At 68.3% G+C, this 55,140-nt stretch carries 57 protein-coding genes (2 of these 57 running past the window's edge); 41 read left to right on the top strand and 16 right to left on the bottom strand.

What is annotated here, in order from left to right; translation table 11 throughout:
• From rpsQ to crcB, 23 genes are all read left to right on the top strand, one after another.
• Positions 1 to 100, top strand: the 3' end of a protein-coding gene (gene rpsQ / locus FHT36_RS20740) for a 30S ribosomal protein S17 (protein ID WP_169124358.1). Its footprint begins 149 nt before the window's first position; the window shows 100 of its 249 coding nt (coding positions 150-249); its start codon lies off the left edge, out of view; the stop codon is at positions 98 to 100.
• A gap of 191 nt (positions 101 to 291) precedes the next feature.
• On the top strand, positions 292 to 660 hold the full coding sequence (gene rplN, locus FHT36_RS20735; RefSeq protein WP_138398138.1) for a 50S ribosomal protein L14: 369 nt from the start codon (positions 292 to 294) through the stop codon (positions 658 to 660).
• The gene (gene rplX, locus FHT36_RS20730; protein ID WP_169124357.1) at positions 660 to 977 is read left to right on the top strand and encodes a 50S ribosomal protein L24; all 318 of its coding nucleotides are present in this window, start codon (positions 660 to 662) and stop codon (positions 975 to 977) included. The genes rplN and rplX overlap by 1 nt, the downstream gene beginning before the upstream one ends.
• Positions 970 to 1,527 (top strand): 50S ribosomal protein L5, encoded by a 558-nt coding sequence (gene rplE / locus FHT36_RS20725; RefSeq protein WP_169124356.1) that lies wholly within the window; start codon positions 970 to 972, stop codon positions 1,525 to 1,527. Before rplX ends, rplE begins: the two co-directional genes overlap by 8 nt.
• A 145-nt stretch (positions 1,528 to 1,672) precedes the next feature.
• The gene (gene rpsN / locus FHT36_RS20720; RefSeq protein WP_024278453.1) at positions 1,673 to 1,978 is read left to right on the top strand and encodes a 30S ribosomal protein S14; all 306 of its coding nucleotides are present in this window, start codon (positions 1,673 to 1,675) and stop codon (positions 1,976 to 1,978) included.
• Between the two features lie 10 nt (positions 1,979 to 1,988).
• Positions 1,989 to 2,387 carry a 30S ribosomal protein S8 gene (gene rpsH, locus FHT36_RS20715; protein WP_168458247.1) on the top strand — a complete coding sequence of 133 codons (399 nt, stop codon included), beginning with the start codon at positions 1,989 to 1,991 and terminating at the stop codon, positions 2,385 to 2,387.
• A 14-nt stretch (positions 2,388 to 2,401) separates the two neighbouring features.
• Positions 2,402 to 2,935 (top strand): 50S ribosomal protein L6, encoded by a 534-nt coding sequence (gene rplF, locus FHT36_RS20710; protein WP_169124355.1) that lies wholly within the window; start codon positions 2,402 to 2,404, stop codon positions 2,933 to 2,935.
• 12 nt (positions 2,936 to 2,947) lie between these two features.
• Entirely contained in the window at positions 2,948 to 3,310 is a 363-nt protein-coding gene (gene rplR / locus FHT36_RS20705; protein WP_024278456.1) for a 50S ribosomal protein L18, read from the top strand.
• Positions 3,311 to 3,327: 17 nt separating this feature from the next.
• Positions 3,328 to 3,885 carry a 30S ribosomal protein S5 gene (gene rpsE, locus FHT36_RS20700; RefSeq protein ID WP_024278457.1) on the top strand — a complete coding sequence of 186 codons (558 nt, stop codon included), beginning with the start codon at positions 3,328 to 3,330 and terminating at the stop codon, positions 3,883 to 3,885.
• Between the two features lie 24 nt (positions 3,886 to 3,909).
• A complete protein-coding gene (gene rpmD, locus FHT36_RS20695) occupies positions 3,910 to 4,092 on the top strand; it encodes a 50S ribosomal protein L30 (RefSeq protein WP_012116751.1) in 183 nt (60 codons plus the stop codon).
• A 10-nt stretch (positions 4,093 to 4,102) separates the two neighbouring features.
• Complete coding sequence (rplO, locus tag FHT36_RS20690) at positions 4,103 to 4,579, top strand: 50S ribosomal protein L15 (protein WP_169124354.1); 477 nt, start codon at positions 4,103 to 4,105, stop codon at positions 4,577 to 4,579.
• A 504-nt stretch (positions 4,580 to 5,083) separates the two neighbouring features.
• Positions 5,084 to 6,418, top strand: coding sequence for a preprotein translocase subunit SecY (gene secY / locus FHT36_RS20685; protein ID WP_169124353.1), 1,335 nt, complete (start codon positions 5,084 to 5,086; stop codon positions 6,416 to 6,418).
• A gap of 1 nt (position 6,419) precedes the next feature.
• Positions 6,420 to 7,007, top strand: a complete 588-nt coding sequence (locus FHT36_RS20680) for an adenylate kinase (RefSeq protein ID WP_169124352.1) — start codon at positions 6,420 to 6,422, stop codon at positions 7,005 to 7,007.
• A 574-nt stretch (positions 7,008 to 7,581) separates the two neighbouring features.
• Complete coding sequence (locus FHT36_RS20675) at positions 7,582 to 7,848, top strand: hypothetical protein (protein ID WP_169124351.1); 267 nt, start codon at positions 7,582 to 7,584, stop codon at positions 7,846 to 7,848.
• 217 nt (positions 7,849 to 8,065) lie between these two features.
• Complete coding sequence (gene rpsM, locus FHT36_RS20670; protein ID WP_169124350.1) at positions 8,066 to 8,434, top strand: 30S ribosomal protein S13; 369 nt, start codon at positions 8,066 to 8,068, stop codon at positions 8,432 to 8,434.
• A gap of 121 nt (positions 8,435 to 8,555) precedes the next feature.
• Positions 8,556 to 8,945 (top strand): 30S ribosomal protein S11, encoded by a 390-nt coding sequence (gene rpsK / locus FHT36_RS20665; RefSeq protein ID WP_169124349.1) that lies wholly within the window; start codon positions 8,556 to 8,558, stop codon positions 8,943 to 8,945.
• 142 nt (positions 8,946 to 9,087) lie between these two features.
• A complete protein-coding gene (locus FHT36_RS20660) occupies positions 9,088 to 10,104 on the top strand; it encodes a DNA-directed RNA polymerase subunit alpha (RefSeq protein WP_169124384.1) in 1,017 nt (338 codons plus the stop codon).
• Between the two features lie 103 nt (positions 10,105 to 10,207).
• Positions 10,208 to 10,627, top strand: coding sequence for a 50S ribosomal protein L17 (gene rplQ / locus FHT36_RS20655; RefSeq protein ID WP_169124348.1), 420 nt, complete (start codon positions 10,208 to 10,210; stop codon positions 10,625 to 10,627).
• A gap of 181 nt (positions 10,628 to 10,808) precedes the next feature.
• On the top strand, positions 10,809 to 12,266 hold the full coding sequence (locus FHT36_RS20650) for a DegQ family serine endoprotease (protein WP_169124347.1): 1,458 nt from the start codon (positions 10,809 to 10,811) through the stop codon (positions 12,264 to 12,266).
• Between the two features lie 20 nt (positions 12,267 to 12,286).
• Complete coding sequence (locus FHT36_RS20645; RefSeq protein WP_169124346.1) at positions 12,287 to 13,597, top strand: replication-associated recombination protein A; 1,311 nt, start codon at positions 12,287 to 12,289, stop codon at positions 13,595 to 13,597.
• Positions 13,598 to 13,654: 57 nt separating this feature from the next.
• Positions 13,655 to 13,885: a hypothetical protein gene (locus FHT36_RS20640; protein ID WP_169124345.1), complete on the top strand. Its 231-nt coding sequence runs from the start codon at positions 13,655 to 13,657 to the stop codon at positions 13,883 to 13,885.
• Positions 13,882 to 14,160, top strand: coding sequence for a type II toxin-antitoxin system RelE/ParE family toxin (locus tag FHT36_RS20635; protein WP_169124344.1), 279 nt, complete (start codon positions 13,882 to 13,884; stop codon positions 14,158 to 14,160). The genes FHT36_RS20640 and FHT36_RS20635 overlap by 4 nt, the downstream gene beginning before the upstream one ends.
• An 18-nt stretch (positions 14,161 to 14,178) precedes the next feature.
• Complete coding sequence (crcB, locus tag FHT36_RS20630; protein WP_169124343.1) at positions 14,179 to 14,568, top strand: fluoride efflux transporter CrcB; 390 nt, start codon at positions 14,179 to 14,181, stop codon at positions 14,566 to 14,568.
• A gap of 10 nt (positions 14,569 to 14,578) precedes the next feature.
• Here crcB and FHT36_RS20625 read toward each other — a convergent pair whose 3' ends face one another.
• The gene (locus FHT36_RS20625; RefSeq protein ID WP_169124342.1) at positions 14,579 to 15,379 is read right to left on the bottom strand and encodes a peptidoglycan-binding protein; all 801 of its coding nucleotides are present in this window, start codon (positions 15,377 to 15,379) and stop codon (positions 14,579 to 14,581) included.
• Between the two features lie 163 nt (positions 15,380 to 15,542).
• Between FHT36_RS20625 and FHT36_RS20620 the strand changes: the two genes are divergently transcribed.
• The 8 genes from FHT36_RS20620 to FHT36_RS20585 all read left to right on the top strand — a co-directional run bounded on the left by FHT36_RS20620 (position 15,543) and on the right by FHT36_RS20585 (position 23,134).
• On the top strand, positions 15,543 to 16,649 hold the full coding sequence (locus FHT36_RS20620; RefSeq protein WP_169124341.1) for an RluA family pseudouridine synthase: 1,107 nt from the start codon (positions 15,543 to 15,545) through the stop codon (positions 16,647 to 16,649).
• Entirely contained in the window at positions 16,646 to 17,344 is a 699-nt protein-coding gene (locus FHT36_RS20615) for a hypothetical protein (protein WP_169124340.1), read from the top strand. Before FHT36_RS20620 ends, FHT36_RS20615 begins: the two co-directional genes overlap by 4 nt.
• 167 nt (positions 17,345 to 17,511) lie before the next feature.
• Positions 17,512 to 18,135, top strand: coding sequence for a TRAP transporter small permease subunit (locus FHT36_RS20610; RefSeq protein ID WP_169124339.1), 624 nt, complete (start codon positions 17,512 to 17,514; stop codon positions 18,133 to 18,135).
• Between the two features lie 106 nt (positions 18,136 to 18,241).
• The gene (locus FHT36_RS20605) at positions 18,242 to 20,098 is read left to right on the top strand and encodes a TRAP transporter large permease subunit (RefSeq protein ID WP_246702352.1); all 1,857 of its coding nucleotides are present in this window, start codon (positions 18,242 to 18,244) and stop codon (positions 20,096 to 20,098) included.
• 280 nt (positions 20,099 to 20,378) lie between these two features.
• Complete coding sequence (locus FHT36_RS20600) at positions 20,379 to 21,047, top strand: zinc ribbon domain-containing protein (protein ID WP_169124337.1); 669 nt, start codon at positions 20,379 to 20,381, stop codon at positions 21,045 to 21,047.
• Complete coding sequence (locus FHT36_RS20595; RefSeq protein ID WP_169124336.1) at positions 21,044 to 21,763, top strand: HAD-IA family hydrolase; 720 nt, start codon at positions 21,044 to 21,046, stop codon at positions 21,761 to 21,763. Before FHT36_RS20600 ends, FHT36_RS20595 begins: the two co-directional genes overlap by 4 nt.
• Positions 21,764 to 21,775: 12 nt before the next feature.
• Positions 21,776 to 22,549 (top strand): ATP12 family chaperone protein, encoded by a 774-nt coding sequence (locus tag FHT36_RS20590; protein WP_169124335.1) that lies wholly within the window; start codon positions 21,776 to 21,778, stop codon positions 22,547 to 22,549.
• A 111-nt stretch (positions 22,550 to 22,660) separates the two neighbouring features.
• Positions 22,661 to 23,134, top strand: a complete 474-nt coding sequence (locus FHT36_RS20585) for a TfoX/Sxy family protein (RefSeq protein WP_169124334.1) — start codon at positions 22,661 to 22,663, stop codon at positions 23,132 to 23,134.
• 77 nt (positions 23,135 to 23,211) lie between these two features.
• Here the strand turns inward: FHT36_RS20585 and FHT36_RS20580 are convergent, their stop codons facing one another.
• Entirely contained in the window at positions 23,212 to 24,792 is a 1,581-nt protein-coding gene (locus tag FHT36_RS20580) for a DEAD/DEAH box helicase (RefSeq protein ID WP_169124333.1), read from the bottom strand.
• 342 nt (positions 24,793 to 25,134) lie between these two features.
• On the opposite strand from FHT36_RS20580, the gene FHT36_RS20575 reads away from it, so the two are divergent.
• On the top strand, positions 25,135 to 26,304 hold the full coding sequence (locus tag FHT36_RS20575) for an MFS transporter (RefSeq protein WP_169124332.1): 1,170 nt from the start codon (positions 25,135 to 25,137) through the stop codon (positions 26,302 to 26,304).
• 19 nt (positions 26,305 to 26,323) lie between these two features.
• On the opposite strand, the gene FHT36_RS20570 is transcribed toward FHT36_RS20575, so the two are convergent.
• The gene (locus tag FHT36_RS20570; protein WP_169124331.1) at positions 26,324 to 27,337 is read right to left on the bottom strand and encodes an aldo/keto reductase; all 1,014 of its coding nucleotides are present in this window, start codon (positions 27,335 to 27,337) and stop codon (positions 26,324 to 26,326) included.
• A gap of 107 nt (positions 27,338 to 27,444) precedes the next feature.
• Between FHT36_RS20570 and FHT36_RS20565 the strand changes: the two genes are divergently transcribed.
• Positions 27,445 to 28,341, top strand: coding sequence for a LysR family transcriptional regulator (locus FHT36_RS20565; protein ID WP_169124330.1), 897 nt, complete (start codon positions 27,445 to 27,447; stop codon positions 28,339 to 28,341).
• Between the two features lie 38 nt (positions 28,342 to 28,379).
• Here the strand turns inward: FHT36_RS20565 and FHT36_RS20560 are convergent, their stop codons facing one another.
• Together FHT36_RS20560 and parE are read right to left on the bottom strand one after the other, a co-directional pair.
• Complete coding sequence (locus tag FHT36_RS20560) at positions 28,380 to 28,709, bottom strand: hypothetical protein (protein WP_169124329.1); 330 nt, start codon at positions 28,707 to 28,709, stop codon at positions 28,380 to 28,382.
• A gap of 89 nt (positions 28,710 to 28,798) precedes the next feature.
• Entirely contained in the window at positions 28,799 to 30,853 is a 2,055-nt protein-coding gene (parE, locus tag FHT36_RS20555) for a DNA topoisomerase IV subunit B (protein ID WP_169124328.1), read from the bottom strand.
• Between the two features lie 189 nt (positions 30,854 to 31,042).
• Here parE and recJ point away from each other — a divergent pair, with 189 nt between their 5' ends.
• Together recJ and FHT36_RS20545 are read left to right on the top strand one after the other, a co-directional pair.
• The gene (gene recJ / locus FHT36_RS20550; RefSeq protein WP_169124327.1) at positions 31,043 to 32,842 is read left to right on the top strand and encodes a single-stranded-DNA-specific exonuclease RecJ; all 1,800 of its coding nucleotides are present in this window, start codon (positions 31,043 to 31,045) and stop codon (positions 32,840 to 32,842) included.
• 10 nt (positions 32,843 to 32,852) lie between these two features.
• Complete coding sequence (locus FHT36_RS20545) at positions 32,853 to 33,542, top strand: YoaK family protein (RefSeq protein WP_169124326.1); 690 nt, start codon at positions 32,853 to 32,855, stop codon at positions 33,540 to 33,542.
• Between the two features lie 15 nt (positions 33,543 to 33,557).
• Here FHT36_RS20545 and FHT36_RS20540 read toward each other — a convergent pair whose 3' ends face one another.
• The 4 genes from FHT36_RS20540 to FHT36_RS20525 all read right to left on the bottom strand — a co-directional run bounded on the left by FHT36_RS20540 (position 33,558) and on the right by FHT36_RS20525 (position 38,012).
• Positions 33,558 to 34,034, bottom strand: coding sequence for a hypothetical protein (locus FHT36_RS20540; protein WP_169124325.1), 477 nt, complete (start codon positions 34,032 to 34,034; stop codon positions 33,558 to 33,560).
• Positions 34,027 to 34,965, bottom strand: coding sequence for a ParA family protein (locus tag FHT36_RS20535; protein ID WP_169124324.1), 939 nt, complete (start codon positions 34,963 to 34,965; stop codon positions 34,027 to 34,029). Before FHT36_RS20535 ends, FHT36_RS20540 begins: the two co-directional genes overlap by 8 nt.
• 61 nt (positions 34,966 to 35,026) lie before the next feature.
• Complete coding sequence (locus FHT36_RS20530; RefSeq protein WP_169124323.1) at positions 35,027 to 36,418, bottom strand: GntP family permease; 1,392 nt, start codon at positions 36,416 to 36,418, stop codon at positions 35,027 to 35,029.
• Between the two features lie 202 nt (positions 36,419 to 36,620).
• Positions 36,621 to 38,012: a GntP family permease gene (locus FHT36_RS20525; protein ID WP_169124322.1), complete on the bottom strand. Its 1,392-nt coding sequence runs from the start codon at positions 38,010 to 38,012 to the stop codon at positions 36,621 to 36,623.
• A gap of 202 nt (positions 38,013 to 38,214) precedes the next feature.
• Here FHT36_RS20525 and FHT36_RS24610 point away from each other — a divergent pair, with 202 nt between their 5' ends.
• Positions 38,215 to 38,526: a helix-turn-helix transcriptional regulator gene (locus FHT36_RS24610; RefSeq protein ID WP_169124321.1), complete on the top strand. Its 312-nt coding sequence runs from the start codon at positions 38,215 to 38,217 to the stop codon at positions 38,524 to 38,526.
• A gap of 15 nt (positions 38,527 to 38,541) precedes the next feature.
• Positions 38,542 to 38,898: a hypothetical protein gene (locus FHT36_RS24605; RefSeq protein ID WP_169124320.1), complete on the top strand. Its 357-nt coding sequence runs from the start codon at positions 38,542 to 38,544 to the stop codon at positions 38,896 to 38,898.
• An 84-nt stretch (positions 38,899 to 38,982) separates the two neighbouring features.
• Here the strand turns inward: FHT36_RS24605 and argC are convergent, their stop codons facing one another.
• The 5 genes from argC to FHT36_RS20490 all read right to left on the bottom strand — a co-directional run bounded on the left by argC (position 38,983) and on the right by FHT36_RS20490 (position 44,463).
• Complete coding sequence (argC, locus tag FHT36_RS20510) at positions 38,983 to 40,035, bottom strand: N-acetyl-gamma-glutamyl-phosphate reductase (RefSeq protein ID WP_169124319.1); 1,053 nt, start codon at positions 40,033 to 40,035, stop codon at positions 38,983 to 38,985.
• A gap of 353 nt (positions 40,036 to 40,388) precedes the next feature.
• Positions 40,389 to 41,420 carry a class II fructose-bisphosphatase gene (glpX, locus tag FHT36_RS20505; protein ID WP_169124318.1) on the bottom strand — a complete coding sequence of 344 codons (1,032 nt, stop codon included), beginning with the start codon at positions 41,418 to 41,420 and terminating at the stop codon, positions 40,389 to 40,391.
• A gap of 37 nt (positions 41,421 to 41,457) precedes the next feature.
• The gene (locus tag FHT36_RS20500) at positions 41,458 to 42,753 is read right to left on the bottom strand and encodes a homoserine dehydrogenase (protein ID WP_169124317.1); all 1,296 of its coding nucleotides are present in this window, start codon (positions 42,751 to 42,753) and stop codon (positions 41,458 to 41,460) included.
• Between the two features lie 36 nt (positions 42,754 to 42,789).
• Positions 42,790 to 44,010 (bottom strand): LL-diaminopimelate aminotransferase, encoded by a 1,221-nt coding sequence (locus tag FHT36_RS20495; RefSeq protein ID WP_169124316.1) that lies wholly within the window; start codon positions 44,008 to 44,010, stop codon positions 42,790 to 42,792.
• Between the two features lie 162 nt (positions 44,011 to 44,172).
• On the bottom strand, positions 44,173 to 44,463 hold the full coding sequence (locus FHT36_RS20490; protein ID WP_169124315.1) for a hypothetical protein: 291 nt from the start codon (positions 44,461 to 44,463) through the stop codon (positions 44,173 to 44,175).
• Positions 44,464 to 44,713: 250 nt separating this feature from the next.
• On the opposite strand from FHT36_RS20490, the gene phaC reads away from it, so the two are divergent.
• The 4 genes from phaC (at position 44,714) to FHT36_RS20470 (ending at position 50,674) form a co-directional block, all read left to right on the top strand.
• A complete protein-coding gene (gene phaC, locus FHT36_RS20485) occupies positions 44,714 to 46,717 on the top strand; it encodes a class I poly(R)-hydroxyalkanoic acid synthase (RefSeq protein ID WP_246702341.1) in 2,004 nt (667 codons plus the stop codon).
• 588 nt (positions 46,718 to 47,305) lie between these two features.
• On the top strand, positions 47,306 to 48,718 hold the full coding sequence (thrC, locus tag FHT36_RS20480) for a threonine synthase (RefSeq protein WP_169124314.1): 1,413 nt from the start codon (positions 47,306 to 47,308) through the stop codon (positions 48,716 to 48,718).
• The gene (locus FHT36_RS20475) at positions 48,715 to 49,980 is read left to right on the top strand and encodes a pitrilysin family protein (RefSeq protein WP_169124313.1); all 1,266 of its coding nucleotides are present in this window, start codon (positions 48,715 to 48,717) and stop codon (positions 49,978 to 49,980) included. The genes thrC and FHT36_RS20475 overlap by 4 nt, the downstream gene beginning before the upstream one ends.
• A gap of 40 nt (positions 49,981 to 50,020) precedes the next feature.
• Positions 50,021 to 50,674, top strand: a complete 654-nt coding sequence (locus tag FHT36_RS20470) for a GNAT family N-acetyltransferase (protein ID WP_169124312.1) — start codon at positions 50,021 to 50,023, stop codon at positions 50,672 to 50,674.
• Positions 50,675 to 51,120: 446 nt separating this feature from the next.
• Here FHT36_RS20470 and FHT36_RS20465 read toward each other — a convergent pair whose 3' ends face one another.
• On the bottom strand, positions 51,121 to 52,923 hold the full coding sequence (locus FHT36_RS20465) for a methanol/ethanol family PQQ-dependent dehydrogenase (RefSeq protein WP_169124311.1): 1,803 nt from the start codon (positions 52,921 to 52,923) through the stop codon (positions 51,121 to 51,123).
• 577 nt (positions 52,924 to 53,500) lie between these two features.
• Positions 53,501 to 55,140: the 3' portion of a plasma-membrane proton-efflux P-type ATPase gene (locus tag FHT36_RS20460; RefSeq protein WP_169124310.1), read on the bottom strand. It continues 964 nt past the right edge of the window; only the last 1,640 of its 2,604 coding nucleotides appear in the window; the start codon falls outside the window, past its right edge — the gene reads right to left on this strand; its stop codon occupies positions 53,501 to 53,503.

Raw genomic sequence — 55,140 nt, 5'->3', positions numbered from 1 at the left:
CTGGCATGTGGGTGATACGGTTTGGATCGAGGAGCACCGTCCGATCTCGAAGCTGAAGAACTGGATCGTGATCCAGGGCGAAAAGCGCGCCGAGGTCTGATAGAGAGTTTCCCGTCCGGATGGATCGTCCGGCCGGGAGGGCTCCGGTGCCGGGTCCGTCGATCGTCCCACGGGAGGATCGAGTGGAGACCGCACCGCGGCAACACCGTGTTCCGATGAGCGGGCACGGCGAACAAGGGTTAAGGCAATGCCGGTGCGCCGGCGGCGCCGGATGACGAGAACAGGTGCGTCATGATCCAGATGCAGACCAATCTCGACGTGGCGGACAATTCCGGCGCCCGTCGCGTCATGTGCATCAAGGTACTTGGCGGCTCGAAGCGGAAGTATGCCCACGTCGGCGACATCATCGTGGTGTCGGTCAAGGAGGCGATCCCGCGCGGCCGCGTGAAGAAGGGCGACGTGATGAAGGCCGTGGTGGTTCGCACCGCCAAGGACATCCGTCGCGTCGATGGCTCCGTGATCCGTTTCGACCGCAACGCGGCCGTGCTGATCAACAACAACAAGGAGCCGGTGGGCACCCGCATCTTCGGACCGGTTCCGCGAGAGCTGCGCTCCAAGAACCACATGAAGATCATCTCGCTGGCGCCGGAGGTGCTGTGATGGCCGCGAAGATCAAGAAGGGCGACAAGGTCGTCGTCCTCGCCGGCCGCGACAAGGGCCGCACCGGCGAGGTCATTCAGGTGATGCCGAAGGACGAGAAGGCTCTCGTGCGCGGCGTGAATATCGTTAAGCGTCACCAGCGCCAGTCGGCGAACCAGGAAGGCGGGATCATCTCCAAGGAGGCTCCCATCAACCTGTCGAACGTCGCCATTGCCGACCCCAAGGACGGCAAGCCGACCCGCGTCGGCTTCGAGGTGCTGGATGACGGACGCAAGGTCCGCGTGGCCAAGCGTTCCGGGGAGAGGATCGATGGCTGAGGCGACCTACAACGCGCGGCTGCGCACCTTCTATGACGAGGTGGTGCGGCCGAAGATGATCGAGCAGTTCGGCTACAAGAACGCCATGGAAGTGCCGGTCATCGAGAAGATCGTCATCAACATGGGCGTGGGCGAAGCCACCGCCGACACCAAGAAGGTGACGACCGCCGCTGCGGACCTCGCCCAGATCGCCGGCCAGAAGCCGGTCATCACCCGGGCCCGCAAGGCGATCTCGAACTTCAAGCTGCGCGAGAACCAGCCGGTCGGCGCGAAGGTCACCCTTCGCAAGACCCGCATGTACGAGTTCATGGACCGCCTCGTGACCGTGGCTCTGCCCCGCGTCCGCGACTTTCGCGGCCTGAACCCGAAGAGCTTTGACGGCCGTGGCAACTATGCCATGGGCGTGAAGGAGCACATCGTGTTCCCCGAGATCAACTACGACCGCGTCGAGCAGATCTGGGGCATGGACATCATCGTGTGCACCACGGCGAAGACCGATGAGGAAGCCCGCGCGCTTCTGAAGGCCTTCAACTTCCCCTTCCGCCAGTGAGCGGGTATGAGGGGCGCTTCGTTCGAAGCGCCTCTTCGGTTCCGGCTCATGGCCGGGCCCGGACGACGAGACGAGTGAGGACGTGATTTTCCGGCCGTGAGGGGCTCAGGACGAGCTGCTCAGACGCGGAGAACAGGAGCTAAAGATGGCGAAGAAGAGCGCGATCGAGACGAACGAGCGCCGCCGCAAGCTGGCCACTGGCCAGGCGGCGAAGCGCGCGCGTCTGAAGGCGATCGTGAATGACAAGACCCTGCCGATCGAGGAGCGCTTCCAGGCGACCCTCAAGCTGGCGGAAATGCCGCGCAACGGCGCGAAGATCCGGATCCGCAATCGCTGCGAGGTGACTGGCCGTCCGCGTGCCTTCTACCGCAAGCTCAAGATGAGCCGTATCGCGCTGCGCGAGCTGGGCAACCAGGGCATGGTGCCCGGCCTCGTGAAGTCGAGCTGGTGAGGAGGGAACGATGGCTGTAACTGATCCCATCGGCGATCTGATCACCCGCATCCGCAACGCCCAGATGCGCCGCAAGGACAAGACCTCGACCCCCGGCTCGCGTCTGCGCGCCTCGGTTCTCGATGTCCTTCGCGACGAGGGCTACATCCGCGGCTACACCTCGACCGACCACGGCAACGGCCGTACCGAGTTTGAGATCGAGCTGAAGTATTTCGACGGAACGCCGGTGATCCGCGAGATCGCCCGCGTGTCGAAGCCCGGCCGTCGCGTCTATGCGGCGGTCAAGAACCTTCCCCGCGTCGCCAACGGTCTCGGCATCGCCGTCGTCTCCACGCCCCAGGGCGTGATGGCCGACCACGAAGCCCGCGACAAGAACGTCGGCGGCGAAGTGCTCTTCACCGTGTTCTGACGACGGAGGACAAGATGTCGAAGATCGGCAAGCTGCCCGTCGCCATTCCGGCTGGCGTCACCGCCAGCCTGGACGGACAGACGGTGAAGGTGAAGGGCCCCAAGGGCGCCCTTGAAGTGATCCTGGTGGAAGAGATCGCCGCCAAGATCGAGGGCTCGGAAATCCAGCTCTCGATGAACGGCGAGACCTCCCGTCACAAGGCCATGTGGGGCATGTCCCGCACGCTGGTCTCCAACCTGGTCGAAGGCGTGACCAAGGGCTTCGAGAAGAAGCTCGAGATCACCGGCGTCGGCTACAAGGCGGCGGTGCAGGGCAAGAACCTGAACCTCTCGCTCGGCTACAGCCACGACGTGATCTACGCGATCCCCGAGGGCATCCAGATCGTCACCCCCAAGCCCACCGAAGTGGTGGTCACGGGCATCGACCGCCAGAAGGTCGGCCAGGTGGCGGCGGAGATACGCGAGTTCCGTGGCCCCGAGCCCTACAAGGGCAAGGGCGTCAAGTATGCCGGCGAATTCATCTTCCGCAAGGAAGGCAAGAAGAAGTGACGGAGGCGAACCATGGCTAAGGATTTGGAGGCGCAGGCGCGCCGCAAGGCCAAGGTGCGCCGTGCGATCCGCGTTGCTGCGAACGGGCGTCCGCGCCTGTCGGTGCACCGGACCTCGCAGCACATCTATGCGCAGGTCATCGACGATGCGAAGGGCGAGACTCTCGCCGCCGCATCGAGCCTCGAGAAGGATCTGCGCGGGTCGCTGAAGACCGGTGCGGACACCGAGGCCGCCAAGACCATCGGCAAGCTTGTTGCCGAGCGGGCGATGGCCAAGGGCGTGACCGCGGTCGTGTTCGATCGTGGCGCATACATCTATCATGGGCGCGTCAAGGCGCTCGCTGAGGGCGCCCGCGAAGGCGGCCTTCAGTTCTGACGCAAGGACGAGCGAACATGGCCCGTGAACGGGAACAGCGCCACGAGCGCGAGGACCGCGACAATACGTTCGTGGACAAGCTGGTCCACATCAACCGCGTCGCCAAGGTGGTGAAGGGCGGCCGTCGCTTCGGCTTCGCTGCCCTGGTGGTGGTCGGTGACCAGAAGGGCCGCGTCGGCTTCGGCCACGGCAAGGCCCGCGAGGTGCCGGAGGCGATCCGCAAGGCCACCGAGAGCGCCAAGCGCGCCCTCATCCGCGTGCCGCTGCGCGAAGGCCGGACCCTGCACCACGACGTGCATGGTCACCACGGCGCCGGCAAGGTGGTGCTCCGCGCCGCCCCGGCGGGTACCGGCATCATCGCCGGCGGCCCGATGCGTGCGGTGTTCGAAACCCTAGGCATGCACGATGTGGTGGCGAAGTCCTTCGGGTCTTCCAACCCCTACAACATGGTGCGCGCCACTTTCGACGCCCTGAAGAACCAGGACTCGCCGCGCTCGGTCGCTGCGCGTCGCGGCATCAAGGTGTCGCAGCTCCAGTCCCGCCGCCGCGTCGAAGACGCGGAAGCGACGGACTGAGCGTCGGATTAGGAGCGCGCCATCATGAGCGACAAGACAGTCACCGTGGAGCAGATCGGCTCGCCGATCCGCCGTCCGTTCGACCAGGAGGCCACCCTCGTCGGCCTCGGGCTGAACAAGCGGCACCGCCGCTCCACTCTCAAGGATACCCCGGCCGTCCGCGGCATGATCGCCAAGGTCGCCCACCTCGTCCGTGTGGTCGAGTGAGGAGCGGGACATGAAGCTCGACGAAATCAGGGACAATCCCGGCGCCCGCAAGAAGCGGATGCGCGTGGGTCGGGGCATTGGCTCCGGCAAGGGCAAGACCGCGGGTCGCGGCGTGAAGGGCCAGAAGGCCCGGACCGGCGTCGCCATCAAGGGCTTCGAGGGCGGTCAGATGCCGCTGCATCGTCGCCTGCCGAAGCGCGGCTTCCACAACATCTTCCGCCTGGACTATAACGAGGTCTCCCTCGCCAAGATCCAGGGCGCGGTCGATGCCGGCCGTCTCGACGCGGGCCAGCCCGTGACCGAGGCCGCCCTCGTCACCGCCGGCGTGCTGCGCCGGGTGAAGGATGGTGTGCGCGTGCTCGGCAACGGTGAGCTCTCCGCCAAGGTGACGCTGGAAGTGGCCTACGCCACCAAGTCCGCCGTCGCCGCCGTGGAGAAGGCCGGTGGCTCGGTGACCGTGCTCGCGGCGGCCGTCGAGGCCGAGTGAGCCGAGGCTGATCCGGAACAGGGGACGGCGCGGGGCTTCATGCCGCCGCGCCGAACCCATGTTCGGGCCAACCTCTTGCGGATGCCCGGCCCGAGGCCGGGTCTTCGTGTTTCGGGCGGTCCTTGGGGCGCCCGGTTTCAGGTGACGCTTCGGTGCCGCCGAAGGTGTGACGGGTGCGAGGGCGGCTTCGGCCTCCAGCATCCGAGTCGGGATCGGTCCCGCGTGCCCCCGGCGGGCGCACCATCGGCCGGATATCGGCTCTTCCCGCCGGCCTGCGGCCATCCGTCGCGCCGGCCCAGTTTGCCCCAACGCTCCGTTCGGGACTGATCGTCCAGGACGCGCCCGGGCACCGGCCCATGGCACTCCCGCCAGGGTCCAGCGCTTCGGCAAGGGAGCCGGTAGCGGGACCGTCGGCGGGGAGCCCTGGTCCCTTTGCCTTGGCACCCGAGCGTTGCGCCCTCATATAAGGGCCGCCCACCAGGGTGGCGTCCATCGGAGCAAGGCATGGTCTCGGCGGCGGAACAACTCGCGGCGAACCTCAATTTCGGTGCCCTCGGCAAGGCCGAGGAGCTGAAGAAGCGCATCTGGTTCACCCTCGGCGCGCTTCTCGTCTATCGGCTCGGCACCTACATCCCCATGCCCGGCATCAATCCGGACGCGCTGGCGGACGTCTTCAAGAACGCCCAGCAGGGGATCATCGGTCTCTTCAACATGTTCTCGGGCGGCGCCGTGCAGCGCATGGCCATCTTCGCCCTGAACATCATGCCGTACATCTCTGCCTCCATCATCATCCAGCTCCTCACCAGCGTCTCGCCGACGCTGGAGGCGCTGAAGAAGGAAGGCGAGGCGGGCCGCAAGCAGCTCAACCAGTACACCCGCTATCTCACCGTGGTGCTGGCCCTGTTCCAGGCCTATGGCATCGCCGTCGGCCTCGAGGGCTCGGGCAGCGTGGTGGCGGAGCCCGGCTGGTTCTTCCGCATCTCCACGGTCATTACCCTGACCGGCGGCACCATGTTCCTGATGTGGCTCGGCGAGCAGATCACCTCGCGCGGCATCGGCAACGGCACCTCGCTCATCATCTTCGCCGGCATCGTCGCCGAGCTGCCCGGCGCGTTCGTGCGCACGCTGGAACTCGGCCGCGAGGGCGCCATCTCCACCGTGGTGATTCTGGCCATGCTGGTGATGGCCGTGGTGGTCATCGCCTTCATCGTGTTCATGGAGCGCGCCCAGCGCCGGCTGCTGATCCAGTATCCCAAGCGCCAGGTCGGCAACCGCATCTATGAGGGCCAGTCCTCGCATCTGCCGCTGAAGCTGAACACGTCGGGCGTCATCCCGCCGATCTTCGCCTCCTCGCTGCTGCTCATTCCCACCACCATCGCCAGCTTCATGCAGGGCTCGGGGCCGGAATGGCTGCAGACCGTCACGACCCACATCGGCCACGGGCGCCCGCTCTACATGGTGCTCTATGTGGCGCTGATCGTGTTCTTCTGCTTCTTCTACACCGCGATCGTGTTCAATCCGGTGGAGACGGCGGACAATCTGAAGAAGCACGGCGGCTTCATTCCGGGCATCCGCCCGGGCGAGCGGACGGCCGAGTACATCGATTATGTGCTCACCCGCATCACCGTCGTGGGCGCCGCCTACATTGCGGCGGTTTGCCTCTTCCCCGAACTGCTGATTTCCTACGCCTCTCTTCCGTTCTATTTCGGAGGAACGTCGCTTCTGATCGTGGTCAGCGTGACCATGGACACCGTGTCCCAGATCCAGGGACATCTGTTGGCCCACCAGTACGAAGGACTGGTCAAGAAGGCCAAGCTGCGCGGGGGGAGGAGGAAGTAATATGAGGCTGGTGCTGTTGGGCCCGCCCGGGGCAGGCAAGGGAACTCAGGCACAGCGGCTGGTGGCCCGTCACGGCATCGTCCAGCTTTCCACCGGAGACATGCTGCGCGCGGCCGTTGCCGCGGGCACGCCGGTGGGGCTGAAGGCGAAGGCGGTGATGGATGCCGGCGGGCTGGTCTCGGATGAGATCGTCATCGGCATCATCGCCGAGCGCATCGGCGAGGCGGATGCCCGAAACGGCTTCATCCTCGACGGCTTCCCGCGCACGGTGGCGCAGGCCGAGGCGCTGGACCATCTGCTCACCGAGAAGGGCCTCAAGCTCGACGCGGTGATCGAGCTGGTGGTGGACCAGGAGAAGCTGGTCAACCGCATCCTCAACCGCGCCGCCGAGGCCGCCTCCAAGGGCGAGCCGGTGCGCAAGGATGATGATCCGGTGGTCTTCAAGACCCGCCTGGAAGCCTACAACCGCGATACCGCCGTGGTCGCGCCCTATTACAAGGCGCGCGGCCAGCTGAAGCAGATCGACGGCATGGCGCCCATCGATCAGGTCACCGCCGCCATCGACGGGGTTCTCGCCGAGGCGGCGTGAGGGCAGGGGGCTTCGGCCGTTTTTCGGCCGTGGTCCATTTGACATAGAGGATTTGAAGAAGGGCCCTTTCGCGCTGCCGAGCGAAGGGGTCTTTTCTTTTGTCTGAAAATAGGAGAATATTCCTATACATGGCGATGTGAAGATCGGAATATGATCCCAAATAAGTTTGACGTTGGAAGGGTGCGGGCCGACTTGGCGGCTACGCGCTTGCGCGTCGCGCTACTGCGATGCTCGCTTGCTTGGAAATACAATCCCGAGCAACCGAGGGTGCCAGCGGGAAATCCTGATGGCGGGAGATGGACCGGGGGATTGGGCGCCTCATCAGGGGCGACCAGTAGCAACCACAGCCGATATGTCCAAGTGGCAGAGGGTATTACCGGCTTTACAAGGCACGGCATCAACCAGGCAATCAATCGCGGCGTGTCGCCGTCAGCCATTCTTGATGCTGTCAAGAACCCTTTGCGAATTGTCCCGCGCGCCAACGGGTCCACTCAATTTAGGGGCGCAGGTGCGACAGTGGTTCTCGATCCCGCAGGTGTAGTGATAACGGCTTGGCCGAAGTAAGGTGATCGCTATGAATGAAATGAACGAACTACTGAAGGGTGTTAGGCAGGTACTCTTGAATGTATGGGACCCGATCGGAATACGAGATGTCCCCGATGCTCAAGATGAGTATGATGATTATTTGATCCCCGTCTTACAGGCGCTTCGCAATGGGGCGGAGGTGCCTGAACTGAGCGCCTTGCTCATCCGGATTGTCGAGGAGCAGATCGGATTGTCCGCTGATGCGGGGCAATCGCGGCAGGCGGCGGAGCAGCTTTACGCGCTGGTGAGGCGCTGATCCCTCCCGCACTTGACCCCTCGCGGAATCTCCGCTATGGGCACTTCCTCGCTTCGGAAAAGGTGCCGTTCGGTCCACCCGAAAGGGTTGGGCAGGGCGGCGGCTTTGTCGTATCCGGGGCAGCATTCGTCAAGATCCCGCAGGGGCCGGCCTCCACCGGACGCGGGGACAACAACCGGCCAGCCGCCTTCTGGCGCAGGCCCACATGGAGAGCGCAGTGGCTCGTATTGCAGGCGTCAACATCCCGACCAACAAGCGCGTCGTCATCGCGCTCCAGTACATCCACGGCATCGGCCCCAAGAAGGCTGAAGAGATCGTCGAGAAGGTGGGCATTCCCGCCGAGCGTCGCGTGAACCAGCTGACCGACCAGGAAGTGCTGCAGATCCGCGAGACCATCGACCGCGACTACCTCGTGGAAGGCGACCTGCGCCGCGAAGTGGCGATGAACATCAAGCGCCTGATGGACCTCGGCTGCTACCGCGGCCTGCGCCATCGTCGTGGCCTGCCCGTGCGCGGCCAGCGCACCCACACCAACGCCCGCACCCGCAAGGGTCCGGCGAAGCCGATCGCCGGCAAGAAGAAGTGATCGGCCGCAAGGCTTTTTGAGTTCCCGGATGCCGGCCTTGCCGGCTCCGGTCATTTCCGGCCCATGGTGGGCCATCCCGAGCGCCTGGAGCTACGGGCGCGCCTGAAGGATCGACAGAAGAATGGCCAAGGAAGCTACACGCGTCCGTCGTCGCGAGCGCAAGAACATCGCCTCCGGCGTGGCGCACGTGAACGCGTCGTTCAACAACACCATGATCACCATCACCGACGCCCAGGGCAACACCATCTCCTGGTCCTCGGCCGGCGCCATGGGCTTCAAGGGCTCGCGCAAGTCCACCCCGTACGCCGCGCAGGTCGCGGCCGAGGACGCGGCCCGCAAGGCGGCCGAGCACGGCATGCGCACCCTCGAGGTGGAAGTCTGCGGTCCGGGTTCCGGCCGTGAGTCCGCCCTTCGCGCGCTGCAGGCCGCGGGTTTCCTCGTCACCTCCATCCGCGACGTGACGCCGATCCCGCACAACGGCTGCCGTCCGCGCAAGCGCCGTCGCGTCTGATCCGCTCTTCGTTCCTCCGCGGGCCCGGCCCGCGGGGATCAAGCCCGGTTTCTCCTCCCCCGAGCGGGACGGGCCAGGCCTCCGGTTGAGGCTCACCACCCCGGCAGCTGCCGTGGCCCGGCGAGAAAGCAAGGTGAAGCAAGTGATTCAGAAGAACTGGCAAGAGCTGATCAAGCCCGAGAAGCTGCAGGTCAATCCCGGCCACGATCCCAAGCGCCTCGCGACCGTCATCGCCGAGCCGCTGGAGCGCGGCTTCGGCATGACCCTCGGCAATGCCCTGCGCCGCATCCTCCTGTCGTCGCTGCAGGGCGCGGCTGTGACCTCGATCCACATCGACGGCGTGCTGCACGAGTTCTCGTCGATCCCCGGCGTGCGTGAGGACGTGACGGACATCATCCTCAACGTGAAGGATGTGGCCATCAAGATGCAGGGCGACGGCCCGAAGCGCATGGTGGCCAAGAAGACCGGCCCCGGCGTGCTGCTGGCCGGCGACATCCAGACCGTCGGCGACGTGCAGATCCTGAACCCGCATCTGCCGATCTGCACCCTCGACGAGGGCGCGGAGCTGCGCATCGAGTTCACGGTCGACACCGGCAAGGGCTACGTGGCCGCCGACCGCAACCGTCCCGAGGATGCTCCGATCGGCCTGATCCCGATCGACAGCCTCTACTCGCCGGTGCGCAAGGTCTCCTACAAGGTCGAGAACACCCGTGAGGGTCAGATCCTCGACTATGACAAGCTGACGCTCCAGATCGAGACCAACGGCTCGATCACGGCCGAGGACGCGCTGGCCTACGCCGCCCGCATCCTGCAGGACCAGCTGGAGATCTTCGTCAACTTCGAGGAGCCCAAGCGCGAGAGCGAGGCGACCGCGATCCAGACGCTGCCGTTCTCTCCGGCGCTGCTGAAGAAGGTGGACGAGCTCGAGCTCTCCGTCCGTTCGGCCAACTGCCTGAAGAACGACAACATCGTCTATATCGGCGACCTGATCCAGAAAAGCGAGACGGAGATGCTCCGTACGCCGAACTTCGGCCGGAAGTCGCTCAACGAGATCAAGGAGGTGCTCGCCTCCCTCGGCCTGCATCTCGGCATGGAAGTGCCCGGCTGGCCGCCTGAGAACATCGAAGAGCTGGCCAAGCGCTTCGAGGAGCACTACTGATCCGCAATCCGGGGCGGCACGCTGCCCCGACCCCTTTTGAGCGGCCCGAGCCGCGCAACCACTCGACCGGCTCGTCCGTCGCCATCTTCAGGAGTTCGCCGTCATGCGTCACGGCAAGGTTCATCGCAAGTTCAACCGCACCTGGGAGCACCGCAAGGCGATGTTCTCCAACCTCGCGGGCGCCCTCATCACCCACGAGCAGATCGTGACCACCCTGCCCAAGGCGAAGGATCTTCGCCCGGTGGTGGAGAAGCTCGTGACCCTCGCCCGTCGCGGCGACCTGCACGCCCGCCGCCAGGCGATCGCCGAGCTGAAGGACCAGGCCGTGGTCAAGAAGCTGTTCGACGTGCTGGCGCCCCGCTATGCGGCCCGCCCGGGTGGCTACACCCGCATCGTCAAGGCCGGCTTCCGCTATGGCGACAACACCGCCGTCGCGGTGATCGAGTTCGTGGATCGTGACGTGGACGCCAAGGGCGCCGCCGACCACGCCCGCACTGCTGCCGCTGCCGCGGAAGCTGCGTGAGCTTCAGCTGATTTGAGGCTATGAAAAAGGGCGGTCCTCGGACCGCCCTTTTTTCGTTCGAGAGAACGTCTTTCGTTGTGAGGATCGGCCTCACCGCGCGAATCGGCCGGGCCTCGCGCCGCGGCGGGAACGGGTCGCCCCGCCCGGCATTGAGCGCGGAACAGGCTTCAAGGGTGGCGGTATGTTCGGACGGCTCTCATGTGTGGCGGCGGCAGCCGCCTTTGCTCTTCTTTTCGGCACGCCCGCCTTCGCCCAGCCGGCGGCGCAGCAGCGTGTTCCTGCCTCGCAGGCCGAGGTGACGCTCACCTTCGCGCCGGTGGTGGCGAAGACGGCGCCGGCTGTGGTGAACGTCTATGCGCTGAAGACGGCGCAGCAGCGCGTGAACCCGATCTTCGACGATCCCTTCTTCCGCCGCTTCTTCGGCATGCCCGGACCAGGCGGTCCCGGTGGCCCCGGCGAGGGGCCCGGCCTGCGCGCGCCCGAGCGGGTGCAGCGCTCGCTCGGCTCGGGGGTCATCGTCGATCCCTCGGGGCTGGTGCTCACCAACTACCATGTCATCGAGGGGGCGGACGAAATCCGCATCGCCCTCAACGACCGGCGCGAGTACGAGGCCGAGGTGCTGCTGCGCGACCAGCGCACCGACCTCGCCGTGCTGCGCATCAAGACCGAGGCGAAGGAGCGCTTCCCCTTCCTGGAGCTGGGCGATTCGGACAGCCTCGCCGTGGGCGACCTGGTGCTCGCCATCGGCGATCCCTTCGGCGTCGGCCAGACGGTGACGCAGGGCATCGTCTCCGCGCTCGCCCGCACGCAGGTGGGCGTCTCCGACTACCAGTTCTTCATCCAGACCGACGCGGCCATCAATCCCGGCAATTCCGGCGGGCCGCTGGTGGACATGGCGGGGCGCGTGGTGGGCATCAATTCCGCCATCTATTCGCGCTCCGGCGGCTCCCACGGCATCGGCTTCGCCATTCCCGCCAACATGGGCCGGGTGGTGGTGGAGCAGGCCAAGAGCGGCTCCAAGTCCGTGCGGAGGCCCTGGCTCGGCGCCAAGCTGCAGCGCGTGACGCCCGACATCGCCGAGAGCCTCGGCCTGCCGCGCCCCACCGGCGTGCTGGTGCAGAGCGTGACCGCCGGCAGCCCCGCCGCCAAGGCCGGGCTCAGGACCGGCGACCTCGTGGTGTCGGTGGAGGGGCAGGGCATCGACGATCCCGAATCCCTCAACTACCGCCTCGCCACCCGCCCCATCGGCGGCAAGGCGGCGTTGCTGGTGAACCGCTCCGGCAAGGATCAGACTCTCGTGGTGGTGCTGGAGGTGGCACCCGAGACGGTGCCGCGAGAGGAACTGCTGCTGCGTGGCCGCTCGCCCTTCGCCGGGGCCACCATCGTCAACCTGTCGCCGGCCGTGGCGGAGGAGCTGAAGGTGGATACCAACGCCACCGGCGTCGTGGTCTATGACGTTCAGGACAATTCCCCTGCGGCCGCCGCCGGCTTCCGCCCCGGCGACGTCATCGTCGAGGTGAACAACGAGAAGGTCGCCCGCACCGGCGATCTCAACCAGCTTGCCGCCGTGCCCCAGCGGGGATGGCGGGTGACGGTCCTGCGCGGCGGGCGCAGCATCACCGCCGTCCTGCGCGGCTGACAGACCCGGCCGAGGCACCCATGAGCGACCTGTTCGAGGCGGCGGGATTGGGGGAGGGGGTGGCGCGCCCCCTCGCAGACCGTCTGCGCCCGTCGCGCCTCTCGGAGGTGGTGGGGCAGGACCATCTGGTGGGGCCGGATGGCGTGCTCTCGCGCATGCTGGAGACACGCTCCCTCGGCTCGCTCATCCTGTGGGGGCCGCCAGGCACCGGCAAGACCACGGTGGCGCGCCTGCTGGCCTCGGCCACGGACCTCCACTTCGAGCAGATCTCCGCCATCTTCTCCGGCGTCGCGGACCTGAAGAAGGTGTTCGAGCAGGCCCGCGGCCGCCGCCTCTCGGGCACCGCGACGCTGCTGTTCGTGGACGAGATCCACCGCTTCAACCGCGCCCAGCAGGACAGCTTCCTGCCCGTCATGGAGGACGGCACGGTGACGCTGGTGGGCGCCACCACGGAAAATCCCTCCTTCGAGCTTAACGCGGCGCTTCTCTCCCGCGCCCGAGTGCTGGTGTTCCGCTCCCTCGATGCCGAAGCCGTCGCGAAGCTGCTCGCCCGCGCCGAGGAGGTGGAGGGCCGGGAGCTGCCCCTCACCGAGGAAGCGCGCGTGGCGTTGGTGAACATGGCCGATGGCGACGGCCGCGCCTCCCTGACCCTGGCGGAAGAGGTGTGGCGCGCCGCGCGGCCCGGCGAGGTGTTCGACGTGGCGGGCCTGAGCGAGGTGGTGCAGCGCCGGGCGCCCATCTACGACAAGAGCGAGGACGGCCACTACAACCTCATCTCCGCGCTGCACAAGGCGGTGCGCGGCTCCGACCCCGACGCGGCGCTCTATTATCTGGCGCGCATGCTGGATGCGGGGGAGAGCCCGCTGTTTCTCGCCCGGCGCATCGTGCGCATGGCCATCGAGGACATCGGCAATGCCGACCCCCAGGCCCTCGTCGTCGCCAATGCGGCGAAGGAGGCCTACGACTTCCTCGGCTCCCCCGAGGGCGAGCTGGCGCTGGCGCAGGCGGTCGTCTATGTGGCCACCGCGCCGAAATCGAATGCCGTCTACACGGCCTTCAAGGCCGCCATGCGCGTTGCTAAGGAAGGTGGCTCGCTGGTGCCGCCCAAGGTCATCCTGAACGCGCCGACCAAGCTGATGAAGGCCGAGGGCTACGGCACCGGCTATCGCTACGACCATGACGAGCCGGATGCCTTCTCCGGCCAGAACTATTTCCCCGAGGCGCTGGGCCGCCAGAGCTTCTACCGCCCGGTGGAACGCGGCTTCGAGCGCGAGATCAAGAAGCGGCTGGACTACTGGGCGCGCCTGAGGTCCGAGCGCGGCGGGAAATAGCGGGGCTGTCGGCCTTCGTATATGATCCGCCCCGAGGCTGGACTCCTGAAGGCGACCATGACCCGGCTGATGCGCGAACTCATCGAGAAGCTTGAAGCCCTGCCCGAGGCGGAGCAGGACGCGCTCGCCCGCGAGTTCCTCCACGTGATCGAGGCGGGCGCCGGGGAAGGCGCGGTCTATGTCCTCACCCCCGAGCAGGAGGAGGAGGTTCGCCGCGCGCTGGAGGATGGGGACCCGAACGCGTCCCCCCAGGAGGTCGAAGCCTTTTTTGCCCGCTTCCGGGGATGAAGGTCACCTTCCGTGCCCGCGCCCTCGGGCACCTCAGGCAGATCGAGCGCTACGTCGCCGCCGACAGCCCCGCGGCCGCCGGCCGCCTTGTCGCCCGCATCGAGCGGGCCATTCTCAATCTCGCAGACCACCCTTTGTCCGCTCCGGCGGGCACCGTGCCGGGCACGCGGCAACTCGCCATCGCCGATACGCCCTACCTTGTCATCTATCGTGTGGATGCGGATGGCATCACCATCCTCGCCGTTCTCCATGCCGCGCGCCGTGCGCGCTCCTGATCAGTTTCGGAACCCGCCATGAACCTGCCCCCCGCCCTCATCGTCTTCCTCGGCGCCGGCCTCGGCGGCACTATCCGGCATTTCGTGAACATGGCCGTGCCGCGGCTCTTGGGCACGGGCTTTCCCTTCGCCACCTTCCTCATCAACGTGTCGGGCAGCCTCATCATGGGGCTGATGGCGGGCTATCTCGCCTTCAAGGACGGCGAGACCTGGACGCAGCCGGTGCGGCTGTTCCTCACCACCGGGGTGCTGGGCGGCTACACCACCTTCTCCACCTTCTCGCTGGATTTCCTCTATCTGGCCGAGCGGGGCGAGCTGGGGATGGCGCTGGCCTATGCCCTCGGCTCGGTGCTGCTGGGCTTCGGCGGCGTCTGGGCCGGCATCATGCTGGTGCGCAGCCTGACGTGATGGTGGCGGCCTAGCTGACCGCCTCCTCGAGAGCGGCGCGGGTCGCGGTATCTGCCTCTCCCGTGAGGGGCAGGCCCTTGCGGCGTTGGAACTCCAGGACCGCGGCGCGGGTTTGTGCACCGAAGATGCCATCGGGGGCGAGATCGAACGCGAGCGCGAGGTTCAGCGCCACCTGAAGCTCCTCCACCACCTTGCCGCGGTCGCCGAAGGTCAGCATATCTCCGAGCGCGGGGATGCGGCCAGCTGCCTTGCCGAACGCGCCGTCCTTGGCCCATTGGCGGATCAGTTCGTCAGAGGCCTCGAAATGCATGGCGTCCTCGGTGGAAAAGGCCGCGCCCCAGAAGAAGCCGTGGGCATTGAAGATAGAGTAGATCTCAAGCAGCCCGGCCTGGGTCTTCCCGTCGCCGCGCGTGTCGAGTTTGCCCTCCAGGGTGAGGTCGATGGCCGTGCCCCACGAATGGTTGCTGATGGCACTGCGGCTGCCGCGCACGAACCGCGCGCACAGCATCCCCTCATGGCCAAGCGCCGCATGGACATGGGGGACCGACGTTCTGATGTCGTCGAGAATCTTTTCCAGCGCCGCCACCGCCGGCCGGAGGCCGGTGATGTTTTCCAGCGGGCCGAGGCTCGGGCGCCGGACCAGCAGGTCGGTGATCCGGGGGTTGGTTGGCCACTGGCAGTCCTCGCTGTAGCTGCCCCGGGGATTGCCGAGCAGGGACAGCATGGTGGCGTTGCGCGCACCGGACAGGTTCGGACCGTTGATCGCGTAGCGGCTGGCGGGGAAGGGAACGGGGGTGGAGAGCCTGGACATGGATCGCCTCCGATGGCCGCAACTTGGCCTTACAGAAGGCAATCACATGTACTTATAGTTGTAAATGGCCATTCGTGCTCTTTAGGGTCGTGTGCGGGTGACGCAGCTTCGCGCTTGGACTATGTGTCTGGCCTCAACGCGAAACCCGAGAGGCTCAGCGACCATGGCTGTCGTGACCAGAACCGTGGCCGAGGACGAGGCGGGCATGCGCCTCGACCGCTGGTTCAAGGTGCATTATCCGGACCTCTCCTTCGGGCACCTGCAGAAGCTGGTGCGCACCGGGCAGGTGCGGGTGGACGGCGGCCGGGTGAAGACCTCTTCCCGCGTCGAGCCCGGCCAGAGCGTGCGCATTCCCCCGCTCGGCCTGGAAGAGCCCGAGGCGGCGGCCGCCCCGGCAAAGGGGGCGCGTAGCGGCGAGGCCGGCAAGGACGGCGCCCGCGCGGCCTCCGCCGAGACAGGCGCCACTCCGTCCGCCACTCCGCCGGCAAAGCCCCGCGCGTCGAAAGACCCGGCGGTGCGCAAGCTGGAAGAGGACCGAGCCTTCATCAAATCCATCACCCTGTTCGAGGACAAGGACGTGATGGTGCTGAACAAGCCGTTCGGCCTCGCGGTGCAGGGCGGCTCCGGCACGTACCGGCATGTGGATGGACTGCTTGAGGCGCTGAAGGACCGGGACGGGCAGAAGCCCCGCCTCGTCCACCGCATCGACAAGGACACGTCCGGCTGCCTGCTCATCGCCAAGTCGCGGCTCGCCGCCTCGGTGCTGGCCAAGAGCTTCCGCTCGCGCGAGGCGCGCAAGGTCTACTGGGCGGTGGTGCCCGGCGTGCCGAAGCCCCGGCAGGGGCGCATCTCCACCTATCTCGCCCGCGACGAGGACGAGGAGAAGATGCGCGTCGCCCGCCACGGCGAGGACGAGGCGAGCCACGCCATCACCTATTACGCCGTGGTGGATCAGGCCGCGCAGAAGATGAGCTGGCTGTCGCTGAAGCCGGTGACGGGCCGCACCCACCAGCTGCGCGCCCATCTCGCCCACATCCACCATCCGATCCTCGGCGACCCGAAGTATTTCGACATCGAGAACTGGGAATTGCCCGGCGGCCTGCAGAACCGCCTGCATCTGCTGGCGCGCCGACTCGTCATCCCGCATCCGCGCGGCAATGGGGTGATCGACGTCTCCGCGCCGTTGCCGCAGCACATGGCGCAGACCTTCGCGGTGCTCGGCTTCGACGCCTCGCAATACGATCCCATCCTGGAAGCGCCGGAGGGATGAGGCGCGCCGCCCTGCTGTGGCTTGCTGCGGCGGCTCTGGCCGTCGCGCCGGCGGCGGCGGGGAGCGGCGGTGCCGAGCGGGAGGGCGTGCTCTACTGGTTCCGCGATCTCCAGATCGCCCAGGCGACCGGCTTTCCCGACTATGAGATCCGCGGGGAGGGCGCCGGCGCCACGGCCTCGGGCGGCCGCCTTTACGGGCCACGGGCGCGGGTGACGCTGACCCTCGATGTCCCGCACGGCTACCTGCGCATCGACGACCGGGGCGACGGGGACGGGGCGGCGCACTTCGTCACGGAAGTCGCCGTGTGGTTCGACCGGGAGGGTTTCCCGCTGCTCGGCCTCAGCGAGCGCGCGCTGCGCGGTGGCGTGCCGTTCGGCGGGCGGGTGCGCTTCTATTCCCACGCATCCGGGCGGTGGAATCTGGTCACGGACAGGGTGATGCCGCCGCAGGATGAAAGCCTCTGCCGCACCGAGCCGCGGGAGGTGGAGGAGAGCACGGCGGCGTTCGAGGGCCTCGGCCGGGCCATCACGCTGCTGCCGCGCCAGGGCACGGACCTTGCGGTGTGGTGCGTGGCGCCCAGCCCGGTCGCGGGAACCGGCCGGGTGCTGGAATGGGACCGGGCCGCCGCCCGCTTCACCCAAGGGCAGGGTCTACCCGGTCCGCCGCCCTGGCCGGATGCGCCCGCGACGCGTTGAAGCCGGCGTCTTCGACTTTGGTCTGACCCCTGCCGCATTCGGCAGTCTGGTAACCGCCTCCGGCTTGAAGTCACAGCATCTTCCCCTATGGTGCGCGCCAAGGCCTGAAGGCCAAAGAAGAAGCAGTCCGGAGCCATCTCCGGCCGAGCCCGAGGGAAATGATCCCAATGACAGCCCTTCTCGCCCTCTCGCGGGGGATCGATGCCGTCAACACCCGCATCGGCAAGGCCGCGGCGTGGCTGATCCTCGTCTCCATCCTTGTGTCGGCGCTCAATGCGATCATCCGCAAGCTGTTCGACATGAGCTCCAATTCGTGGCTGGAGCTGCAATGGGTGCTGTTCGCCGCGGTGTTCCTGCTGTGCGCGTCCTGGACCCTCATCGACAACGAGCACATCCGCATCGACATCGTGAATTCCCGGCTGCCCAAGCGCACCCGCGATGGCATCGACATCTTCGGCCACCTCTTCTTCCTGCTGCCCTTCTCCATCCTGCTGCTGTGGACCTCGTGGCCCTTCTTCCTGGCCTCCTTCGAGATCAACGAGCAGTCGCTGAACGCCGGCGGCCTGCCGCAGTGGCCGGCGAAGCTGCTGGTGCCGGTGGGCTTCTTCTTCCTGACGCTGCAGGGCATCTCCGAGCTCATCAAGCGCGTCGCCATCTTCACCGGAAAGATGGAGGACCCCCACGAGGGCGCGGGCGGCAGCCATGCGGCCCTTGCGGCCGAGGCCGAGCGCCTGCTGGCTGATGCGGAACTTCCCGATGGCGCGTCCGTCGCCCCTGCGGCCAAGAAGTAGGAGCGCGTTCATGTCCTTCGTCCGTACGCTCCTGAAGCGCCGCCCGCTCGCCGCGCTCGCCGTCGCGCTCCTCGCCGTCCTGCTCATCGCGCTGCCCGACGTGGCGATGGCGGCGGAGCCCGGCTTCCGCGGCTGGTTCATCCACAACATGGCGCCGATCATGTTCGGCGCGCTGGTGCTGTTCCTGCTGCTCGGCTACCCGGTGGCCTTCTCGCTGGCGGCCAACGGACTGATCTTCGGCCTCATCGGCATCTATCTCGGCCTGTTCGAGCCCAAGTTCCTGCAGGCGCTGCCCGAGCGCGTCTACGGCACCATGAACAACGAAGTGCTCCTCGCGGTGCCCTTCTTCACCTTCATGGGGCTCATCCTCGAGCGCTCCGGCATGGCCGAGGACCTGCTCGACACCATCGGGCAGGTGTTCGGCTCCATCCGTGGCGGCCTCGCCTATGCGGTGATCTTCGTCGGCGCGCTGCTGGCGGCGACCACCGGCGTGGTGGCGGCCTCGGTGATCTCCATGGGCCTCATCTCGCTGCCCATCATGCTGCGCTACGGCTACGACCGGCGCGTCGCCTCGGGCGTCATCGCGGCGTCGGGCACGCTGGCGCAGATCATCCCGCCCTCCCTCGTGCTCATCGTCATGGCCGACCAGCTGAACCGTTCGGTGGGCGACATGTATGAGGGCGCGTTCGTGCCCGGTTTGCTGCTCGCAAGCCTCTACGCGGTCTACATCTTCATCATCTCCTCGATCTTCCCGAACGCGGCGCCCGGCCTGCCGCTGGAGGCGCAGACCCTGCGCGATCCGGACCAGAAGACGCTGCCCTCGCGCATCATGGGCGCGGTGGCGGCGGCGGGCTTCGCCTTCCTGATCGCCCGGGGCTCCCTGCCGGGCCTGACGGCGGGCGCGTTCCCCGGCGTCGCCAACATGGCGGTGTGGGGCATCGGTTCGTTCGTGGTGCTGTTCTTCATCATGTCGGGCACGGCGAAGCTGCTCACGCCCTCGCTCTTCATCGCGCTCTCTTTGTCCATCGCCGGCGCCATCGAGCTGATGGAGATGAGCCATGTGAAGTTCGGCGCCGACTATGTGGTGCTCACCATGTCGGCCACCGTGGGCATCGCCTTCGTCGTGGCCGTCATCAACCGCGTGTTCCGGCTGAAGCTGCTGTCCAAGCTCGCCGAGCAGGTGGTATTCGTGATGGTGCCGCCGCTGGCGCTGATCTTCCTCGTGCTCGGCACCATCTTCATCGGCGTCGCGACGCCGACCGAGGGCGGCGCCATGGGCTCGCTTGGCGCGGTCATCCTCGCCTTCGCCCGCGGCCGGCTGAAGTTCGACCTGCTGCGGCAGGCGACCTACTCCACCGCCAAGCTCTCGGCCTTCGTGCTGTTCATCCTGCTCGGCGCGCGCGTGTTCTCGCTCACCTTCTACGGGGTGGACGGGCACAAGTGGGTGGAGGAGCTGCTGGTGTCGCTGCCCGGCGGCCAGACCGGTTTCCTCATCGCGGTGAACGCGCTGGTCTTCGTGCTGGCCTTCTTCCTCGATTATTTCGAGCTGGCCTTCATCATCATCCCGCTGCTCGGGCCGGCGGCGGACAAGATGGGCATCGACCTCATCTGGTTCGGCGTGATGCTGGCGGTGAACATGCAGACCTCGTTCATGCATCCGCCCTTCGGCTTCGCCTTGTTCTTCCTGCGCTCGGTGGCGGCGAAGGTGCCCTATGTGGACCGGGTGACGGGCAAGATGATGCAGCCGGTCACCACCGGGCAGATCTACTGGGGCGCGGTGCCGTTCGTGTGCATCCAGCTCGTCATGGTGGCGCTCATCATCCTCTTCCCGGGCATGGTGACCCACTACAAGAGCGGCGGCATCCAGCTCGACCAGCAGCAGATCCAGCAGCAGTTCGAGAACCTCACCCCCGGCCTCGACGCAACGTCACCGCCGCCCCTCGACCTCGGCTTCGGGAAATAGCGGGCGCCGGCAGGCCGGCCTTGCCCTCCTCAGGGCGCATTCGGAATGGACATGACGGGGCGGGGGCTTCTGTTCCTCCGCCCCGTCGTGCATTCGTGGTGATGGGGGAGGCCTTGCGATTCGCGGCGCGCCGCGGGCACAGGGCCACATCGATCGATCAAGGTGCTGGACCGGCCGGGGTGACGCCGCCAGCGTGGCGCAGCCAGGGCGGACCGGAGCTACGGCGACCGGGACCACGGTGACCGGGACTTGCCGGGCCGAGCGTGCGGAGGTGATTGCGATGAACCCGAGGCCCGACTTCTGTCCCGGCTGCGGGGCGCAGGTCTATCCCGAGGAGGCCCATTGCCCCTTCTGCGGCCGCAAGCTCCATACGAGCTATGTGATGCCGTTCCTCGTGGGCCTCGGCGGCACCGTGGTGGCGCTGATTTCGGGCGGCCTCGTCTGGTGGGTCATGTCGGCCGAGCCGGGAGAGACACCCGACGCGCAGCCGCAAACTCAGGCGACAGCACCGGCCCCGGCCGCGCAACCACCCGCGCCTGCCCAGCCGGCGCCCGCTCCCGCCCAGCCTCCGGCGCAGGCCGCCGCTCCCACCCCGACGGCACCGCCCGCCGGCGCGCCGGCGCAGGACGCATCGCTGCCGCTGCCCACGGTGAACGGCACCGCCCCGGCGCCGGCCGCGGACGCCGCCGCGCGCCGGGCCTTCGCCAAGAGCAAGCAGGACAGCTTCGCCCAGAACGGCCTCGACCTGACGGTGACGGCCGGCGGCGACGACGCGACGCTGCTCACCATCAAGTTCAACTTCCCGGCCAAGACCGCGGCCGAGCTGATCGTCGCCGGCCCCTTCCCCAAGCAGTGCGAGCAGCGCGGCTTCCGGCAGGTGTTGTTCGTCGATCCCTCCGGCACCACATGGACCTATGATATCGCGACCCAGCAGATGACGCAGAAATGAGCGCAGCAGCCGACGCCGAACCTTCCTCCTCCGCCGGCCTCAAGCTGGTGCTGTTCGACTGCGACGGCACGCTGGTGGACAGCCAGCACCTCATCGTCTCCGCCATGCACGATGTCCACGCCGCCCACGGCGTGCCCGTGCCCGACCGGGAGAAGCTGCTCTCGCTGGTGGGCCTCTCTTTGCCGCAGGCCTTCGCGGTGCTGTCGCAGGGGGATGCGTCCTATCCCATCGAGGCGATGGTCGATGCCTACAAGGTCGCCTTCAACCGCCTGCTGAATGCGGACGCCCCCGAGCCCATGTTCGACGGCGCCCGCGAGGTGCTGGAGGGGCTGCGCCAGCGCGAGGACGTGGTGCTCGGCATCGTCACCGGCAAGTCGCGGCGGGGGGTGAACCGCATCCTGTCCGTGCAGGGCATGGAGGGCTGGTTCTCCACCATCCAGACCGCCGACGACGCGCCCTCCAAGCCCCATCCGGCCATGGTGTTCCAGGCCATGGGGGAGATCGGCGCACGGCCGGAGGATACGGTGGTGATCGGCGATACCACCTATGACATCTCCATGGCCCTGCAGGCCGGGGCCTCGGCGCTTGGCGTCGCCTGGGGTTATCATGAGGTTCCGGCGCTGGAGCGGGCGGGCGCGGACCGGATCGTCCAGCACTTCCGCGAGGTGCCCGAGGCCATCGCCGAGCTTCTGGCCCGCCGCCGCGTCGTGATCTGAGGAAAGCTTGAGATGCGTGAGTTCCTGGAAGATGTGGAGAGCGGCGATCCGGGCGATCCCGTCGCCCGCGCCCGCGCCGCCCAGAGGGCGCCCTTGCCCAAGCGCTTCTATAAGGACGTCAGCGTGGGCGAGGGGGAGGGCGGCTACACCATCCTCCTCGATGGCCGCCCCGTCCGCACCCCCGCGCGCGGCCTGCTCAAGGCGCCGACCCGCGCGCTGGCCGAAGCCATGGCCGCCGAATGGGCGGCCCAGCAGACCGAGATCGATCCCTTCACCATGCCGCTGACCCGCCTTGTCAACGTCGCCCTCGACCGGGTGGCGCCGGAGGCGCAGGCGGTGGCGGACGAGGTGGTGAACTATGCCGGCACCGACATGCTCTTCTACCGCGCCGACGGCCCGCAGAAGCTGCTGGACCGGCAGGCGAAGCACTGGGATGCCGTGCTGGACTGGATGAAGGCCACCCACGGCGCGCGCTTCTACCTCGCCGAGGGCATCACCCACGTGGCGCAGCCGGAGGAGTCGCTGGCGAAGGTGCGGGCGCGGGTGCCGGCCGATCCGCTGCGCCTCGCCGCCGTGCATTCCATGACGACGCTGACCGGCTCCGCCCTCCTCGCCCTGGCCGTGGCCGAGGGCGCGCTCTCCGCCGACGCGGCGTGGACAGCGGCGCATGTGGACGAGGATTTCAACCGAGAGCAGTGGGGCGAGGACGAACTCGCCACCGCCCGCCGCGCCGCCCGCCGCACCGAGATGGACGCGGCCGCGCAGGTGCTGGCGCTGGTGGGCTGATCCGCCCCTTCAAGCCCGCGCGGCGCTTGAGCGAGGTGGAGCAAGAGCCCGCGCGGCGCCTGAGCGCGGGAAGGGCCACACGCCTGCGCGGCGCCTGAGCGGGGAGGGGGAATGGACGAGGACGCGATTGCCGATCTCTTCGCCGCCTTCGGCCCGGTGGCCGTCCGGCGCATGTTCGGCGGGGCCGGGCTCTATGCGGACGGGCTGATGTTCGCCCTGTGGGCCGGCGACAGCTTCTATCTCAAGGCCGATGCGGCGCTGGCCGAGGATCTGAAGGGGCGGGGCTCCGTGCCCTTCAGCTATGTGGCCAAGGGCGTCACCCGCACCATGGGCGGCTTCTGGTCCGTGCCCGAAGAGGCGCTGGACGATGCCGAGGACCTCGCAGCCCTCGCCCGCCGCGCCCTCTTCGTGGCCCATGCGGCCAATGAGGCCAAAGCCAAAGCCAAAGCCCGGCCGGGAGGCCGGGCGTCTGCGAACAAAGCGAAGCCGGCAGGCGGCGCGTCTGCGAAGAAGGCGAAGCCGGCAGGCGGGGCGCCTGCGAAGAAGCCCGCCGCCAAAAAGAAAAGCGCGCCGGCCCAAGGCTGAGCGGCGCGCTGATCCATCAGAACATTTGAAAGGACGCGACGGCCCGGAGGTCGGCGCGCGCCTTCATGCAGCTACCTTCACGCACCGGCCTTCACGCGCACGGGGCGCAGAAGGAAGGCAGGGAGGTGGGACATGTCCGCCGGCTCGTTGGCGGGGGCACGTTCGCGGCGCGGGGGACGCGCCTCGGCAGCATCCTCGCGGGCGGGACGGCGGTTGCGCTCGGGGCGGTCGCCACGCTCGGCGGTCCGTTCCGGACGCGCGGCGCGTTCCCGCTCCTGACGCTCGGGACGTTCGGTGCGCTCGGGACGCTCCGTGCGCTCAGGACGATCGGCGCGCTCGGGACGCTCCGCCCGCGGCTGACGCTCCCCACGCTCCGCGCCTTCGGCCCGGGGCTCGCGCTCGCGGCGCGGCTCACGTTCACCGCGACCATCGCGATCACCACGGCCCTCGCGGGGCTCCTTGTCCATGCGGCGCTTGCCGCGCAGACGGCCATCGTCGCGCCCACGACGCTCGGAGGCCGGCGGGGCGTCGCCCAGGGGCGCGCCATGCCAGGGGATCGGGTTGCCGATCAGCTTCTCGATGGCCGAGAGGGACTTGGCATCGAGGTGCGTGACCATGGTGTAGGCCGTACCGGCGCGGCCGGCGCGGCCGGTGCGGCCGATGCGGTGGACGTAATCCTCGGAATGGTGGGGCACGTCATAGTTGAAGACGTGGCTCACCGCCGGGATGTCGAGGCCGCGGGCGGCCACGTCGGAGGCCACCAGCAGGGTCGCCTCGCCGTTGCGGAACTCGTCCAGGGCCTTGATGCGGGCGTGCTGGTCCATGTCGCCGTGCAGGGCGACGGCGTTGAAGCCGTGCTTCTGCAGCGAGCGGTGGAGGACCGCCACGTCGCGCTTGCGGTTGCAGAAGATGATGCCGTTCTGCAGGTTTTCGCAGCTACGGATCAGCTCGCGCAGAACCTCGCGCTTCTCGTAGTCCTCGCGGCCGGAGGCGACCAGTTCCTGCGTCACCGTCGTGGCGGTGGACGCGGGCTTGGAGACTTCCACCCGAACGGGGCTGGAGAGGAACTGCGAGACGAGGCGCTGGATCTCCGGCGGCATGGTGGCCGAGAAGAACAGCGTCTGGCGGGTGAAGGGCACGAGCTTGCAGATGCGCTCGATGTCCGGGATGAAGCCCATGTCCAGCATGCGGTCGGCCTCGTCGATGACGAGCACTTCGATGCCGGAAAGGAGCAGGCGGCCGCGCTCCACATGGTCGAGCAGGCGGCCGGGGGTGGCGATCAGCACGTCCACGCCGCGAACGAGCTTGGTGTCCTGGTCGCCGAAGGAAACGCCGCCAATGAGCAGGGCGACGTTCAGCTTGCTGTACTTGCCATAGCGCGTGAAATTCTCTTCCACCTGGGCCGCGAGCTCGCGGGTGGGCTCCAGGATGAGAGTGCGCGGCATGCGGGCACGGGCGCGGCCCTGCTCCAGCAGCGTCAGCATGGGGAGCGTGAAGGCGGCGGTCTTGCCGGTACCTGTCTGCGCGAGGCCGAGAACATCTCGGCGCGCGAGAACATGGGGGATGGCCTGGGCCTGGATGGGGGTCGGGGTCGTGTAGCCAGTATCGGCGACAGCCGCGAGAACCTTATCGCTCAGGCCGAGCTCGGAAAATGACATTGCATCTTTTGGATGCGGCGGCGCGCCGCTGATCGAACGTCCCGTGCCGTACGGGGTCAGACGAGTGGTCGTCGGTCGGCGCGCTTGGATTCGACATATCTCGGACGACGCATAGCAACATAAGAAAATGATGCGCCGTGTCAATGTTTTCCGGCCGGTCTCTCCGATTCGGCGCGTGAAAAGCGCCAATCCGCGGGCGCTCGCGCGCAAATGCACGCTTTGCGGGCACGCGCCATGCGCGTCACGAATGAGTGTGCACTGCACCCATGCGGCCTCGTCGGGTTGACCCGTCCCGGCCGACGCCGCACGGATGGCGTCCCTGTCGGCGTCCTTCCGGATCCCATGCCCTTCCTCCTGGTCCTCGGTCTTGCGGCGTTCGCGAGCGCGTTCTCCATGCGCGTCGTCGATCCCATGCTGAACATCCTGGCGAGCGAGCTGCAGGTGACGTTGCAGCAGGTGGCGATGCTCGCCAGCGCCTTCACCTTTCCCTATGCGCTGATGCAGCTGGTGTTCGGCCCCATCGGCGATGCGGTGGGCAAGGTGCGGCTCATCCGCGTGAACCTCGCCATGCTCTCCATCGGCCTCGTGGTCTCGGCCACCGCCACCAGCCACGAGATGTTGCTCGCCTCCCGCGTCTTCTGCGGCGCCTTCGCCGGCGGCATCATTCCCGTGGTGCTGGCGACGGTGGGCGACCGGGTGCCGTTCGATCAGCGGCCGCTGGCGCTCAGCCGGGTGCTGCTGGCGCTGGTGCTGGGCCAGCTCTCCGGCTCGGCGCTGGCCGGCTTCATCGCGGAGATGGCGGGGTGGCGCGAGGTGTTCTGGTGCGCCTTCGGCGTCGCCGCCCTCGCCGCGCTCGCCACCACCTTCGGCCTCACGGAGGAGGGCGAGCGCCAGCCGCTGTCGTTTGCGGCCTCCCTAGCCCGCTACGCGCTGGTTCTGCGCAATCCCCTGTCCATCAAGGTCTATGGGGTGGTGGCCATCGAGGGGGCGCTGAGTTTCGGCGTGTTCCCGCTGGTGGCGCCGCTGATGGTCCATCAGGGCATCGGCGATGCCAAGGAGGCGGGCATCGCCCTCGCGGCCTTCGCCGTCGGCGGCGCCGTCTACACCTTCGCCGTGCCACTGCTGGTGCGCTATCTCGGGCTTAGCGGCATGGTGCGCTGGGGCGCGGCGGGGGTGGGCGTGCTGCTCATTCTCGCCACCCGCGCCCATGGGCTGGTGCTCATGGCGGCGATCTTCGCCGGGGCGGGCTTCGCCTTCTACATGATCCATAACGTGCTGCAGATCCTCGCCACGGAACTGGCTCCGGAGGCACGCGGATCGGCGCTGGCGCTGTTCGCCTCCGCCTTCTTCATCGGTCAGGCGGTGGGCGCGCTCGGGCTGACGCAGGGGGCGGGCCTTGCCGGCGTCGCGGCCATGTTCATCGCCGCCGGCGTGGGCATGCTGGTGTTGGCCGGCCCCGCCGGCCTACTCCAGCCGCGGCGGGGCCATGTCTCGCCTCCGGAGACGTTCTAGGGACTCGGGGGACCTAACGTCAGGCGCCGGTGCGCTCGCTGTCGAGCATCGCCATCTGCGCGGCGGCATAGCGCGCGCCCTTCGCCGCCCCCTTGGGGATGGCGGCCTCAATGGCGGCCAGCGCCGCGGCATCGAGCGTCACGTCCAGCGATCCCAGCGCCTCGGCGAGCCGGTCGCGGCGGCGGGCGCCGACGAGGGGCACGATGTCCGTGCCTTGCGCCGCCACCCAGGCGATGGCCACCTGCGCCACCGAGGCCCCGCGCGCCTGCGCCACCTGCCGGAGCGCCTCCACCAGCTTCAAATTCTCGGCGACGTTCTCGCCCTGGAAGCGCGGGCTGTGGGCGCGGAAGTCCGAGGCGGCGCCGGAGGCCTGGTAGTGGCCGCTGATGAGGCCGCGCGAGAGCACCCCATAGGCAGTGATGCCGATGCCGAGGTCCCGGCAGACCTGGAGGATGCCGTCCTCGATGCCGCGGGAGATCAGCGAATATTCGATCTGGAGATCGCTGACGGGATGCACCGCCGCCGCCCGCCGGATGGTCTCGGCGCCGACCTCGGAGAGGCCGACATGGCGGACATAGCCAGCCTGAACCATGTCGGCGATGGCGCCCACCGTCTCCTCGATGGGCACGACGGGATCGAGGCGGGCCGGGCGGTAGATGTCGATGTAATCCACCCCGAGGCGCTTCAGCGTGTAGGCCAGCGCCGTCTTCACCGCCTGCGGGCGCCCGTCGAAGCCGATCCAGTTGCCGGCGGGATCGCGCAGCGCGCCGAACTTCACGCTCAGCACCACGTTCTCGCGCGGCCGGCCCTTCAGCGCCTCGGCGATGAGCAACTCGTTGTGGCCCATGCCGTAGAAATCGCCGGTGTCGAGCAGCGTCACGCCGGCATCGAGCGCGGCGTGGAGAGTGGCGATGCTCTCCGTGCGGTCGGCGGGGCCGTAGAGATCGGACATGCCCATGCAGCCGAGGCCGAGGGGGAAGACCTCGGGGCCGGTGGTGCCGAGGTGGCGGGGGGAGGGGGCGAGGGCGGTCATCTTCATGCTCCGTGGCCGGATGGCGTGTTTGATGGCCGGAGCATGCCTCGCAATCGGTTGTTCGATAATCCTGTGAGTTTGGCAAGCCCTGTGCAATATTTTGCACAATGACCGGTGCCAGCCTCTCCGATCTCGATGCCTTCATGGCGGTGGCGCGCGCCCGCGGCTTTCGCGGGGCGGCGGTGGCGCGCGGGGTGTCGCCCTCTGCCCTGAGCACGGCGGTGCGGCGGCTGGAGGCGCGCATGGGCGTGCGCCTGCTCAACCGCACCACCCGCAGCGTCACCCCCACCGAGGCGGGCGAACGGCTCATGGAGCGCCTCGCGCCGGTGCTGGCGGAAGTGGAAGGCGCGCTCGATGCGGTGAACGCCTTCCGCGACAGCCCCACCGGCACCTTGCGGCTCAGCGTGCCCAGCGCTGTGGCGCGGTTCATCCTGCCGCCCATCGCCACCGCCTTCCTCGCGCGCCATCCCGGCATCGTGCTGGAGGTGTCGGCGGACGATGCCTTCATCGACGTGGTGGCCGGCGGCTTCGATGCCGGCATCCGCTATGACGAGCGGCTGGAGCGGGACATGATCGCCGTGCCCATCGGCCCACGCGTGCAGCGCTTCGCCACCGCCGCCGCACCCGCCTATCTGGCGCGGCACGGCCGGCCGGAGCATCCCGACGATGTGCTGAGGCATGCCGCTGTCCGCCACCGCTTCGCCAGCGGTCACATGCCGGTGTGGGAATTCGAGAAGGACGGGGAGATCGTGAAGGTGCGACCGGAGGGGCCGATCATCGCCTCCAGCATCGACCTGGAGGTGGCCGCCGCCGAGGCGGGGCTAGGCCTCATCTACAGCTTCGAGGGGCTGCTGACGCCCTCCATCGCGGCCGGGCGGCTGGTGCGGGTGCTGGAGGACTGGGAGCAGGATTTTCCCGGCCCCCGCCTCTATTTCCCCAGCCGCCGGCTGATGCCGGCGCCGCTGCGGGCCTTCGTGGATTTCGTGAAGGCCGAGAGTGCGTGAACGCGCAGCCCGCCCCGGCGTGAGGCGGGCAGCACGGGTCAGATATTGATCTTCACCGAGGCGCCCTGCTTGGCGCAGCGGGCGGTGACGCCGTTGCGGTGGACCTGCGGCGCCTTGGACATGGATTGCGCCGACTGGCCCATGCACCATTTGGCGTGGCGCATGGGGTCGATCCATTCGTTGGCGCGCTTCCAGTCGCAGCCCTGGCTCGCCGCCAGATAGATGACGGAGACCGCCCAGTAGCCGTAATAAACGCAGGACTGCTCGTCATTGCCGAACGACTGCGCCCGCGCCGCCCCCGGCAGCAGCGTCGCCGCAGCGAGGCCCGCCGCCATGGCGAGCCGCACGCCGCGCCTCGCGCGTGTCACTTTCGTTTCATCCCCCATGATCTTCCCCCCTCAGGCGCCGCGACAGCGGCGTTAAGTCCCCCGATCACAGCCCGCGCCCCCGCGCCGGCTCAGATGTCCAGCATCTCCTCGCCGGCGAAGGCGGCGCGCTCGGAGATGAAGGCGAAGCGGGCTTCCGGCTTGTTGCCCATGAGCCGTTCCACGAGATCCACGGTGGCGGCGCGCTCGGCATCCTCCACGGAGACGCGCTGCAGGGTGCGCGTCTTCGGGTCCATGGTGGTTTCCTTGAGCTGCGCCGGCATCATCTCGCCGAGGCCCTTGAAGCGGCCCACATCCACCTTGCCCTTGGCCGAAAATTCCTTCTTCAGCAGCCGCTCGCGGTGGGCGTCGTCCCGCGCATAGAGGGTCTTGGCGCCCTGCGTGATGCGGTAGAGCGGCGGCACGGCGAGGAAGAGGTGGCCCTCCTCGATCAGCTTGGGCATCTGGCGGAAGAAATAGGTGACGAGGAGGGAGGCGATGTGCGCCCCGTCCACGTCGGCGTCGGTCATGATGATGACCTTCTCGTAGCGAAGGTCGGCCTCGCGATAGTGGGCGAGAGTGCCGCAGCCCAGCGCCTGGCCGAGATCGGCGAGCTGCTGGTTGGCGGCGAGCTTGTCGCGGGTGGCGTTGGCGACGTTGAGGATCTTGCCGCGCAGGGGCAGCACCGCCTGCGTCTTGCGGTCCCGCGCCTGCTTGGCCGAGCCGCCGGCCGAGTCGCCCTCGACGATGAAGATTTCCGAGCCGGCCGCCTCGGTGTTGGAGCAGTCGGCCAGCTTGCCGGGCAGGCGCAGCTTGCGCACGGCGGTCTTGCGGGAGACCTCCTTCTCCTGCTTGCGGCGCAGCCGCTCCTCGGCGCGGTCGATCACATGGTCGAGCAGGCGCGAGGCCTGCACCGGATTGGCGGCGAGCCAGTGGTCGAACGGGTCGCGCAGCGCCTGCTCGACGATGCGGGCGGCCTCGGCGGTGGCGAGGCGGTCCTTGGTCTGGCCCTGGAATTCCGGCTCGCGCACGAACACGGAGAGCATGGCGGCGCAGCCTGTGATGACGTCGTCGCCGGTGATGATGGCGCCGCGCTTGCCCTGGCCGGAGCGCTCCGCATGGTCCTTCAGGCCCTTGAGCAGCACGGTGCGCAGGCCGTTCTCATGGGTGCCGCCATCGGGCGTCGGGATGGTGTTGCAGTAGGACGAGATGCTGCCATCGGCATCCGCCACCCACGCCACCGCCCATTCCACCGAGCCGTGGCCGCCGGTCTTCTGGATGCGGCCGGCGAAGATGTCCGGATGGACCAGCGTGTTGCCTTCGAGGTCCGCCGCCAGATAGTCCTTGAGGCCGCCGGGGAAGCGGAAGACCGTCTTCTCCGGGATGTTCTCGCCGGCCTTCAGCAACTCGGGGTCGCACGACCAGCGGATTTCCACGCCGCCGAACAGATAGGCCTTGGAGCGGGCCATGCGGAACACGCGGGCCGGCTCGAAATGGGCGCCCTCGCCGAAGATTTCCGGATCGGGATGGAAGCGCACGCGGGTGCCGCGGCGGTTGGTGATGCGGCCGACTTCCTTGAGCGGACCCTGCGGCATGCCCTTGGAGAAGCTCTGGCGATAGAGGGTCTGGTTGCGCGCGACCTCCACCTCCAGGTCGTCGGAGAGGGCGTTCACCACCGAGACACCGACGCCGTGCAGGCCGCCGGAGGTCTCGTAGACCTTGCTGTCGAACTTACCGCCGGCATGCAGCGTGGTCATGATGACCTCGAGCGCCGACTTGCCGGGAAACTTCGGGTGCTCCTCCACCGGGATGCCGCGGCCATTGTCGGAGACGGTGAGGTAGCCGTCGGCGCCGAGTTGCACCTCGATGAAGGTGGCGTGGCCGGCCACGGCCTCGTCCATGGAATTGTCGACTACCTCGGCGAAGAGGTGATGCAGCGCCTTGGAATCAGTGCCGCCGATATACATGCCCGGCCGGCGCCGAACCGGCTCTAGCCCTTCCAGCACCTCGATATGGGCGGCGGTGTAGTCGCCGGCCATGGCGGGCACGACGGCAGCCTTGCCGCGCGCACTTTCCTTCGCAGGCGACTTGCTGGCACCGCGCGGGCGGGCGGCGAAGAGATCGTCGGAATTATCGCTGTCGGACATGGGACTCTGAGGTCGGAGGTTTGGGCGCCAGATAGCAGAACGGCAGGGCCGGCGCGAATCGGGACGGCGCCGCGGCCCCTGCTTTCCCCAGTGTGACAGAGCCGGCGGGCGAGGGGAACAGAATGGCAACAATTGAGCCATGCCCGGCCCGCGCTCGACGCCGCGCCTCTCCTCTGGCTTCATGCGCGCGTGAACATCGCCGTCCCGAATCGCCTCTTCCTCGACGTCGCCCGCTCCGCCACCGGCCGCACCTGGCGGGAACGGCTGGATGTGCGTGGCGGGCAGACGGCGCTGGCCATGGCCCAGCGCTTCGGCATCAGCGAGCTTCTGGCCCGCGTGCTCGCCGCCCGCAACGTCGGGCTGGACGAGGTGGAGCGTTATCTCGACCCCTCCATCCGCACCCTTCTGCCCGATCCCGACACGCTCACCGACATGCCCGCCGCCGTGGCTCGGCTCGCCCGCGCGGTCACCACCGGCGAGCAGGTGGCGGTGTTCGGCGACTATGACGTGGACGGCGCCTGCTCCACCGCCCTCATGGTGGGCGTGCTCCAGGCCGGCGGGCTCGACCCGTTCTTCCACATCCCGGATCGCATCTTCGAGGGCTACGGCCCCAACGTGCCGGCCATCGAGCAGCTCGCCGCGCGGGGCGTGACCCTGCTGGTGACGGTGGATTGCGGCACGACCTCCCTGGAACCGCTGGCGGCCGCGCGGCGGCTCGGCATGGACGTGGTGGTCATCGACCATCACCAGGCCGGCGAGACGTTGCCGCCCGCCACCGCCATCGTGAACCCGAACCGGGAGGACGACCTCTCCGGCCTCGGTCATGTCTGCGCGGCGGGGCTCGCCTTCGTCGTCGCGGTGGGCCTCGTGCGGGCGCTGCGCCAGAGCGGGCATTTCAATGCCGAACGCCCGGCGCCCGACCTGCTGGACGCCCTCGACATCGTGGCGCTGGCCACGGTGGCGGACGTGGTGCCGCTGATCGGCCTCAACCGCGCCTTCGTGGCCAAGGGGCTCATCGCCATGCGCCGCCGCACCCGCATCGGCCTCACGGCGCTGATGGACGCGGCGCGGCTCGACGGGCCGCCGCGGCCCTTCCATCTCGGCTTCCTCATCGGCCCGCGCATCAATGCCGGCGGGCGCATCGGCGAGGCGACGCTGGGCGCGCGCCTGCTGCTGACGCAGGACCCCGCCGAGGCGCGCGGCATCGCCGCCGAGCTGGACCGCCTCAACGCCGAGCGGCAGGAGGTGGAGCGCGCCATCCTCGCCGCCGCCGAGGCCGAAGCGCATGCGGCGCTCGGCATCTCGGAGGAGGGCGCGGTGGTGGTGGTGAGCGGCGAGGGGTGGCACCCCGGCGTCGTCGGCCTCGTCGCCGCGCGGCTGAAGGAGCGCTTCCAGCGCCCGGCATTTGCCATCGCCTTCAATGGCGAGACCGGCACCGGCTCCGGCCGCTCCATTCCCGGCGTGGACATCGGCCGCGCGGTGCGCGGGGCGGTGGAGAGCGGGCTATTGGTGAAGGGTGGCGGACACGCCATGGCGGCCGGCCTCACGGTGGAGCGCCGCCAGCTTGGCGCGCTGCGCGCGGAGCTGGAGCAGCGCCTCGCGCCGGATGTGGAACGCGCCCGCGCCGAGGGCACCCTTTCCATCGACGGCGCACTGACCGCCCGGGGGGCCACGGTGGACCTCGTGGAGACGGTCTCCCGCGCCGGCCCGTTCGGCGCCGGCAATCCCGAGCCGGTGTTCGCCTTCCCCGGCCACCGCATCAGCTATGTGGAGAGCTTCGGCGCCGGCCATGTGCGCGCCCGCATCACCTCGCCGGACGGCACGACGCTGAAGGCCACCGCCTTCCGCTGCGCCGAGGAGCCGCTGGGCCGGGCGCTGCTGGCCGCGCGCGGGCGCAATCTGCATGTGGCCGGATGCCTCGACATCGACACCTGGCAGGGCGAGACGCGGGTGGCGCTGCGCATCCGCGACGTGGCCGAGGCCGGATGAGGTTTGTGCCGTGAAGGTCCTGCTCGCCGTCCTCCTCTGCTTCAATGCCGGCTTCGTGGATGCGGCGGGCTTCGTCGCGCTCGGCGGACTGTTCGCGGCCCATGTGACCGGCAATTTCGTTACCATCGCCGCCTCGCTGGCCCATGGCGATACGCCCTCGCTGGCGAAGGTGGCGGCGCTGCCGGTGTTTGCCGTGGTGGTGCTGTGCGCGCGGGAACTGAGCCTGTTCCTCGCCCGGCGCGGGCGGGACGATTTCCGCGTGCTGATGGCGGCAAAGCTCGTGCTGCTCGCCCATGCGGCGCTGGTGGCGGTGCAGTCCGGCCCCTTCTACGACCACGACGCCCCCGCCGCGGTGATGATGGGCATGACGCTGGTGGCGGCCATGGCGTTGCAGAACGCGCTCCACCGCACCCACCTCACCGATTCACCGCCCTCCACCATGATGACGGGCACCTTCACGCAGCTGCTGGTGGACATCGCCAATCTCTGGCGGCCGCTGGAGGGCACCAACATCCCCGCCACCCGCGCCCGCCTCGGGCGCATGAGCGCGAACCTCGCCGCCTTCATCGGCGGCTGCCTCTCCGCCGCCTTGCTCTATCGCGCGGTGGGCATGTGGTGCCTGTTCGTGCCCACCTTCGTGGCGGTGGCGGAGATCTTCACGCTCGGGCCGGACCCGGCGCCGAAGAAGGACAAGGCCTGATCCCGCTGCGCCGGATTACCGCTCTTCCGACACCCGAAGCGCCGTCCGCCCGGTGATCTTGCGCTTGCGCGGCGCGGGCTTCCCATCGAGGGGCGCGGGTTCGGCGGGCGCCACCGCAGGGGCCTTGCGGGAAGAGGCCTTCTTCGCGGGCTTCGCGGCAGCAGCGGCCGGGGCGCGGCTGGCATCGGCGAGGCCGAGGAGCGCCTTCACCCGGTCGCCGGGCTGGGCGTGGGCCGGGGCGTGGGGATCGACGCGGGTCAGCAGCGTCTTGGTCTTGGGGGCGGGCACGCCGTCCAGCGCCTCGGCGAAGGCGGCGGGGCCGAGCAAAGCGCGGATGGCGCGCAAAGCTTCGAGGTCCGTGCCCTCCGCCACCAGTTGGGCGCGGACGATCTCGTTCACCGCCTTGCGCGCGAGATTGCCGCCGGCCGGGAACAGGCCGGCCTTGCCGCCGATGGCCGCGAGCAGAGCGAAGAAATCCGAAGTCTCAGCCATGGAGCCGCCTCCGCGTCTCGTTCACCAAGTCGCGCACCGAATCCACCGCGTTGTACCATTTCTGCTCGAAGGAGGGCGCGTAGGGAAAGTTTTCCGGGTCCATGGCCCGCTCGATGGCGGCGAGGTTGCGGACCTCCGTGTCGAACATCTCATAGACCGCATCGGCTTCGTCCGCCTCGTCCCGGAGGCTGATGAGGGTGTCGCGATGCTGGATCTTCTGCGCGTGCACCCGGCTCGCCAGCACCAGCGGCCGGCGCCGGGGCTGGGGCAGGGTGGAGCGCGTCACATGGGCGTTCTCCCACACCGAGGCGCGGAAGGCGTCGAAGCCGAGGGTGGAGAGATAGTCGGGAATGGTGGGCACGATCACCATGTCGGCGAGGCGGATGGCCACCTCGGTGAAGGCGGAGATGCCGGGCGCGCAGTCGAACAGCACCACGTCATAGTGCGCGCGCAGGTATGCGAGCGCCTCGTCCAGCACCTTCAGCGACTGGCCCTCCAGCGAGCGCAGGCCGTAATTCTTCTCCGCCAGCCGCAGCACGATCTCGCGCTCCAGCAGGCGCAGGCGGGGGCTCGCCACCACCATGTCGATGGCCAGTTCCTCGCCCGCCTTCATCACATGGCAGATGCTCGGCGTGATGTACTGGGCGATGGAGGTGCGGTCGCCATAGAGCAACCGGTCGGCGAGGAAGGACGTCACGGACTGGCGGCGGTCGAGGATCGCCCGCAGTTCGTCGTCATGGGCGAAGCAGTAGGAGGCGTTGGCCTGCGCGTCGAGATCGACCACCGCCACCCGCGCGCCCTGCTCCGCGAAGCCTTCCGCCAGCATGACCACGGTTGTGGTCTTGCCCACCCCGCCCTTCATGTTGGCGACGGCGATCACCTGCCCCCCGGCAGCGGCCCCCCCGGGATCAGCCCCCCCGACTTCGGCCATGTCCGCACCCACCCCTCGCAGCCCATGTTGCGCCGCAACCTAAAGGCGATGCTGCATCTGCTCAATAGAGGCCGGTGAGATAATAGAAGCCGATCACGAAGAAGGCCGCGGTGGTCTTGATGATGGTGACGGCGAAGATGTCGCCGTAGGACTGACGGTGCGTCAGCCCGGTCACGGTGAGCAGGGTGATGACCGCGCCGTTGTGCGGCAGCGTGTCCATGCCGCCGGCGGCCATGGAGGCGACGCGGTGCATCACCTCCAGCGGAATGCCGTAGGCCTGCGCCTCGGCGATGAATTGCTGCGCCATGGCCCCGAGCGCGATGGAGAGGCCGCCCGAGGCCGAGCCGGTGATGCCGGCCAAGGTCGTCACCGTGATCGCCTCGTTGATGAGGGGATTGGGGATGGAGGTGAGCGCCGCCTTGATGACGAGAAAGCCCGGCAGCGCCGCGATGACCGCGCCGAAGCCGTATTCCGTCGCGGTGTTGAGCCCGGCGAGGAGCGCGCCCCCCACCGCTTCCTTCGAGCCGCCGGCGAAATGGCCGGCGATGGCCCGGTAGCCGAACGCCACCACCGTGAGGATGCCCAGGAGCAGTGCCGCCTCCACCGCCCAGATGCCGGCCCAGACGTGGGTCTCAACGCTCACCGCCGGTCCGCCCTCCACCAGCGTCGCGCTGGCGTGTGGCCCGAACCAGCCGGGGATGTGCCAGGCGAAGAACAGGTTGGCGAGGCCCACCACAACCAGCGGCAGTATGGCGAGCAGCGGCGGCACGGGCGGGACGCTGTCGTCGGGCAGGCTCTCGTTGAGGTGGCCGGTGCCGTAGCCTTCGCCGGCGCGGTGGGCCTGCATCCGGCGGAATTCCAGATAGGAGATGCCCGTCACGAAGATGAAGATGGAGCCGACGATGCCGAGGATGGGCGCCGCATAGGCGGTGGTGCCGAAGAAGGCGGTGGGGATGATGTTCTGCAGCTGCGGCGTGCCGGGCAGCGTATCCGCCGTGAAGGAGAAGGCGCCGAGCGCGATCACCGCCGGCAGCAGGCGCTTGGGAATGCCCACCTGCCGGAACATCTCCGCGCCGAAGGGATAGAGCGCGAACACCACCACGAACAGCGAGACGCCGCCATAGGTGAGCACCGCGCCCACCAGCACGATGGAGACGATGGCCCGCCTCGGCCCCAGCAGGTTCACCACCGCCGAGACGATGGAGCGCGAGAAGCCGGCCAGCTCGATGAGCTTGCCGAAGATGGCGCCCAGCAGGAACACCGGGAAGTAGAGCTTGATGAAGCCCACCATCTTTTCCATGAACAGGCCGGAAAAGATCACCGGCACCGCGGCCGGATCGGTCAGCAGCACCGCGCCGATGGCGGCGACGGGCGCGAACAGGATGACGCTGAAGCCGCGATAGGCCACGAGCATCAGGAAGAAGAGCGCGGCGAGGCAGACGACGAAGCTCATGGCTGTCAATCCGGCGCAGGTAGGGGAGTCCTCAAGCGGGACAGTAATGCGCCCTACGGCCGAGCACCAGCTTAGGAATTCATAAGAATTGTTGCAGTGCAATGGCTTGAGGCCGCGCCGGCATCCGCCGGGTCGGCCTCATTCCCTGCCACCCCCTGTAGCGCCGCGACCCGGGCGTGACCGGACGCGACGCTACACCCGCTCAATAGAGGCCGGTGAGGTAATAGAAGCCGATCACGAAGAACACCGCGGCGGTCTTCACCAGCGTTATGGCGAAGATGTCGCCATAGGCCTGCCGGTGGCTCAGGCCGGTCACGGCGAGTAGGGTGATGACGGCACCGTTGTGGGGCAGCGTGTCCATGCCGCCGGAGGCCATGGAAGCGACGCGGTGCAGCACCTCCATGGGGATGCCGGCGGCATTGGCCTGGGCGATGAACTGCTCCGACATGGCCGCGAGCGCGATGGACAGGCCGCCCGAGGCCGAGCCGGTGATGCCCGCCAGCGTGGTCACGGTGATGGCCTCGTTGACCAGCGGATTGGGGATGGCCGACAGCGCCGACTTGATGAGAAGGAAGCCGGGCAGCGCCGCGATGACCGCGCCGAAGCCGTACTCGGTGGCGGTGTTGAGGCCCGCGAGCAGCGCGCCCGACACGGCATCCTTGGAGCCGGTGGAGAACTTGCCGGCGATGGATTTGAAGCCGAACACCGCGACCGTGAAAATGCCGAGAAGCAGTGCGGCTTCCACGGCCCAGATCGCCGCCCAGGTGCTGGTCGGCACGCTGACGGGGGCCGCGCCCGGAACCAGCGTGGCGGTCGCGGTGGCTTCGAACCACTGCGGGATGAGGCGGGCGAAGATCAGGTTGGCGATGCCCACCACGATCAGCGGCAGCAAGGCGAGAATCGGGGAAACGAGCGGCACGGTCTCGTCCACCACCACCTCGTTAAGGTGGCCGGTGCCGTAGCCCTCGCCGGCCTTCGCCGCCTGGCGGCGGCGGAACTCGAGGTAGGACAGCCCCACCGCGAGGATGAAGGCGGTTCCGACGAGGCCCAGGATGGGCGCGGCATAAGCGGTGGTGTGGAAGAAGGTGGTGGGGATGATGTTCTGGATCTGCGGCGTGCCGGGCAGCGTGTCCATGGTGAAGGAGAACGCCCCGAGCGCCACCACCGCCGGCAGGAGCCGCTTGGGAATGCCCACCTGGCGGAACATTTCCGCGCCGAAGGGATAGACGGCGAACACCACCACGAACAGCGAGACGCCGCCGTAGGTCAGCAGGGCGCCCACCAGCACGATGGAGAGGATGGCGCGGCCTGGCCCCAGCAGCTTCACCACCGAAGCGACAATGGACCGCGAAAAGCCCGACAGCTCGATGAGCTTGCCGAAGACGGCGCCCAGCAGGAACACCGGGAAGTAGAGCTTGATGAAGCCCACCATCTTTTCCATGAAAAGTCCGGAAAAGACGACCGGCACCGCCGCCGGATCGGTGAGCAGCACCGCGCCGATGGCGGCGACGGGGGCGAACAGGATGACGCTGAAGCCCCGATAGGCCACGAGCATCAGGAAGAAGAGTGCCGCAAGGCAGACGACAAAGCTCATGGGACGAATCCGGTGGAGGTAAGAATGCGATCGGGCCGGACACTAGTGCGGCCCGCGACCGGACACAGCTTGTCCATTGGTATGGGGGACCTGACGGACCTTGCGGTAACCGGCAGAAGGCGCACGATGAAGCGCGGGCCGAGTCGAAAAGGCCCCGGATACCTCTTGACTTCAACGCTTCAACGATTGATAGAGTGTTCACATGAGTTTCGACGCGCAGCGTTCGCTCACGGGCCGGCAGGTGGATGAGGCGGCGGGGATGTTCTCCGCATTGGCCGATCCCCAGCGCCTGCGGCTGCTGATCCTGCTGGCCGGTCGCGAGGCTTCGGTCACGGAGCTCGCGGAGGCCCAGGGGGAGAAGCTCTCGACGGTGTCGGTGCGGCTGAAGGTGCTTCATGCCGCGCGGCTCGTCGGGCGGCGGCGCGAGGGCAAGTCGATCCTCTATCACCTGGCGGACGACCATGTGCTGGCCCTCGTGGCGAGCGCGGTGGAGCACGCCTGCGAGAATCATTGAAGCGAGGAGCAAGCCATGTCCGGGACCTGCAAGATCCACCCGAACCACGACCACCAGCACGGCCCCGGCTGCGGCCACACCGCCATCCGCCACGAGGGGCACGTGGACTATCTCCACGACGGCCACCTGCACCACATGCACGGCGACCATGTGGACGAGCATGTGATCGCGGTGAGCGAGACCAATCCCGACCGCTGCACCCCCAACCACACCTGCGCGGGCCACGAGCCCGGCCATGTCCACGGCCCCGGCTGCGGCCACGAGGCGGTGCCCCACGGCGACCATGTCGACTATCTCGTGGACGGCCACCTGCACCATCCCCACGACGGCCATTGCGACGACCATGGCCCGGTCGAGGTGGTCCGCGGCTGATCCGCGATCCGGAAGGTTGCCCCAATGGAAAAGGCCGCGCCCTCACCGGACGCGGCCTTTTCGCATCAGGTCGGCATCACGGCCTCACGGCATCAGCGCGATCTGCTCCAGCCCCTCGGTCTCGGGGAAGCCCATGACGAGGTTCATGTTCTGCACCGCCGAGCCGGACGCACCCTTCACGAGGTTGTCCAGCGTGGAGATGATGATTGCCCGGCCGGGCACGCGGTCGGCCACGATGCCCAGGAATACCATGTTGGACCCGCGCACATGGCGCGACTGGGGCACCTGGCCGAAGGGCAGCACGTGGACGAAGGCCGCGCCCTTGTAGAAATCGGTCAGGATGCGGTGCAGGTCCTCGGCGGTGGCGCCGGTGGTGCGCACGTAGATGGTGGCGTAGATGCCCCGGTTCATGGGCGAGAGCACCGGCACGAACATGGGTCTGACCGGCCGGCCGGCGGCCTTGGAGAATTCCTGGTCCAGCTCGCCCATATGGCGGTGGCCGGACACGGCATAAGCGTGGATGCCCTCCGACACCTCGGAGAACAACATGGCCTCCTTGGCCGAGCGCCCGGCGCCGGACATGCCGGTCTTGGAATCCACCACGATGGTCTCCGGCTCCAGCGCGCCGGCTTCCAGCAGCGGCACGATGGGCAGGATGGCGGTGGAGGAATGGCAGCCGGGATTGGCGACGAGGCGCGCCTTGCGGATCTCGTCGCGATAGATCTCGGCGATGCCGTAGGCCGCCTCCTTCTGGAGGTCGAGCGCCTGGTGGGGATGGCCGTACCATTCCTCGTAGGCACCGGGATCGGAAAGGCGGAAGTCGGCGGAGAGGTCCACCACCTTCACGTTCGGCGCCGCGTCGAACACCTTCTTGATGACGAGCTGGGTGGTGGCGTGCGGCAGGGCGCAGAACACCACGTCGACGGCGGTGAAATCCACCTCGTCGATGGTCACGAGCTTGGGCAGCGCGAAGGGCGCGAACTGGGGGAACACGTCGGCCATGGACTGGCCGGCCTTCCGGTCCGCGGTGAGCGCGACGATCTCGACGCGCGGATGGCGCAGCAGCAGGCGCACCAGCTCGGAGCCGGTGTAGCCCGAGGCGCCCAATACCGCGATCCTAGCCTTTGCGTCAGACATCTTGCTCTCCCGAGGGGTCTCCCGCCGCACGGCCGTAGCCGGCGAACGGGGCGAAGGTGCTTACACCCAATCACACGTCAGGGAAAAGACAGGGGTGCGCATGGCCGTTCCGCTTTCGGGCCGATTTCCCTTCTTCCCTCGTGGGAGAGGGGGATGGTGCCGCGAAAGCAGCGCGGGTCTTGCGCCCGGAATACCCCTCACCCCCGGCCCCTCTCCCGCAAGGGGAGAGGGGAGGGAGGATAGGGAAACCCCTCTCCCCTTGTGGGAGAGGGTGGATCGCGGCGACGCCGCGAGACGGGTGAGGGGGCTGGCGCCGGACGAGCAAAGGGGCGGGGTGAGCTCCGCCGCCCCGCTCACGCGAGGCGGAACTTGGAGAAGTCGCGGTGCTCGGTGGCGATGCGGCGCACGGTGCCGGTGGCGGCGCGCATCACGATGGTGTCGGTGGAGATCACATCCCGGCCGAAGCGCACGCCCTTCAGCAGCGCGCCGTCCGTCACCCCGGTCGCGGCGAACAGGCAGTCGCCGCGCACCATCTCGTCCAGCTTGTAGACCTTGGAGAAGTCGGTGATGCCCAGCGCCTTGGCCTGGGCGCGCTTCTTCTCGGTGTCGAGCACGAGCCGGCCTTCCATCTGCCCGCCGATGCAGCGCAGCGCGGCGGCGGCCAGCACGCCCTCGGCGGCGCCGCCGAGGCCGAGATAGATGTCGATGCCGCTCTCGTGCGGGTTGGCGGTGTGCACCACGCCCGCCACGTCGCCGTCGGTGATGAGCTTGATGGCCGCGCCGGTCTTGCGCACGGCGTCGATCAGCGCGGCATGGCGCGGCCGGTCGAGGATGAGGGCGGTGACGTCGGACGGCGGCACGCCCTTGGCCTCGGCCAGCGCGCGGATGTTGTCCTGCGGGCTCTGGGAGAGCGAGACGATGCCTTCCGGATAGCCCGGCCCGATGGCGATCTTCTCCATGTAGCAGGGCGGCATCTTCAGCAGCGTGTCATGCTCGGCGAGCACGAGCACGCAGAGCGAGCCCTCCATGTTCTTGGCGCAGAGCGTGGTGCCCTCGAGCGCGTCCACGGCGAGGTCGACTTCCGCCCCGCCGCGCCCCAGCTTCTCGCCGACGAAGAGCTGGTCGCACTCGCCCTCGATGCCCTCGCCGATCACCAGCGTGCCGGAAACCGGGATCTCGTTCACCTCGCGGTGGCAGACGGTCATGGCGGCGATGTCGGCGGCCTGCTCGTCGCCGTGGCCGCGCAAACGGGCGGCAGCGACGGCGCAGCGCTCCATGGCCTGGGCCATGTCGAGGGCGAGGCGCCGGTCGAGCACCTGCGGGGCTCTCTGCCCGTGTTCCGTGGCCTTCTCTGGCGTCCTCTGGGTCGTCCGGGCACCGCTCATGACGTCGGTCCTTCTGGTTTTGTCGCCGCGCTCCGGATCAGTCCTTCTCGATCCGGATGACCTGGGGCAGGGAGGCAACCACGCCGTCCGCCTCGATGGCGGCGATGGCGCGACGCACCGCGGCCTCGGTCGTGGCATAGGTGATGAGGATCACATGCGCGGTGTCGGACGGCACGACGCCGCCCGGCTGGCGCTGGACGATGGATTCCAGCGAGATCTGCTCGTCCGCCATGCGGCGGGTGATGGTGGCGGCCGTGCCCGGCTTGTTCACCACGGCGAGGCGGATGTAGTAGCCGCCTTCATGGCGCTGCATGGCGGCGCGCTCGGCCCGTGCGAGGCGCTCCACCGGCAGGCCGAAGGCATAGCCCTTGGCGCCGCGCGCCACGTCGAAGATGTCGCCCACCACCGCCGAGGCGGTGGCGTCGCCGCCGGCGCCGGGGCCGACCAGCGTCAGCGCCACGGCATCGCCGTCCACCGCCACCGCATTGGTGACGCCGGAGACCTGCGCGATGGGCCAATGCTTCGGCACCATGGTGGGATGCACGCGCTGCTCGATGCCGGTGTCGGTCTTCACCGCCACGCCGAGCAGCTTTACCCGGTAGCCGAGATCATCCGCCGCCTCGAGGTCGGCGAGGGTGAGCTGGCGGATGCCCTCCACATAGATCGCGTCCGCATCCACCTGCGTGCCGAAGGCCAGCGAGGTGAGGATGGCGAGCTTGTGGGCGGTGTCGAAGCCGTCGATGTCGAAGGTCGGGTCCGCCTCCGCATAGCCGAGGCGCTGCGCTTCCGTCAGGCAGACGTGGAAGGACAGCTTCTCGTCCGCCATGCGGGTGAGGATGTAGTTGCAGGTGCCGTTGAGGATGCCCGACACGCGCTCGATGGCGTTGCCGGCCAGCGCCTCGCGCAGCGTCTTCACGATGGGGATGCCGCCCGCCACCGCCGCCTCGAAGTGCAGGCCCGCGCCGGAGGCCTCGGCCCGGCGGGCGAGCTCCACGCCGCACTTGGCAAGCAGCGCCTTGTTGGCGGTGACGACGGGAATGCCCCGGTCGAGCGCGGCGGCCACCGCCGCCTTGGCCGGGTCGCCGTCGCCGCCCATCAGCTCCACGAACACGTCGATGTCGCCCTCGCGGGCGAGCGCCACCGGGTCCTCGAACCAGGCCACGGACGAAAGATCGACACCGCGGTCGCGGCTGCGGTCGCGGGCGGCCACGGCCGTCACCTTCACGGTGCGGCCGGTGCGCGCCTCAAGCTCGCCGGCGCGGCGCTCGAGCATGCGGAAGACCGCGGCCCCGACGGTGCCGAGGCCGGCGAGGCCCACTTTCAGTTCGCTCATCTGTCAGTCCGGTTCCTGTCCTCGGCTGGCCCTGTTTCAGCGCGCGGCGCTGAGCGGAACCACGTTGTGCAGCGTGGTGCCGGCCTGCTCGAAGAAGCGGCGGATGTTGCGCGCCGCCTGGCGGATGCGCTGCTCGTTCTCCACCACGGCGATGCGGACATACTCGTCGCCGTGCTCGCCGAAGCCGACGCCCGGCGACACCGCCACCTCGGCCTTCTCGATGAGGAGCTTGGAGAATTCCACGGAGCCCATGGCCCGGAAGGGTTCCGGAATGGGCGACCACGCGAACATGGTGGCGCGCGGCACGGGGATGTTCCAGCCGGCGCGGCCGAAGCTCTCCACCAGCGCGTCGCGGCGCTTCTTGTAGGTCTCGCGCATCTCGGCGATGCACTCCTGCGGGCCGTTCAGCGCCGCGGTAGCCGCCACCTGGATGGGGGTGTAGGCGCCGTAATCGAGATAGGACTTCACCCGCGACAGCGCGGCGATGAGGCGCTCGTTGCCCACGGCGAAGCCCATGCGCCAGCCGGCCATGGAATAGGTCTTGGACATGGAGGTGAATTCCACCGCCACGTCCATGGCGCCCGGCACCTGCAGCACCGAGGGGGGCGGGTTGCCGTCGAAATAGAGCTCGGCATAAGCGAGGTCGGAGAGAACGATGAGGTCGTTCTTCTTCGCGAAGGCCACCACGTCCTTGTAGAACTCGAGGTCCGCCACGCAGGCCGTGGGGTTCGAGGGATAGCACAGCACCACCGCGATGGGCTTGGGGATGGAGTGCTGAACCGCCCGCTCCATGGCGTGGAAGAATTCCGGCCCCGGCTCGGCCGGCACCGAGCGGATGACGCCGCCGGCCATCAGGAAGCCGAAGGCGTGGATCGGGTAGGACGGGTTGGGGGTCAGGATCACGTCGCCGGGGGCGGTGATGGCCTGCGCCATGTTGGCGAAGCCTTCCTTGGAGCCCAGCGTCGCCACCACCTGACGATCAGGATCCAGCTTCACGCCGAATCGCCGCTCGTAATAGGCCGCCTGCGCCTTGCGCAGACCGGGGATGCCCTTGGAGGCGGAATAGCGGTCGGTGCGCGGCTTGCCGATGGTCTCTTTCAGCTTCTCATAGACATGCGCCGGCGCGTCGAGGTCCGGGTTGCCCATGCCGAGGTCGACGATGTCCACCCCGGCATTGCGAGCGGCGGCCTTCACACGGTTCACTTGCTCGAACACGTAGGGCGGCAGCCGGCGAATGCGGTGGAAATCGGTCGTCATCTCAATGGCTCCAGAGGCCGCGGATGTCTCTCCCGGCGCGGCAGTCGGGCTTTGTAGCACTGTTCGGTGAATGAAAAAGCCTTGATTGCGGTCGCGATGGGGCGATGGCCCGCATATCGCACTGCACAATGGCTCAAATCGCCCAGGCGCCGGGCCGGCGGCTCACTGCGCCTGTGGCACCTGCTTGGCCTGTTGCTGGCGGGCGAGGCGTTCCAGGTCCCGCTGCAGCTTCTGCTGCTGGTCGGCGGTGAGGGGCTCGCGCCGATCGGGCTGGGGGCCGCCGAGGGTGGGGAAATGGGTGGCGTCCACCTCCGGCACCGAGGTCTGCGGCGGCGCAAGGCCCGGAATGCCCGAGCCGGCGCAGGCGGACAGGCTCGCGGCCAAGGCGAGAAGAAGCGCGGCGCGCAGCGTCGGGACGGCACGGCCGCGGGCCGTCGGAGAGAAAAGGTCCATTGTCCGTTCCGGATGGCTCCCGGACCCGGCGGTGACGATACCGGGGCGAGATACCTCCTGAGGGGCCGGTGCCGTGCGGGCATACCGCATGCTCGACCAAGGAGGGGGGTCAAAGGGTGCCTCCGGCGTGGCCGTGAGGCTCGATCCTGTCACTTTCACACTCTAGAGTATGAAGGAAGCGCAGGCAGCGATAAAGATGGGCTACGTTTCGTAACGGCCCGCGAGCAAGACCCGCGAGAAGGAAACGCGCATGTCCCGTGTTGAGGAAACGCCGAACGTATCCGCCGCCGCCCCCATGATGTCGGTGGAATCGCCGGTTGCGGCGGGCGGCCCCGCGCATCTCAGCGTCGTCCCCCCCGCGGCCCAGACCTCCCCGAATCCCGCGCCCGAATCGGCGCCCCCTGCGACCAGGGCGGACGCGCCGAAGGCCGGTGCCGGGTCCAAGGCTGACGGCAAGGGCGGCGACGGCAAGGGCGAAGGCGCCCGCTCCGGCCTCGACATCGAGGCCTTCTCCCAGAATCTCGCGCAGATGGTGGACGAGGGCAGCAAGGCGCTCGCCGCCTATCTCGGCCCGCGCACCCAGGCCAAGACCGACGACCTCGCCGACGAGATCGCCGACGCCCTCAAGACCGTGGGCCAGGTCGCCGAATACTGGATGACCGATCCCCAGCGCTCGCTGGAGGCGCAGACGCGCCTGATGACCGGCTATCTCTCGGTGTGGACCAACACCTTAAAGCGCCTCGGCGGCGAGAAGGTGGAGCCGGTGACCGCGCCGGACGCCAAGGACGCCCGCTTCAAGGACGAGGGCTGGCGCGAAAGCCCGATCTTCGACGCGCTCAAGCAGGCCTATCTCGTCACCACCCGCTGGGCCGAGGAGATGGTGGAGCAGGCCGAGGGCCTCGACGCCCACACCAAGCACAAGGCCGGCTTCCTGGTGAAGCAGGTGACGAACGCCATCTCGCCCTCCAACTTCGTGATGACCAATCCGGAGCTGATCCGCGAGACCTTCTCGTCGTCCGGCGAGAATCTCGTCAACGGCATGAAGAACCTCACGCGGGACCTCGTCGCCGGCAACGGCTCGCTCAAGATCCGCCAGACGGACATGAGCGCCTTCGAGGTGGGCCGGAACCTCGCCACCACGCCGGGCAAGGTGATCTACGAAAACGATCTGATGCAGCTCATCCAGTACGAGGCCACGACTGGCAGCGTGAAGAAGATGCCGCTGCTCATCGTGCCGCCGTGGATCAACAAGTTCTACATTCTCGATTTGACGGCGGAGAAGTCCTTCATCCGCTGGCTGGTGGACCAGGGCATCAGCGTCTTCGTCATCTCCTGGGTCAATCCCGATGCCCGCCTCGCCGAGAAGGGCTTCGACGACTACATGCGCGAGGGCATCATGGCCGCCCTCGACAAGGTGGCGGTGGCCACCGGCGAGCGGCAGGCCCACGCCATGGGCTATTGCGTCGGCGGCACGCTGCTCGCCACCACGCTCGCCTACATGGCCGCGACGGGGGACGACCGCATCGCCTCCGCCACCTTCCTAACCACCCAGATCGACTTTACCCATGCGGGCGATCTGAAGGTGTTCGTGGACGAGGACCAGCTCGCCGCCATCGAGCGGAAGATGAAGCAGACGGGATATCTCGAAGGCAGCAAGATGGCCTCGGCCTTCAACATGCTGCGCTCGAACGATCTGATCTGGCCTTATGTGGTGAACAACTACATGAAGGGCAAGGCGCCGTTCCCGTTCGACCTTCTGTTCTGGAACGCCGATTCCACGCGGATGCCGGCGGCCAACCACTCCTATTACCTGCGCAACTGCTACCTCACCAACAACATCGCCCGCGGCCTCGCCGAGCTTTCCGGCGTGCGCATCGACATGACCAAGGTGAACGTGCCGGTCTATTCGCTGGCGACGCGGGAAGACCACATCGCCCCGCCGAACTCGGTGTTCATCGGCGCCAACATGCTCTCCGGCCCTGTGCGCTACGTGCTCGCCGGCTCCGGCCACATCGCTGGCGTGGTCAATCCGCCGGCCAAGATGAAGTACCAGTACTGGGCCGATGGCCCCACCGGCCCGAGCTACGATCTGTGGCTCCAGGGCGCGCAGGAGCACAAGGGCTCCTGGTGGCCGGACTGGCTGAACTGGTTCTCCAGCTACTATCCCGAGGACGTGCCCGCCCGCCCCATCGGCGGCGGCCACTTCACCCCCATCGAAGACGCCCCCGGCCGCTACGTGCGCGAAAAGAGCTGAGGGGAGGGACGCGCGCGCCCTGTGGTCGCGCGGCTGTCGTCCTCCAGCCCGACCCGGACGACCCATCCCTCACCGCCGTCATGCCCGGGCTTGTCCCGGGCATCCACGTCGTGCCGACGGGACGATGGCCGCAGATGTGTTCCCGGCCGATCCACGTGGATGGCCGGGACAAGACCGGCCATGACGTCCTGTGAGTGCGGCTCGTGGACTGTGTGGCCTCCGTGCGGTGGCTCCTTTCTCTGCCTCACTCGTTCCTCTGCCGTCACTTTCCCGGCTCGACCCGGACGCCGCCTCCCTCACCACCGTCATGCCCGGGCTTGTCCCGGGCATCCACGTCGGGCCGACGGGCCGATGGCCGTAGATGTGTTCCCGGCCGGTCCACGTGGATGGCCGGGACAAGCCCGGCCATGACTGAGAGACCGCCCGAGAGTTCCAGCCCGAGAGCCGCGCAGCCCCAAATCAGCGGCCTCCCGCCCCCCATCACCCCACCTCCGCACACCCCGCGTCACGCCGCCTTTCCCGCGAGGCCGCTTGCGGGTAGTTTGGCGGCAGGCCCGCTTTGGGCCTCTCAACACCTGTCGAGGGCCCGTGCGTTACGTTTCCACCCGGGGCGAAGCTCCTGTCCTGTCGTTTTCCGATGCGCTGCTGGCCGGTCTGGCGCGCGACGGCGGCCTCTATGTGCCGGAGGCGTTCCCCACCCTGAGCGCGGAGCAGATCGCCGCGCTGGCGGGAAAACCCTATCCGGCGGTGGCCAAGGCGGTGATTTCCCCCTTCGTCGGCGATGCGCTGCCCGAGCGCGTGCTCGATCTGATGATCGCCGACGCCTACGCCTCCTTCCGCCATCCGGCGGTGACGCCGCTGACGCAGATCGGCCCCAACCGCTTCCTGCTGGAGCTGTTCCACGGCCCGACGCTGGCCTTCAAGGACGTGGCGATGCAGTTGCTCGCCCGCCTGATGGACCATGTGCTCGCCGCCCGCGGCAGCCGCGCCACCATCGTCGGCGCCACCTCCGGCGACACCGGCAGCGCGGCCATCGAGGCGTTCCGCCATTCGGACGCGGTGGACGTGTTCATCCTCTATCCGCACAAGCGGGTGTCCGAGGTGCAGCGCCGGCAGATGACCACGGTGAACGCGCACAACGTCCACGCCATCGCCGTGGAAGGCACGTTCGACGATTGCCAGGCCCATGTGAAGGCCATGTTCAATCACCACGCCTTCCGCGATTCCCTCGCGCTGGCGGGCGTGAACTCCATCAACTGGGCGCGCATCGTCGCCCAGGTGGTCTATTATTTCTATGCTGCCACCGCGCTGGGCGCGCCGCACCGCGAGGTGTCGTTCGTGGTGCCCACCGGCAATTTCGGCGACATCTTCGCCGGCTACGTGGCCAAGCGCATGGGCCTGCCCATCCGCGACCTCTCCATCGCCACCAACGTCAATGACATCCTGGTGCGCACGCTGGAGACCGGCCGCTATGAGGTGAAGGGGGTGCATCCCTCCTCCTCGCCGTCCATGGACATCCAGGTGTCGTCGAACTTCGAGCGCCTGCTGTTCGAGGCGCTGGACCGCGACAGCGCGCAGGTGCGCCAGCTCATGGCCTCGCTGGGCCAGTCCGGCGCCTTCACCGTGCCGCACGACGCGCTCGCCACCATTTGCGGCGATTTCTCCGCCGGCCGCGCCGACGAGCCGGAGACGGCGAACACCATCGCCAAGCTCTACCAGTCCGCCGGTTATCTGGCCGACCCGCACACCGCCGTCGCGCTGGCGGTGGCGGACAAGGTGGAACATGCCGCCAAGGTGCCGCAGGTGATCCTCTCCACCGCCCATCCCGCCAAGTTCCCCGACGCGGTGGAAGCCGCCACCGGCCACCGGCCCGGCCTGCCGCCGCACATGGCGGACCTGCTGACCCGCAAGGAAACCGTGAGCGTGCTGCCCAACGACCTCGTCGCCATCGAGGCCTTCATCCGCGCCAAGGCGCGGGTCGGCGCGGGCGCCGCGGCATGAGTGTGAAGATCTCCACCCTCGACAACGGCATCACCGTCATCACCGACGAGATGAGCCATCTCGGCACCGCCTCGCTCGGCATCTGGGTGGGCGCCGGCGCGCGGGACGAGAAGGGCGACGAGCACGGCATCTCGCACCTTCTGGAGCACATGGCCTTCAAGGGCACCCGCCGCCGCTCCGCCCGGCGCATCGCCGAGGAGATCGAGCAGGTGGGCGGCGACATCAATGCCGCGACCTCGGTGGAGCAGACCACCTACAATGTCCGCGTGCTCGGCGAGGACGTGGGCCTCGGCATCGACATCCTCGCCGACATCCTCACCGAGCCGGCCTTCGCCCCCGACGAGCTGGAGCGGGAGAAGAACGTGATCGTGCAGGAGATCGGCGCGGTCATGGACACGCCCGACGACCTGGTGTTCGACCTGTTCCAGGAGCAGGCCTTCCCCGGCCAGAGCGTCGGCCGCTCCATCCTCGGTACGCCGGAGACGGTGCGCGGCTTCAGCCGCGACCAGCTCGGCGCCTATCTCGGGCGCACCTATCGCGGCCCGCGCATGGTGGTCTCCGCCGCCGGCGCGGTGGAGCATGACCGGCTCGTGGACGAGGCCGCCGCGCGGCTCTCCGGGGTCGGCAACGGCGTCGCGCCGGAGCTGTCGGCCGCCACCTATGCCGGCGGCACGCGATTGACGGCGCGCGACCTCGAGCAGGTGCACATCCTGATGGGGCTGGAGGGTTGCTCCTACAAGGATGCGGACTACCACGCCCTTCAGGTGCTCTCGAACGTGCTGGGCGGGGGCATGTCCTCCCGCCTGTTCCAGGATGTACGGGAGGAGCGGGGGCTCTGCTACTCCATCTATGCCTTTCACTGGAGCTATCAGGACACCGGGCTGTTCGGCATCTATGCCGGCACCGACACCGGCGACGTAGAGGAACTCTCCCACGCGGTGGTGGACCAGATCTTCGACACGGCCGAGACCGTGACCGAGCTGGAGGTGGCCCGCGCCAAGGCGCAGATGAAGGTGGGGCTGCTCGCCGCGCTGGAAAGCTCCGGTGCCCGCGCCGACCAGCTCGCCCGGCAGATCCTCGGCTTCGGCCGGGTGATTCCGGTGGAGGAGATCGTCGCCAAGGTGGAGGCGGTGGATGTGGCGGCGGTGCGTGCCGCGGCGTCGCGTCTCATCGGCCGCGGCCGACCGACGCTGAGCGTCATCGGGCCGAAGGGCGGGCTTGAACCGGCTGCGCGGGTGGTGCAGCGTCTCTCAGGGCATTAGCCGGCTGCGCCGGCAACGGAGACTGGCTCGGGCGCAACCGATGTGGCTGTCCGCACTCTTTCCCTTCCCGGCCGAGCCCCTCCCTGCGATCGAGGGGAAGGGCGTCTATCTGCGCGTGCCGCAGATGAAGGACTTCGTGGCGTGGCGGACCCTGCGCGACATCAGCCGCGGCTTCCTCACCCCCTGGGAGCCCCTGTGGCCCGCCGATGACCTCACCCGCGGCGCCTTCCGCCGCCGGCTGCGGCGCTACGCCCGCGACATGGTGACGGACGAGGCCTATCCGCTCTTCATCTTCCGCCGGGTGGACGACGAACTGGTCGGCGGCCTTACCCTCTCCAACGTGCGGCGCGGCGTGTGCCAGGCGGCGAGCCTCGGCTACTGGATGGGCGCGCCCTATGCCGGGCAGGGTTACATGCGCGCGGCGGTGACGGCGCTCCTGCCGGTGGCCCACGACGTGCTCCATCTGCGCCGGGTGGAGGCCGCCTGCATGCCCAACAACCAGGCCTCCATCCGCCTGCTGGAAAGCTGCGGCTTCACCCGCGAGGGGTATTCGCGGGAATATCTGTGCATCAACGGGACGTGGGAGGACCACATCCTGTTCGCCCGCCTGAAGAGCGATCCCATCGCCCGCCTCATGTCCCGCGAGGAAACCCTCGCCACCCGCCTCAGCCGCGTGCCGCCGGCCGCGCAGTAGGGGGAACGCGCGGGCCGTCGTTCCCCGCTCATCGTCATTCCCATCCTCTCCGTCATGGCCGGGCTTGTCCCGGAAGTCGGCTGTTGCCGACTTCCGCCCTTGGGAACGGAACCCGCAAACGTGCGGGTTCCGGCCATCCACGTGGATCGGCCGGGAGCACCTCTCGCGGCATCGTCCCCTCGGCTCGACGTGAATGCCCGGCACAAGGCCGGGCATGACGGCGGTTCGGGGGGAGCGACTGCTTTCGCATTCCGGCGCCACCCTGACGCCGCTGTTGAGCGCTGCCCCTGAGCTGCGTGCCGGCCGAGCTCCCTCTCCCCTTGCGGGAGAGGGCTGGGGTGAGGGGTATCGCAACGTCAGTTCCCGCGCCTGCGCTTCCGGATACACCCCACCCCTCACCCCCGGCCCCTCTCCCGCAAGGGGAGAGGGGAGAAGCGTGGCGCCCCTCACTCCCCCTTCGGCAGCGCGAACACGGTCAGCTGCCCGCCCAGCGCCGTATACTGGTTCAGCGCCGCATAGGCTTCGTTGGCGCCGGAGCCGTCGCCGGGGTCGCTGAGGCCGGCGGCGAGGCCGATGCCGGCCCAGCCGCCGACGCCGGAGAGCACGGCCACATATTGCCGCCCGCCCTGCATGAAGGTCGTGACGTTGCCGACGATGCCGGAGGGCGTCTTGAAGCGGTACAGCTCCTGGCCGGTCCTCGCGTCCACCGCCTTCAGCCAGCCTTCCAGCGTGCCGTAGAAGACGATGCCGCCCGCCGTCGCCAGCGCCCCCGACCAGACGGAGAACAGCTCCGGCTTCGACCAGACCACCTCGCCCTTCAGCGCGTCCCAGGCAAGGAAGCCGCCGGTGCTGCCCTCGTTGCCCGGGGCGGGATGCATGGAGAGGGTCGCGCCCACATAGGGCTGGCCGGGCACGTAATCCACGTGGAACGGCTCGTAATCCATGCACATGCGGGTCACGGGCACGTAGAACAGCCGCGTCTGCGGCGAGAAGGCCGCCGGCTGCTGGTTCTTGGCGCCGAGCGATGAGGGGCAGATGCCGGTATAGGTGACATCCTCGCCCTCCCGCTCGGTGGAGAAGGCCGGGTCGCGCTTCGGGCGGCCATAGGTGGGGCTTTTGGGGTCAAGATCGATGCCGCTCGCCCAGTTGGCGGTGGTCTCGTATTTCCCCGCCCGCAGCAGGGCGCCGGTCTCGCGGTTGAGCGTGTAGGCGAAACCGTTGCGGTCGAAATGGGTGAGGAGCGGCGTGGATTTCCCGTCCACTTCCTGCTCGGTCAGGATCATCTCGTTGACGCCGTCATAGTCCCACTCGTCGTGGGGGGTCATCTGGTAGACCCAGCGGGCGACGCCGGTGTCCGCGTCACGGGCGATGATGGTGTCGGACCAGCGATTGTCGCCCGGCCGCTGGGTGGGGTTCCAGGTGGCCGGGTTGGCGGTGCCGTAATAGACGAGGTTCAGCTTCGGGTCGTAGGCGAACCAGCCCCAGGTGGCGCCGCCGCCGATCTTCCACTGGTCGCCGGACCAGCTCTTCAGCGACGAGTCGCGGCCCACCGGCTTGCCCAGCTCGGTGGTCTTTTCCGGGTCGAACAGCATCTCCGCGTCCGGACCGGCGCTGTAGGCGCGCCAGACGAGGTGGCCGTCCTTGAGGTCATAGGCGGAGAGGTGCCCGCGCACGCCGGCCTCGGCGCCGGAAATGCCGACGATGAGCTTGTCCTTCACCGGCATTGCGGTGGCGGTGTTGGAAGCGCCGAGCGCGGGATCGCCGTTCGCCACCGCCCAGCGCTTCGCCCCGGTCTTCGCATCGAGCGCGACGATGGTGGTGTCGGCCTGATGCAGGAAGACGAGGCCATCAGCATAAGCGAGGCCGCGATTGACGAGATCGCAGCACATCACCGCGGCCACGTCCTTCTTCTGCTTGGGCTCGTATTTCCAGAGGATGCGGCCCTCGTTCTTCAGGTCGAGGGCATAGACCACATTGGGGAAGGGGGTGTGGACATACATCACGTCCCCCACCACCAGCGGCGCGCCCTCATGCCCGCGCAGCACGCCGGTGGAGAAGGTCCACGCCACCTGGAGGCGGCCGACATTGCCGGCGTCGATCTGCCTGAGCGGGGAGAAGCGCGTGTTGGCGTAGTCCACCGTCTGCAGCACCTGCTCCGCGCCGGTGGCGGTGCGCGCCAATACGTCGTCATTGGCGTGGGCCGCGACCGGGAGGACAGCGAGGAGGAGAGCGGGCAGAAGGCGTGTCATCGGCGAAAGCGGTCCGGGTGTCGTGACGCAGAACGGGCGCGAAGGTCTCCCCCGCGCCCGCAGCATCCTCGCCACACGCCGGCGACGCAACCGCGCCGCAGGGGCAGGTGTGATGCGGCTCTTCCTCCCCTCTCCCCTCGCGGGAGAGGGGCCGGGGGTGAGGGGGTGGGCCTGTCCAATGGTCCAGGCTCCGGTTCCGCCGGAGGCACACCCCTCACCCCAACCTTCTCCCGCAAGGGGAGAGGGGGGCGTGCCGGCGCATTCCGAAACAACCGCGCATCCGCCCCTTTGTGTGTCATCGCCCGGCTTGTCCGGGCGATCCACCCATCCGCTCGCACGATGCCGGAAGACTTGCCCCGGCCTGACCGTGGATCGCCCGGACAAGCCGGGCGATGACGGTGAAGGGGGCTAGCCGCTTGCACATGCCTCCCCTCTCCCCTTGCGGGAGAGGGGCCGGGGGTGAGGGGGCAAGCCTGTCCGTTTGTCTCAGATGCTGGTTCTGCCGGAGGCACACCCCTCACCCCAGCCCTCTCCCGCAAGGGGAGAGGGGGCACCGCCGCTACCGGGGAGCCCTCCCTCAACCCGGAACGACCGGGCCGATGGAGGCGTCGATCATGCTCTGGCGCCGCTCCCGCGCATTCACGAAGCGGAAGTAGATGACCTTCACCAGGTCCATCACCAGCGTCCACACGAGGCAGTAGGCCCAGACCACGCCGATGAGCAGCCACGGCAGAGCCGGCATGAACCAGCCGAAGGCGCACATGAAGATCGCGAACACCTGCGTGCCCATCACCGCCGCCAGCACCGGCAGGCTGGGATAGGGCGGGCGGAACAGCGTGCCCTGCACCCGCGAGACGAAGAACAGCAGGTGCCCGCCGGCGCACAATTGCAGGAACAGCATGGTCTGGATGTGCGACAGGTCCATGGGCAGGCGCGCCATGAGTTCCGGGCTCTTCATCCAGAACATGCCGAGCATGACGATGCCGAAGCTCTGCACCAGGGCCATGATGCCCATGATGGTGGAGAAGGAGAGGATGCGCTGCATGTTCCAGCGCACCGGGCTGTCCTGAACCTTCACATTGTCATAGGCGATGGTCATGATGGGGATGTCGTCAAGCAACGCCATGACGACGATCATGATCGCGGTGAGCGGCATGAAGTCGTAAACCAGATAAACCAGCACCACCACCAGCATGATGTTCAGTGTCATGGCGATGCGGTAGTAGATGTAGCTGGTGATCCGCTCGAAGATCGCCCGCGCCTCCATGATGGCGTTGATGATGGTGGAGAGCCCCGGCGCGGTGAGGATGAGCGCCGCGGCGCTGCGGGCCGCGTCCGTGGCGCCGGAGACGGCGACGCCGCAATCGGCCTGCTTCAGGGCGGGGGCGTCGTTCACGCCGTCGCCGGTCATGGCGACGATGTGGCCGCGCTCCTGCAAGGCCTTCACGATCTGGAACTTGTGCTCGGGGAAGACCCGGCCGAAGCCATCCGCCACTTCCACCGCGCGGGCGGAGTCGATGGCGATGTGCTCGGGGCCGGAATTCTGGCCGAACACGTCGCTCGCGACCAGCAGATGATCGCCGAGGCCGAGCTGGCGGGAAATCTCGCCGCCAATGGCCACATCGTCGCCCGTCACCATCTTCACGGAGACGCCGAGCGCCTTGGCCTTGGCGATGGTCTCCGCCGCGTCGGGCCGGGGCGGGTCGAGCATGGGCAGGAGGCCGAGCAGCGTCCACGTCTTGCCGTCGTCCGAGCGGGCGACGCCGAGCGCGCGGGTGCCGCTGCGGGCGAGCTTTTCCACCGCGTCGAAATAGCCCTTCGCATCGGCCTCCGAGAGGCCGCACTGGGCGGCGATGGCCTGCGGCGCGCCCTTGGCGAAATGCACGGTCTTGCCGTCCGGGCCGGCGACGCTCGCCACCGTCTTCTTGCTGACGGGATCGAAGGGCGTGAAGTCCACGCTCTTGTAGCCGTCGAGCAGCTTCGGGTCCTTCACCGCGGCGATCACCGCCTTGTCGATGGCGTCGTCGCTCTGGCGCTGGGAGGCGAGCGCGGCGCCGAGGATGAGATCGTCAGGCGCCGCCTTGCCCCACGGGATGGGCGTCTGGAGGGTGAGCTGGTTCAGCGTCAGCGTGCCGGTCTTGTCGGAGCACAGCACGTCCACGCCCGCCAGTTCCTCGATGGCCGAGAGGCGGGAGACGATGGCCTGCTGCTTGGAAA

Source organism: Xanthobacter sp. SG618 (assembly GCF_012932745.1).
GTDB classification, from domain to species: domain Bacteria; phylum Pseudomonadota; class Alphaproteobacteria; order Rhizobiales; family Xanthobacteraceae; genus Xanthobacter; species Xanthobacter flavus.
This window is presented reverse-complemented; position numbering and strand designations above follow the sequence as displayed.

Bases quoted from the DNA above. Each gene is read 5' to 3' on its own strand.
- rplN (WP_138398138.1), top strand. From the start codon at position 292: ATGATCCAGATGCAGACCAATCTCGACGTGGCGGACAATTCCGGCGCC.
- rplX (WP_169124357.1), top strand. From the start codon at position 660: ATGGCCGCGAAGATCAAGAAGGGCGACAAGGTCGTCGTCCTCGCCGGC.
- rplE (WP_169124356.1), top strand. From the start codon at position 970: ATGGCTGAGGCGACCTACAACGCGCGGCTGCGCACCTTCTATGACGAG.
- rpsN (WP_024278453.1), top strand. From the start codon at position 1,673: ATGGCGAAGAAGAGCGCGATCGAGACGAACGAGCGCCGCCGCAAGCTG.
- rpsH (WP_168458247.1), top strand. From the start codon at position 1,989: ATGGCTGTAACTGATCCCATCGGCGATCTGATCACCCGCATCCGCAAC.
- rplF (WP_169124355.1), top strand. From the start codon at position 2,402: ATGTCGAAGATCGGCAAGCTGCCCGTCGCCATTCCGGCTGGCGTCACC.
- rplR (WP_024278456.1), top strand. From the start codon at position 2,948: ATGGCTAAGGATTTGGAGGCGCAGGCGCGCCGCAAGGCCAAGGTGCGC.
- rpsE (WP_024278457.1), top strand. From the start codon at position 3,328: ATGGCCCGTGAACGGGAACAGCGCCACGAGCGCGAGGACCGCGACAAT.
- rpmD (WP_012116751.1), top strand. From the start codon at position 3,910: ATGAGCGACAAGACAGTCACCGTGGAGCAGATCGGCTCGCCGATCCGC.
- rplO (WP_169124354.1), top strand. From the start codon at position 4,103: ATGAAGCTCGACGAAATCAGGGACAATCCCGGCGCCCGCAAGAAGCGG.
- secY (WP_169124353.1), top strand. From the start codon at position 5,084: ATGGTCTCGGCGGCGGAACAACTCGCGGCGAACCTCAATTTCGGTGCC.
- FHT36_RS20680 (WP_169124352.1), top strand. From the start codon at position 6,420: ATGAGGCTGGTGCTGTTGGGCCCGCCCGGGGCAGGCAAGGGAACTCAG.
- FHT36_RS20675 (WP_169124351.1), top strand. From the start codon at position 7,582: ATGAATGAAATGAACGAACTACTGAAGGGTGTTAGGCAGGTACTCTTG.
- rpsK (WP_169124349.1), top strand. From the start codon at position 8,556: ATGGCCAAGGAAGCTACACGCGTCCGTCGTCGCGAGCGCAAGAACATC.
- rplQ (WP_169124348.1), top strand. From the start codon at position 10,208: ATGCGTCACGGCAAGGTTCATCGCAAGTTCAACCGCACCTGGGAGCAC.
- FHT36_RS20650 (WP_169124347.1), top strand. From the start codon at position 10,809: ATGTTCGGACGGCTCTCATGTGTGGCGGCGGCAGCCGCCTTTGCTCTT.
- FHT36_RS20645 (WP_169124346.1), top strand. From the start codon at position 12,287: ATGAGCGACCTGTTCGAGGCGGCGGGATTGGGGGAGGGGGTGGCGCGC.
- FHT36_RS20640 (WP_169124345.1), top strand. From the start codon at position 13,655: ATGACCCGGCTGATGCGCGAACTCATCGAGAAGCTTGAAGCCCTGCCC.
- FHT36_RS20635 (WP_169124344.1), top strand. From the start codon at position 13,882: ATGAAGGTCACCTTCCGTGCCCGCGCCCTCGGGCACCTCAGGCAGATC.
- crcB (WP_169124343.1), top strand. From the start codon at position 14,179: ATGAACCTGCCCCCCGCCCTCATCGTCTTCCTCGGCGCCGGCCTCGGC.
- FHT36_RS20625 (WP_169124342.1), bottom strand. From the start codon at position 15,379: ATGTCCAGGCTCTCCACCCCCGTTCCCTTCCCCGCCAGCCGCTACGCG.
- FHT36_RS20620 (WP_169124341.1), top strand. From the start codon at position 15,543: ATGGCTGTCGTGACCAGAACCGTGGCCGAGGACGAGGCGGGCATGCGC.
- FHT36_RS20615 (WP_169124340.1), top strand. From the start codon at position 16,646: ATGAGGCGCGCCGCCCTGCTGTGGCTTGCTGCGGCGGCTCTGGCCGTC.
- FHT36_RS20610 (WP_169124339.1), top strand. From the start codon at position 17,512: ATGACAGCCCTTCTCGCCCTCTCGCGGGGGATCGATGCCGTCAACACC.
- FHT36_RS20605 (WP_246702352.1), top strand. From the start codon at position 18,242: ATGGCGGCGGAGCCCGGCTTCCGCGGCTGGTTCATCCACAACATGGCG.
- FHT36_RS20600 (WP_169124337.1), top strand. From the start codon at position 20,379: ATGAACCCGAGGCCCGACTTCTGTCCCGGCTGCGGGGCGCAGGTCTAT.
- FHT36_RS20595 (WP_169124336.1), top strand. From the start codon at position 21,044: ATGAGCGCAGCAGCCGACGCCGAACCTTCCTCCTCCGCCGGCCTCAAG.
- FHT36_RS20590 (WP_169124335.1), top strand. From the start codon at position 21,776: ATGCGTGAGTTCCTGGAAGATGTGGAGAGCGGCGATCCGGGCGATCCC.
- FHT36_RS20585 (WP_169124334.1), top strand. From the start codon at position 22,661: ATGGACGAGGACGCGATTGCCGATCTCTTCGCCGCCTTCGGCCCGGTG.
- FHT36_RS20580 (WP_169124333.1), bottom strand. From the start codon at position 24,792: ATGTCATTTTCCGAGCTCGGCCTGAGCGATAAGGTTCTCGCGGCTGTC.
- FHT36_RS20575 (WP_169124332.1), top strand. From the start codon at position 25,135: ATGCCCTTCCTCCTGGTCCTCGGTCTTGCGGCGTTCGCGAGCGCGTTC.
- FHT36_RS20570 (WP_169124331.1), bottom strand. From the start codon at position 27,337: ATGACCGCCCTCGCCCCCTCCCCCCGCCACCTCGGCACCACCGGCCCC.
- FHT36_RS20565 (WP_169124330.1), top strand. From the start codon at position 27,445: ATGACCGGTGCCAGCCTCTCCGATCTCGATGCCTTCATGGCGGTGGCG.
- parE (WP_169124328.1), bottom strand. From the start codon at position 30,853: ATGTCCGACAGCGATAATTCCGACGATCTCTTCGCCGCCCGCCCGCGC.
- FHT36_RS20540 (WP_169124325.1), bottom strand. From the start codon at position 34,034: ATGGCTGAGACTTCGGATTTCTTCGCTCTGCTCGCGGCCATCGGCGGC.
- FHT36_RS20535 (WP_169124324.1), bottom strand. From the start codon at position 34,965: ATGGCCGAAGTCGGGGGGGCTGATCCCGGGGGGGCCGCTGCCGGGGGG.
- FHT36_RS20530 (WP_169124323.1), bottom strand. From the start codon at position 36,418: ATGAGCTTCGTCGTCTGCCTCGCCGCGCTCTTCTTCCTGATGCTCGTG.
- FHT36_RS20525 (WP_169124322.1), bottom strand. From the start codon at position 38,012: ATGAGCTTTGTCGTCTGCCTTGCGGCACTCTTCTTCCTGATGCTCGTG.
- FHT36_RS24610 (WP_169124321.1), top strand. From the start codon at position 38,215: ATGAGTTTCGACGCGCAGCGTTCGCTCACGGGCCGGCAGGTGGATGAG.
- FHT36_RS24605 (WP_169124320.1), top strand. From the start codon at position 38,542: ATGTCCGGGACCTGCAAGATCCACCCGAACCACGACCACCAGCACGGC.
- argC (WP_169124319.1), bottom strand. From the start codon at position 40,035: ATGTCTGACGCAAAGGCTAGGATCGCGGTATTGGGCGCCTCGGGCTAC.
- glpX (WP_169124318.1), bottom strand. From the start codon at position 41,420: ATGAGCGGTGCCCGGACGACCCAGAGGACGCCAGAGAAGGCCACGGAA.
- FHT36_RS20500 (WP_169124317.1), bottom strand. From the start codon at position 42,753: ATGAGCGAACTGAAAGTGGGCCTCGCCGGCCTCGGCACCGTCGGGGCC.
- FHT36_RS20495 (WP_169124316.1), bottom strand. From the start codon at position 44,010: ATGACGACCGATTTCCACCGCATTCGCCGGCTGCCGCCCTACGTGTTC.
- FHT36_RS20490 (WP_169124315.1), bottom strand. From the start codon at position 44,463: ATGGACCTTTTCTCTCCGACGGCCCGCGGCCGTGCCGTCCCGACGCTG.
- phaC (WP_246702341.1), top strand. From the start codon at position 44,714: ATGTCCCGTGTTGAGGAAACGCCGAACGTATCCGCCGCCGCCCCCATG.
- FHT36_RS20475 (WP_169124313.1), top strand. From the start codon at position 48,715: ATGAGTGTGAAGATCTCCACCCTCGACAACGGCATCACCGTCATCACC.
- FHT36_RS20470 (WP_169124312.1), top strand. From the start codon at position 50,021: ATGTGGCTGTCCGCACTCTTTCCCTTCCCGGCCGAGCCCCTCCCTGCG.
- FHT36_RS20465 (WP_169124311.1), bottom strand. From the start codon at position 52,923: ATGACACGCCTTCTGCCCGCTCTCCTCCTCGCTGTCCTCCCGGTCGCG.